The 57,671-nt window shown below is 41.5% G+C and carries 58 protein-coding genes and 1 other RNA gene; 30 read left to right on the top strand and 29 right to left on the bottom strand.

All coding sequences use genetic code 11. The features are described 5' to 3' along the window. Positions 1-165: 165 nt before the first annotated feature. Together H6G08_RS03560 and H6G08_RS03565 are read left to right on the top strand one after the other, a co-directional pair. Complete coding sequence (locus H6G08_RS03560; RefSeq protein ID WP_190538916.1) at positions 166-654, top strand: hypothetical protein; 489 nt, start codon at positions 166-168, stop codon at positions 652-654. A 30-nt stretch (positions 655-684) separates the two neighbouring features. Further along, positions 685-1,065, top strand: a complete 381-nt coding sequence (locus H6G08_RS03565) for a DUF423 domain-containing protein (RefSeq protein WP_190538917.1) — start codon at positions 685-687, stop codon at positions 1,063-1,065. Between the two features lie 299 nt (positions 1,066-1,364). On the opposite strand, the gene H6G08_RS03570 is transcribed toward H6G08_RS03565, so the two are convergent. Next, on the bottom strand, positions 1,365-1,769 hold the full coding sequence (locus H6G08_RS03570) for an ExbD/TolR family protein (protein ID WP_190538918.1): 405 nt from the start codon (positions 1,767-1,769) through the stop codon (positions 1,365-1,367). Continuing rightward, a complete protein-coding gene (locus H6G08_RS03575; RefSeq protein WP_190538919.1) occupies positions 1,753-2,409 on the bottom strand; it encodes a MotA/TolQ/ExbB proton channel family protein in 657 nt (218 codons plus the stop codon). The genes H6G08_RS03570 and H6G08_RS03575 overlap by 17 nt, the downstream gene beginning before the upstream one ends. Before the next feature lie 306 nt (positions 2,410-2,715). Here H6G08_RS03575 and H6G08_RS03580 point away from each other — a divergent pair, with 306 nt between their 5' ends. Then, entirely contained in the window at positions 2,716-4,470 is a 1,755-nt protein-coding gene (locus H6G08_RS03580; RefSeq protein WP_190538920.1) for an energy transducer TonB, read from the top strand. Positions 4,471-4,501: 31 nt separating this feature from the next. On the opposite strand, the gene H6G08_RS03585 is transcribed toward H6G08_RS03580, so the two are convergent. Further along, positions 4,502-4,693 carry a hypothetical protein gene (locus H6G08_RS03585; RefSeq protein ID WP_190538921.1) on the bottom strand — a complete coding sequence of 64 codons (192 nt, stop codon included), beginning with the start codon at positions 4,691-4,693 and terminating at the stop codon, positions 4,502-4,504. Next, entirely contained in the window at positions 4,690-5,628 is a 939-nt protein-coding gene (locus H6G08_RS03590) for a phosphoribulokinase (protein WP_190539053.1), read from the bottom strand. The genes H6G08_RS03585 and H6G08_RS03590 overlap by 4 nt, the downstream gene beginning before the upstream one ends. 136 nt (positions 5,629-5,764) lie before the next feature. Here H6G08_RS03590 and H6G08_RS03595 point away from each other — a divergent pair, with 136 nt between their 5' ends. After that, positions 5,765-5,968, top strand: a complete 204-nt coding sequence (locus H6G08_RS03595; protein ID WP_190538922.1) for a hypothetical protein — start codon at positions 5,765-5,767, stop codon at positions 5,966-5,968. Positions 5,969-6,228: 260 nt separating this feature from the next. Here the strand turns inward: H6G08_RS03595 and H6G08_RS03600 are convergent, their stop codons facing one another. Both H6G08_RS03600 and tnpA read right to left on the bottom strand, forming a co-directional pair. Then, positions 6,229-8,229 carry an alpha-amylase family glycosyl hydrolase gene (locus H6G08_RS03600; protein ID WP_190538923.1) on the bottom strand — a complete coding sequence of 667 codons (2,001 nt, stop codon included), beginning with the start codon at positions 8,227-8,229 and terminating at the stop codon, positions 6,229-6,231. 440 nt (positions 8,230-8,669) lie between these two features. Continuing rightward, a complete protein-coding gene (gene tnpA, locus H6G08_RS03605) occupies positions 8,670-9,083 on the bottom strand; it encodes an IS200/IS605 family transposase (RefSeq protein WP_190538924.1) in 414 nt (137 codons plus the stop codon). A gap of 70 nt (positions 9,084-9,153) precedes the next feature. Between tnpA and H6G08_RS03610 the strand changes: the two genes are divergently transcribed. Beyond that, the gene (locus H6G08_RS03610; protein ID WP_190538925.1) at positions 9,154-10,533 is read left to right on the top strand and encodes an RNA-guided endonuclease InsQ/TnpB family protein; all 1,380 of its coding nucleotides are present in this window, start codon (positions 9,154-9,156) and stop codon (positions 10,531-10,533) included. On the opposite strand, the gene H6G08_RS03615 is transcribed toward H6G08_RS03610, so the two are convergent. Next, the gene (locus H6G08_RS03615) at positions 10,486-10,989 is read right to left on the bottom strand and encodes a CoA-binding protein (RefSeq protein WP_190538926.1); all 504 of its coding nucleotides are present in this window, start codon (positions 10,987-10,989) and stop codon (positions 10,486-10,488) included. The two genes, H6G08_RS03610 and H6G08_RS03615, sit on opposite strands and share 48 nt — an antisense overlap. Positions 10,990-11,040: 51 nt before the next feature. On the opposite strand from H6G08_RS03615, the gene H6G08_RS03620 reads away from it, so the two are divergent. Next, a complete protein-coding gene (locus tag H6G08_RS03620) occupies positions 11,041-11,703 on the top strand; it encodes a class I SAM-dependent methyltransferase (RefSeq protein WP_190538927.1) in 663 nt (220 codons plus the stop codon). Positions 11,704-12,413: 710 nt separating this feature from the next. Further along, positions 12,414-12,929: a cobalamin biosynthesis protein gene (locus H6G08_RS03625; protein WP_313941082.1), complete on the top strand. Its 516-nt coding sequence runs from the start codon at positions 12,414-12,416 to the stop codon at positions 12,927-12,929. A gap of 87 nt (positions 12,930-13,016) precedes the next feature. Here the strand turns inward: H6G08_RS03625 and H6G08_RS03630 are convergent, their stop codons facing one another. The 13 genes from H6G08_RS03630 to nifV form a co-directional block, all read right to left on the bottom strand. Next, positions 13,017-13,370 (bottom strand): phage holin family protein, encoded by a 354-nt coding sequence (locus H6G08_RS03630; protein WP_190539055.1) that lies wholly within the window; start codon positions 13,368-13,370, stop codon positions 13,017-13,019. A 132-nt stretch (positions 13,371-13,502) separates the two neighbouring features. Further along, positions 13,503-14,411 carry a peptidoglycan-binding domain-containing protein gene (locus H6G08_RS03635; RefSeq protein WP_390625553.1) on the bottom strand — a complete coding sequence of 303 codons (909 nt, stop codon included), beginning with the start codon at positions 14,409-14,411 and terminating at the stop codon, positions 13,503-13,505. Between the two features lie 75 nt (positions 14,412-14,486). After that, a complete protein-coding gene (locus H6G08_RS03640; RefSeq protein WP_190538928.1) occupies positions 14,487-15,770 on the bottom strand; it encodes a M16 family metallopeptidase in 1,284 nt (427 codons plus the stop codon). A gap of 565 nt (positions 15,771-16,335) precedes the next feature. Continuing rightward, positions 16,336-17,577 carry a M16 family metallopeptidase gene (locus H6G08_RS03645; RefSeq protein WP_190539057.1) on the bottom strand — a complete coding sequence of 414 codons (1,242 nt, stop codon included), beginning with the start codon at positions 17,575-17,577 and terminating at the stop codon, positions 16,336-16,338. 299 nt (positions 17,578-17,876) lie between these two features. Beyond that, positions 17,877-18,058: non-coding RNA, 6S RNA (gene ssrS / locus H6G08_RS03650), on the bottom strand. Between the two features lie 59 nt (positions 18,059-18,117). Next, positions 18,118-19,278, bottom strand: a complete 1,161-nt coding sequence (locus H6G08_RS03655) for a 5-(carboxyamino)imidazole ribonucleotide synthase (protein WP_190538929.1) — start codon at positions 19,276-19,278, stop codon at positions 18,118-18,120. Continuing rightward, positions 19,275-19,763, bottom strand: a complete 489-nt coding sequence (locus tag H6G08_RS03660; protein WP_190538930.1) for a pentapeptide repeat-containing protein — start codon at positions 19,761-19,763, stop codon at positions 19,275-19,277. The genes H6G08_RS03655 and H6G08_RS03660 overlap by 4 nt, the downstream gene beginning before the upstream one ends. Before the next feature lie 582 nt (positions 19,764-20,345). Continuing rightward, positions 20,346-20,885, bottom strand: coding sequence for a DUF3172 domain-containing protein (locus H6G08_RS03665; protein WP_190538931.1), 540 nt, complete (start codon positions 20,883-20,885; stop codon positions 20,346-20,348). A gap of 353 nt (positions 20,886-21,238) precedes the next feature. Beyond that, entirely contained in the window at positions 21,239-22,543 is a 1,305-nt protein-coding gene (locus H6G08_RS03670) for a glycosyltransferase family 2 protein (protein WP_242046054.1), read from the bottom strand. Next, on the bottom strand, positions 22,471-22,662 hold the full coding sequence (locus H6G08_RS37315) for a hypothetical protein (protein WP_242046055.1): 192 nt from the start codon (positions 22,660-22,662) through the stop codon (positions 22,471-22,473). The genes H6G08_RS03670 and H6G08_RS37315 overlap by 73 nt, the downstream gene beginning before the upstream one ends. Positions 22,663-22,733: 71 nt before the next feature. Beyond that, the gene (gene nifT, locus H6G08_RS03675; protein WP_190538933.1) at positions 22,734-22,937 is read right to left on the bottom strand and encodes a putative nitrogen fixation protein NifT; all 204 of its coding nucleotides are present in this window, start codon (positions 22,935-22,937) and stop codon (positions 22,734-22,736) included. Then, entirely contained in the window at positions 22,934-23,200 is a 267-nt protein-coding gene (locus tag H6G08_RS03680; protein ID WP_096647218.1) for a nitrogen fixation protein NifZ, read from the bottom strand. Before H6G08_RS03680 ends, nifT begins: the two co-directional genes overlap by 4 nt. A 120-nt stretch (positions 23,201-23,320) precedes the next feature. Further along, a complete protein-coding gene (gene nifV / locus H6G08_RS03685; RefSeq protein WP_190538934.1) occupies positions 23,321-24,436 on the bottom strand; it encodes a homocitrate synthase in 1,116 nt (371 codons plus the stop codon). 1,714 nt (positions 24,437-26,150) lie between these two features. On the opposite strand from nifV, the gene nifB reads away from it, so the two are divergent. The 18 genes from nifB to H6G08_RS03775 all read left to right on the top strand — a co-directional run bounded on the left by nifB (position 26,151) and on the right by H6G08_RS03775 (position 44,577). After that, on the top strand, positions 26,151-27,611 hold the full coding sequence (gene nifB / locus H6G08_RS03690; RefSeq protein WP_190538935.1) for a nitrogenase cofactor biosynthesis protein NifB: 1,461 nt from the start codon (positions 26,151-26,153) through the stop codon (positions 27,609-27,611). A gap of 42 nt (positions 27,612-27,653) precedes the next feature. Beyond that, positions 27,654-28,013: a 4Fe-4S binding protein gene (locus tag H6G08_RS03695; protein ID WP_190538936.1), complete on the top strand. Its 360-nt coding sequence runs from the start codon at positions 27,654-27,656 to the stop codon at positions 28,011-28,013. Next, positions 28,010-29,206, top strand: coding sequence for a cysteine desulfurase NifS (gene nifS, locus H6G08_RS03700; RefSeq protein WP_190538937.1), 1,197 nt, complete (start codon positions 28,010-28,012; stop codon positions 29,204-29,206). The genes H6G08_RS03695 and nifS overlap by 4 nt, the downstream gene beginning before the upstream one ends. Positions 29,207-29,307: 101 nt before the next feature. Continuing rightward, on the top strand, positions 29,308-30,243 hold the full coding sequence (gene nifU / locus H6G08_RS03705; protein WP_190538938.1) for a Fe-S cluster assembly protein NifU: 936 nt from the start codon (positions 29,308-29,310) through the stop codon (positions 30,241-30,243). A 307-nt stretch (positions 30,244-30,550) separates the two neighbouring features. Continuing rightward, positions 30,551-31,510 (top strand): nitrogenase iron protein, encoded by a 960-nt coding sequence (gene nifH, locus H6G08_RS03710; protein ID WP_339381707.1) that lies wholly within the window; start codon positions 30,551-30,553, stop codon positions 31,508-31,510. Positions 31,511-31,699: 189 nt separating this feature from the next. Next, a complete protein-coding gene (gene nifD, locus H6G08_RS03715; protein WP_190538940.1) occupies positions 31,700-33,187 on the top strand; it encodes a nitrogenase molybdenum-iron protein alpha chain in 1,488 nt (495 codons plus the stop codon). 511 nt (positions 33,188-33,698) lie between these two features. Beyond that, on the top strand, positions 33,699-35,237 hold the full coding sequence (gene nifK, locus H6G08_RS03720) for a nitrogenase molybdenum-iron protein subunit beta (protein ID WP_190538941.1): 1,539 nt from the start codon (positions 33,699-33,701) through the stop codon (positions 35,235-35,237). A gap of 96 nt (positions 35,238-35,333) precedes the next feature. Continuing rightward, positions 35,334-35,624: a Mo-dependent nitrogenase C-terminal domain-containing protein gene (locus H6G08_RS03725; protein WP_190538942.1), complete on the top strand. Its 291-nt coding sequence runs from the start codon at positions 35,334-35,336 to the stop codon at positions 35,622-35,624. A 132-nt stretch (positions 35,625-35,756) separates the two neighbouring features. Beyond that, positions 35,757-38,537: a bifunctional nitrogenase iron-molybdenum cofactor biosynthesis protein NifEN gene (locus tag H6G08_RS03730; RefSeq protein WP_190538943.1), complete on the top strand. Its 2,781-nt coding sequence runs from the start codon at positions 35,757-35,759 to the stop codon at positions 38,535-38,537. A gap of 59 nt (positions 38,538-38,596) precedes the next feature. Next, on the top strand, positions 38,597-39,001 hold the full coding sequence (gene nifX, locus H6G08_RS03735) for a nitrogen fixation protein NifX (RefSeq protein ID WP_190538944.1): 405 nt from the start codon (positions 38,597-38,599) through the stop codon (positions 38,999-39,001). Next, the gene (locus H6G08_RS03740; protein ID WP_190538945.1) at positions 38,998-39,474 is read left to right on the top strand and encodes a NifX-associated nitrogen fixation protein; all 477 of its coding nucleotides are present in this window, start codon (positions 38,998-39,000) and stop codon (positions 39,472-39,474) included. The genes nifX and H6G08_RS03740 overlap by 4 nt, the downstream gene beginning before the upstream one ends. Positions 39,475-39,691: 217 nt before the next feature. Further along, a complete protein-coding gene (locus H6G08_RS03745) occupies positions 39,692-39,928 on the top strand; it encodes a CCE_0567 family metalloprotein (RefSeq protein WP_190538946.1) in 237 nt (78 codons plus the stop codon). Then, positions 39,925-40,242: a nitrogenase-stabilizing/protective protein NifW gene (gene nifW, locus H6G08_RS03750; protein WP_190538947.1), complete on the top strand. Its 318-nt coding sequence runs from the start codon at positions 39,925-39,927 to the stop codon at positions 40,240-40,242. Before H6G08_RS03745 ends, nifW begins: the two co-directional genes overlap by 4 nt. 175 nt (positions 40,243-40,417) lie before the next feature. Further along, complete coding sequence (locus H6G08_RS03755) at positions 40,418-41,215, top strand: HesA/MoeB/ThiF family protein (RefSeq protein ID WP_190538948.1); 798 nt, start codon at positions 40,418-40,420, stop codon at positions 41,213-41,215. A 30-nt stretch (positions 41,216-41,245) separates the two neighbouring features. Beyond that, positions 41,246-41,617: an iron-sulfur cluster assembly accessory protein gene (locus H6G08_RS03760; RefSeq protein ID WP_190538949.1), complete on the top strand. Its 372-nt coding sequence runs from the start codon at positions 41,246-41,248 to the stop codon at positions 41,615-41,617. Between the two features lie 36 nt (positions 41,618-41,653). Beyond that, on the top strand, positions 41,654-41,953 hold the full coding sequence (locus H6G08_RS03765; protein WP_190538950.1) for a 2Fe-2S iron-sulfur cluster-binding protein: 300 nt from the start codon (positions 41,654-41,656) through the stop codon (positions 41,951-41,953). 100 nt (positions 41,954-42,053) lie between these two features. Next, on the top strand, positions 42,054-42,350 hold the full coding sequence (gene fdxB / locus H6G08_RS03770) for a ferredoxin III, nif-specific (RefSeq protein ID WP_190538951.1): 297 nt from the start codon (positions 42,054-42,056) through the stop codon (positions 42,348-42,350). Between the two features lie 601 nt (positions 42,351-42,951). Beyond that, the gene (locus H6G08_RS03775) at positions 42,952-44,577 is read left to right on the top strand and encodes a methyl-accepting chemotaxis protein (RefSeq protein WP_190538952.1); all 1,626 of its coding nucleotides are present in this window, start codon (positions 42,952-42,954) and stop codon (positions 44,575-44,577) included. A 25-nt stretch (positions 44,578-44,602) separates the two neighbouring features. Here H6G08_RS03775 and H6G08_RS03780 read toward each other — a convergent pair whose 3' ends face one another. From H6G08_RS03780 to H6G08_RS03795, 4 genes are all read right to left on the bottom strand, one after another. After that, the gene (locus H6G08_RS03780) at positions 44,603-45,346 is read right to left on the bottom strand and encodes an iron-containing redox enzyme family protein (protein WP_190538953.1); all 744 of its coding nucleotides are present in this window, start codon (positions 45,344-45,346) and stop codon (positions 44,603-44,605) included. Positions 45,347-45,352: 6 nt separating this feature from the next. Then, positions 45,353-46,138, bottom strand: coding sequence for a class I SAM-dependent methyltransferase (locus H6G08_RS03785; RefSeq protein ID WP_242046056.1), 786 nt, complete (start codon positions 46,136-46,138; stop codon positions 45,353-45,355). A 601-nt stretch (positions 46,139-46,739) separates the two neighbouring features. Further along, positions 46,740-47,564 carry a dihydrodipicolinate synthase family protein gene (locus H6G08_RS03790; RefSeq protein ID WP_190538954.1) on the bottom strand — a complete coding sequence of 275 codons (825 nt, stop codon included), beginning with the start codon at positions 47,562-47,564 and terminating at the stop codon, positions 46,740-46,742. Between the two features lie 204 nt (positions 47,565-47,768). Then, positions 47,769-47,906, bottom strand: coding sequence for a hypothetical protein (locus H6G08_RS03795; protein WP_190538955.1), 138 nt, complete (start codon positions 47,904-47,906; stop codon positions 47,769-47,771). 71 nt (positions 47,907-47,977) lie between these two features. Between H6G08_RS03795 and H6G08_RS03800 the strand changes: the two genes are divergently transcribed. The 4 genes from H6G08_RS03800 (at position 47,978) to H6G08_RS03815 (ending at position 51,131) form a co-directional block, all read left to right on the top strand. Then, the gene (locus H6G08_RS03800) at positions 47,978-49,348 is read left to right on the top strand and encodes a cytochrome P450 (RefSeq protein ID WP_190538956.1); all 1,371 of its coding nucleotides are present in this window, start codon (positions 47,978-47,980) and stop codon (positions 49,346-49,348) included. Between the two features lie 101 nt (positions 49,349-49,449). Beyond that, positions 49,450-50,112, top strand: a complete 663-nt coding sequence (locus H6G08_RS03805) for a TMEM175 family protein (RefSeq protein ID WP_190538957.1) — start codon at positions 49,450-49,452, stop codon at positions 50,110-50,112. A gap of 103 nt (positions 50,113-50,215) precedes the next feature. Next, the gene (locus H6G08_RS03810; protein ID WP_190538958.1) at positions 50,216-50,905 is read left to right on the top strand and encodes a GNAT family N-acetyltransferase; all 690 of its coding nucleotides are present in this window, start codon (positions 50,216-50,218) and stop codon (positions 50,903-50,905) included. 40 nt (positions 50,906-50,945) lie between these two features. Then, complete coding sequence (locus tag H6G08_RS03815; RefSeq protein WP_190538959.1) at positions 50,946-51,131, top strand: alpha/beta hydrolase; 186 nt, start codon at positions 50,946-50,948, stop codon at positions 51,129-51,131. Between the two features lie 6 nt (positions 51,132-51,137). Here H6G08_RS03815 and H6G08_RS03820 read toward each other — a convergent pair whose 3' ends face one another. Then, on the bottom strand, positions 51,138-51,812 hold the full coding sequence (locus H6G08_RS03820) for a TetR/AcrR family transcriptional regulator (RefSeq protein ID WP_242046057.1): 675 nt from the start codon (positions 51,810-51,812) through the stop codon (positions 51,138-51,140). Positions 51,813-51,943: 131 nt separating this feature from the next. Here H6G08_RS03820 and H6G08_RS03825 point away from each other — a divergent pair, with 131 nt between their 5' ends. Next, positions 51,944-52,144 (top strand): hypothetical protein, encoded by a 201-nt coding sequence (locus H6G08_RS03825; protein ID WP_190538960.1) that lies wholly within the window; start codon positions 51,944-51,946, stop codon positions 52,142-52,144. An 85-nt stretch (positions 52,145-52,229) separates the two neighbouring features. Here the strand turns inward: H6G08_RS03825 and H6G08_RS03830 are convergent, their stop codons facing one another. The 4 genes from H6G08_RS03830 to H6G08_RS03845 all read right to left on the bottom strand — a co-directional run bounded on the left by H6G08_RS03830 (position 52,230) and on the right by H6G08_RS03845 (position 56,099). After that, positions 52,230-52,841: a cytochrome c oxidase subunit 3 gene (locus H6G08_RS03830; protein WP_190538961.1), complete on the bottom strand. Its 612-nt coding sequence runs from the start codon at positions 52,839-52,841 to the stop codon at positions 52,230-52,232. A 271-nt stretch (positions 52,842-53,112) separates the two neighbouring features. Further along, positions 53,113-54,765 carry a cytochrome c oxidase subunit I gene (ctaD, locus tag H6G08_RS03835; RefSeq protein ID WP_190538962.1) on the bottom strand — a complete coding sequence of 551 codons (1,653 nt, stop codon included), beginning with the start codon at positions 54,763-54,765 and terminating at the stop codon, positions 53,113-53,115. A 126-nt stretch (positions 54,766-54,891) separates the two neighbouring features. After that, positions 54,892-55,701, bottom strand: a complete 810-nt coding sequence (coxB, locus tag H6G08_RS03840) for a cytochrome c oxidase subunit II (RefSeq protein ID WP_190538963.1) — start codon at positions 55,699-55,701, stop codon at positions 54,892-54,894. Next, on the bottom strand, positions 55,698-56,099 hold the full coding sequence (locus H6G08_RS03845) for a hypothetical protein (protein ID WP_190538964.1): 402 nt from the start codon (positions 56,097-56,099) through the stop codon (positions 55,698-55,700). Before H6G08_RS03845 ends, coxB begins: the two co-directional genes overlap by 4 nt. Between the last annotated feature and the right edge of the window lie 1,572 nt (positions 56,100-57,671).

The following is a 57,671-nucleotide window of genomic DNA, read 5'->3' on the forward strand; positions in this document are numbered from 1 at the left end:
TGACTGTTGACTGTTGACTGTTGACTGTTGACTGTTGACTGTTGACTGTTGACTGTTGACTGTTGACTGTTGACTGTTGACTGTTGACTGTTGACTGTTGACTGTTGGAAGCTTGGCAAAACTAAAGTTAAAATTGCAAGCAAAGTTAAAATCTGAGAGAGACTTATGAAGACTGCTGAAAAATTAGCTGCTGGTTGGCTACTCACACTCGGATTCATGTTTTTAACTCTATCAGTCTCAGCAGGAATTGAGAAACATAACTTATTAAAGCCAATCCCCGGCGCTAAAGAAGAAAGAGGTGCAAGAGAATTCTTTAATAAAGATGCTCTTTATCTCCTTGATAATACGGCTAGGCAAGGTTTAATTTTTGGCGTTCCTACTTTAATTTTAGGGGGATGGCTGAGTTTAGGATTATATTATCAAAGCAAACAAGAGAAAAAAGCTTTAAATCAACAAATGAGCAATCGCCTACAAGGGATTTTTTATCAAATGTTACAAGAAAACAAAGGACGTATGACCCTTGTTGGCTTTGCAGTTAAATCAGAATTACCCGCAATCGCCGCCAGAGAATATTTAGACGAGAAAGCTAAAGAATTCAATGCTAATTTTCAAGTCAGCGAAGATGGGACTGTATCATATCATTTTGAGCTTTAAATCGAATCAACCAATCTACGCCTAAGTATAATGACGCAGATTTTTTTAAGTATAGCTGCTCTGTTTGGCGGTTTATCTGTTGCGGCAGGAGCCTTTGGCGCTCACGCTTTACGAGACAAAATCAGCGAGCGATCGCTAGAAATTTTTGACACTGGCGCTAGGTATCAAATGTACCACGCTATCGCATTATTATTAGTAGGATTACTACTAAGTCGTACCGAGTCGCCACCTTCTACCCTCATAGTCAGTGGTTGGCTATTTATTGTCGGTATTGCCATATTTTCAGGCAGTTTATACGCCTTAAGTTTAACTGGTATCAAATCTTTAGGAGCAATTGCACCCTTGGGAGGCGCAGCTTTTATCGCTGGTTGGGGTGCTTTAGCCTTCGCCGCTTGGAATTTAAAACTTTAACTGTTGACGGTTGACGGTTGACGGTTGACCAATGACCAATGACAAATGACAAATAAAAATACCCCCTGATAGGGGGTTTTTGCTGAGGTTCATGTTTTTGACAAAACACAAAAGGATAACTTAGGTTCGGTATAACGAAAGAGGATAAGTAAGGTTCGGTATAGAGTTTCTGTATATGCGCCCATATTAACAGCTAAATCAGTAAATGCAAGGGGCGATCGCGGATTCTTCAAAATTACTTCATCAAAACTCAGCAAAGCTTACGAAAACGCTAAAAATCCCCTAGCAAAAGGTAACAGTTAAGGCTTTTGAGTAGCGATCGCTAATCTTGCACCCTTAACCTGACGCACTTGATCCATAACCGTGACAATCTCACCATGTTCCACTTTGCGATCGGCGTTAATTACCACAATTGTGTTTGAGTTAGAACCAACCATACCCCGTAGCTGTTCAGCTAGTACATCAACTGTTGTCGCCTGTTTGTTCAAGCTAATGTTACCGTTAGCTTCTACTGTCACAGTAATTTTGGTTGGTACTTGTGACTGTTGAGAAGTGGAAGCTTGGGGTAAGTTGACTGGTAATCCCTCTTGGCGCGTCAGAAATAGGGTGGACATGATGAAAAACGTCAAAATTGCAAAAATTACGTCAATCATCGGCACAATATTTATCTGTGCAGGAATATCCGCTTCATCTGGTAGACGCATAAACCTTTTCTCCTCCTCGTTCATAACGACGGCGATACAACAGTTCTAATTGCCCACCATATTCCTGAATCAAGCCATTTTGACGTTGATACAATCCTCTAAAAGCATTGGAAAATAACAGCGTGAAAATCGCCACAACTAGCCCAGAAGCTGTAGACACTAGTGCTTCGCTGATCCCCGATGTCACATCTGCAGTTTTTGTCCCGCCCACATCACCCAAATTAAGAGACGCGAAGGAAACAATCAAACCTAGCACCGTTCCTAACAAGCCAAATAATGGCGAAAGTCCGATGATTGTTTCAAAAATCGTATTAAACCGCTTGAGAATTGGTAATTCAGCTTGCGCTTCACTTTCTAACGCCAAGCGAAACTCTTCTGGTGTGGGTTCTTCCAATTCCAAAGCAGCTAGGAAAATTCGGGGAATCGGTAAATTTACATTTTGACGAGATTTTTCAATTGCACCCACCACATTATCCATGCGATAGAGATTGAGAATCTCTCGCACCACCTTAGCTTGGCGGGTATTGATTCGATACCAAAACCGCACGCGCTCAACAATTAAAGCTACTGCCACAACAGAAAACGCCAGCAGCGGCCACATTACCACGCCACCTGCGTTAAATAACTCTTTAATCCCCATACATCCTTTGTTTTAGTTTCAATGAATATGCTGATACCGTAAGTTCTCAGGCAAATTGAGATAAGCTCTCAACTGAGAATTATAGAATACTGCGAATACTTCTCAACTTGATGTGAAAGTATCATGACAGAAAACGCATCGATTATTCAAGTAGCATTCATCCAATCGTTCTAGCTTGATGATTGACAGGATGTCATAGTTGACAAACTGACCCAAAAGTAATATTCAGGATATTTACAGATATTAATTGACTTTTGCCCCAGGACAATTTAACCTTTGTTAGTGAGAATATCTGGCAACATACTTATGAGCTTCTCCGGCACTACTTTCGAGCAGCGCGAGAAAGAAACAAAGGCGCTTAAAGGTTTTTTGGTTCTAAGTCTAATTGGTTCCCTTGGCTTCCATGTAGCGGTACTCGCTTCTGGTGTTGGTAATTATTTTTCTAGAGTTTCCCCCCAGGAAGAGGAACCAATTGAGTTTACAGTTCTCGACAATCCGGAAGAGAAAAAGGTAGAGGTAGAACCAAAGCCGGAGGAGTCTCCTAAAAAGCTGGAAGTTGAAGAAAAAACCGAGGTTATAACCAGTTCCCCAACTAATCCGCCAACTGAAACTATTGTCAAACCCGAAAACCCAATACAGCCGATTCCCCTCCCAGCCAAGGTGGAATTACCACCCCCTAAGCAACCCATTGTCTCTGAACCACCTGTTCAAAAGTTGGTGGAAAACTTGAAGAAACCTATCGAGCAAGTTAAACCTCAAGTTCAACCAGAAAAACTCGCAGATAAGCCTGTTGCGGTACCTCAAACAAATTCCAGTAATTCTAGTAATTCTAGTAATTCCAGCAGTAATTTACGCGATACCCTACGGGGAATTAGAAATTCTCAAAGCAGTCAATCGGTTGCTACAAGTAATATCAGCAATTCTGCAACGCCAGGAAATGGTACGCCAGGAGGCGGTGGCGGCGGTGGCGGTGGCGGTGGAACATCCGTATTAACTGGTAATGGTTCTGGTAGTATTGGCGGTTCTGGTACGGGTACTGGTACTGGTAACGGTTCTGGTGTTGGTAGCGGTAGCGGTTCCGGTGTTGGTAGCGGTAGCGGTTCCGGTGTCGGTAGTGGTAGCGGCTCTGGGATTGGTAGCGGTACTGGTTCCGGTGTCGGTAGTGGTAGCGGCTCTGGGATTGGTAGCGGTAGCGGTTCCGGTGTCGGTAATGGCGGATTACCTGTAGCTACTGCACCCACAACCCCAAAATTACCTAGTAATGGCGATGGAGAAGGTAATTCTCGGCGTGGCGGCGATGGTCGTGCTGCTTGTCAAGAATGTAATGTTAGATACTCAGATAGAGCCAGACGGCGGAAGGCAGAAGGCAGAGTAAATGTAGCTGTTGATACAGATAGTAATGGTAATGTTACTAATGTGAGGTTACTTGGTTCCAGTGGCGATAGAGAATTAGATGAGGAACACCTACGCCAAGCTAGGAACTGGAAACTCAAGCCTTCTGAACAGGGTAGACAAGGCGTTCAGATAGCTACAGAGTATGCGATTCAAGGTTCGCGTCGCCACAGTCAAGTCAGAAAGCAGCAACAAGAACGCCAAGAACGTGAAAGACAAAGAGAAATAGCAACTTCTACCAATAACACCAATAACAACAACTCTGGTACAGACACACCAAGACGCAGACGGCGTTTAGAAGCGGCGACTTCTGGAGGTAATGATGTACCTGTGACATCAACCAGACAAAGGGAGCAAAGCGCTACTACCAGTAGAGAATCTAGAATTAGCCGGAGATTGCGGCGCACCAATACCGCAGAATCTACTCCAACCAGGGTACAAAGTTCGGAAAATTCTTTAAATAATCGTCTGCGACGGCGATCGCGAGAAGTGACAGCAGATGTGAGAACATCAGGAGAAACAACGCAAAATTTATTGCGAAGACGGCGACGGACTTTGAAACCATCTGCACCAGCATCGGATAGTGGTAGCCGTTTGCGTAATGCTTTGCGTCGCAGCCGTGAATCTACTCCTGCTGCTGCACCAACTCCGAGTACCACTACACCTTAGACGTTGCTATCGGCTGACGAAAACATTGGATTTAATTACTAATTCGTAATTCGTAATACCCTACGGGAAGCCGCTCCGCGTCTACGTAATTCGTAATTCGTAATTCGTAATTACATCCCCGTCGCTTGGGGCTTGTGGCGGGAAACGGTATGTTATTTCCCATGCCCCATGCCCAATTCCCAATGCCCAAAAACTCCATCCCCTTGTGGGTGGAGTTTTTCATAAATGTATTTGCGTTGCCTTGAGCATGTGATAAGTAATAATCAACTGCGTCAGCGCTAAGGGATAGCTTTGCAATGTTTCCCCGGTTGTACCGGCAACTTTACCCAGTTCGGGGTTACTTTCGCGATCGCATATGCTCTTAAGATGTGGCATATCAGAGCAAATGATATGCTCTAGTTTATTCACTTGTTCTAAAGTTGCGTGACCGTCAACTTCTAACACATCCACAGGTTTACCCATATCCCGATCTAATCCCAGGCGAATCGCTGAATCAGAACTACCGTTAGTTGATTGAATAATCGAGGTAAAATCAGGATGGGGAATTGTAGGACGCAGTACCAGCCTGACATTTAAATGTCCGTTAGTTTCATCTTGTTCCCCTTCCGGTGGATAAAAACTAATGACAATATCAGACCATTGACGTTGAGGACGAATATATTGCTCTGAGTCTGGTTCGCGCTTTTCTAATTCTGCTAAGACTTGTTCGGGGGTGTAGCCGCGTTTTTGCGTGTCGCGTTTCACTTTCCACTGGGCGCGTAAATCTTCGGGGGGTGCAAGGTAAACTTTGACATCATAAGCATCACGGGCAGCCCTGGTGGAATAACCAAGTAATCCCTCAATAATCACGAATTTACTCGGTTTTATATAATGCGGTGGCTCAAATGTCCCAGTTTTGTGGCTGTATACTGGTTTGAGAATGGATTGTCCTGTACGCAGCAGTGATAAATGCTGCTGCATAATATCTAAATAGTTGCAATCTGGATGAAGGGCGGTAATTCCAATCTCTGCACGTTGTACGCGATCGTAGCGATGATAATCATCGGTACAAATAATCGTGACATTTTCGGGCCCAAGTACTTGAGCAATCCCTCTAGTTAATGTTGTTTTTCCTGCCGCACTGTCACCAACAATACCAAGAATAATTGGACGGCTCATCATACCCCCCCATAAAGAGTTAAGTAAATCTGTTCATGATTAACAATATTCTCAATTTTAAAAGGGAAATTGACAATTAACTGAAATAAGAGCTTTTATGCAACATCTCTACACAATATTATTTCTTAGTTAATTTATGGCAAAATATACAACTCTTGGTAAATGTGTCAGTGGCATATTTGATTTTGGAAATCAGTTTCGGCTGCACAATACTCACCATATCCAGGTTTTGATAGACATTGTCCATCGGACAGATACGGAAGTTTTAGCAACAATTAAAATTGATTTTTACTCGTTTGTTGAATTAGATAATACGCTATTTTTCTATCAAATTAGTTAATTGCAGAGACTAAAAATTTGGTTTTGTTGTGATTTTCTCACATAGCTTTTTTAGCAAAATAAGCGGCACATCAATATATTCTAGGGGGCATGGCAGTGCCATGCCCCTACCGCATTCTTTTTTTAGGGACTTCCAAATAAAAAAATATTCCAATCATTAACTTACCAAACCCGCAACTCGTAGGGGCGGGGTTACCCCGCCCCTACAATTTGGCATAATTTATTTTTTGGAGTTCCCTTAAATTGGTATCACAAAGGTGATTACACTAATGTATACACCTTAGCTTCCCAAGGGAAGATACCTTCTCTACCTACCCATTCTTGAGGGACGATGCGCTCTTGAGTAATTTCTTTCCACTGTTTACCTGCGGGAGTTGCAGGCCAATTGGGAACTCGGTATTCAGCGCCCCAAGGGGTACCATAATCAGAGAAATTGGCGACGACAACAACTAAATTATCAGCTTGATTGCCACGTTGCCAAACTAAGACACGTTTACCATCGTTGAAATCAGTGTGAATGAATTGCGTATCATTCACTGCTAAAGCATCAGAGTTTTTGCGGAAATGAACTAACCGCGCCACATATTGAAAAATACGTTGTCGCCAATCATCTTTAACACGACTGTAGTTTACAGGGTCGATTTGTTTATGGCTACCATGTTCATCAGCGATGACTAAATCATGTTGATCTGCGAATTCATCACCAGCCAGAATCATGGGAATTCCCACCGCAGTGAGTAAGCAGACAAAGGCTAGTTTAATGCGCGGTTCAGTGCGATCGATACCATTATTTACTAAATAGTTAAAGAACCGTTCGTTACCATAACCGCCAACATCATGGGATGTCAGGTAGTTTACTGCTTGAGAACCATCGCTAAAACCTAAGTTGCGACAGTCAATTAATTTGCGCACGCTCCATTCAAAACTTGGTTCATCCCCAGCGTTTTTACCTAAAATGACTTGGCGGATGATTTGTTTAAACTTCTCATTCCACAGTCCATCTAAACGATTTTGATGTACTAAAGCTAAAGGTACGCTTAATTCTTCGCCAATTACAACAAAGCGATCGCTCTTTCCTCCCCTTTTATCCCATAAAGTACGAGCAAAATCTTTAAATTCTTGCAAAAAGTCGTAATTAGCAACATTATTCACGCTATCTAAGCGCAACCCATCAACTCGATAGTATTCTATCCAATGAGCGATATGGGCTTTCAAATATTCTCGTGTGGGAACCAACCAAGATTTTTTACCAGTGATGGGGTGATAACCTTCTACCCAATAGTTGTATTTAAATAAATCTCCACCAAAGCCATCTCGATTACCTTGTTCGGGATCGCCGCTACCCCATTTGATGTAAAAATCGAGAAAATTCACGTTATGGTAAGGATTATTCCGCGAAAATGCCATCACAATGTCGATAAAAAAGCGTAAACCTTGCTGATGGCAAACTTTAATTAAATTAGCTAGATCGGTAGAAGCTGTCGGTGCAGATTGTTCGTCTGGTCTTCCTAGATCGTAATCTGCGGCAAAATAATTTGCAGTACCGTAGCCCCAATTCTCTACATCATCACTATCTTCTGGGGGAAGAAGTTCTAAAGCATTCACTCCCAGTTCTACAAGATGGGCGCGATTGTTTAAAGTCCTCAATGCGCGGAAGTTAGGCGCTGTTACTCCGGGAATTAATAGCGCGAGAATGTCGCGAAATGTACCATTACCAGCTTCAATTGCACCATTAGGGTTAATTTTCGTCCAACGGGTAGGTAATTCATAGATTACCAAGCGATTATTAGTTGGTAGTTTATCTAAAGCTGCATCGCCTTCCCAATTCACAGTTTCGCCATCGGGATCGCAAGGAATCAACTGTCCATTTTGATAAAGCACCACGCTAGCGGGATCAAAGCTAGCAACTCCCCCTGGTTCTGATGGTGTGGGTGGATTTTTGCGCCGATCTATAGTTGTAGCTGTGGGATCGGTGCAATAGAGAATTTGGTTAGCATTGGCGATATCGTAGGGATCTGTGTTGCGGACTTTAAACCAATAAAAGTAAACTTGTCCTTCAGTTAATCCGCAATCTTGGGCTGCAATTTCCCATAATTCGGGAAATTCGGGCGATTGTTGCAGTTGAAATTCGCCGAATTTATTGGTTTGGTTGGGATCTTGGGGATTTTCAGTGCCAATGTAGAGAGTCGGCGCTGTGGCAAAATAATTGGGACGCCATAAGACAAAGTGAGTCAGTTTACGGCTCAATAAATCAATAACCATGATAAAAACCTCTAATTGATCAAAGTCTGCTCAAGGATGAAATGTTAAATATGAGTACAGAAGTGGCAAAATATTCATCCTTCCACTTTTTTTGGTCAGTTATGTATTGGTTACAACAGGGTTGATTGCTATTCCAGATAGGTGTGAGATTTTTTGGGATGAGGATGAAATTAAGGGACTTCCAAGTAAATAAATATTCAATTGCAGGGGGACAAGGGGGACAAGGAGGACAAGGAGGACAAGGAACAAAGAAGTACTAGTACAGCACAGAGGAAATAAGGATACCATCTAAAATAGGTAAAAAGCTTACGAAATAAGCATTTTTACTTTTTACTTTTGCCTTATTGTACTAGCTATGAAAACAGTGTGGGAGCGTGAGAACCCCTACCTTTACATGAGTGGATGAAACGCGACTCAAGGGGATTTATCCCCGTGTTTCCTCATTTACCGCGCTGATTTTCAATGTACCTTTTAACTACCTCAGTGCTGACTTGACCAGTTGACGCTACAAAGTAGGTCGGTGTCCACAAAGCAGGTAGTTTTTTTAATTCTGGAAATTCTTTTCTTAAATGGTGGGATGCTCTACCTTTAACCCATCTAGCAATATCTGCTGGCGCTTCGTGTGTTGGCGCGTTAATGAATAAATGAACGTGGTCGGGTTGAATTTCAAGCGCTATAAGTCGCCAGCCATGCTCGGTTACTAGTTCAAAAATAATCTCTTGTAACCTTTTGGCTATGTTGCTAACTAATACTGATTTTCTGCGTTTTGGCACAAAAACAAAATGGTAATTGATTGAAGATACAGAATTTTCAGTACGTCTATACTCGTGGTCTTCACTAGATAATTTAGCCATATTTTTTACGGAATATTGTTGTTAACTGCTGTAGCAGCAATTGTAATGAAATACAGGAGGTGATGACAAGTTGTACAGAACAATACCGCTAAAAGCTAAATTCACTGATGAAGAAAAAGCTTTTTGGATAGACCAATGCGAACACGCTAACAGCTTGATTAATTGCGCTATATATGCGACAAAACAATCTCATTATGCAAGTTTGCAAGAATCCGAAAATGCTTTTACTACTTATTGGCGTGATGATGAATTACGATATGGGTGGAAATGCTACCAATGCAAAACCACTTACCCAGAATTAGATAAAATTCTCAAAGATAACCCACATTACAAAGCGATGGCTGCACAATCAGCACAACAAACGCTTAAAACTGTGGGAGAGTCCATAACTAGTTACAACGGATTGGTTAAAAAATATTATCAGGGTGATGTTGATAGACCTTCTTTACCAAGATATAGAAAACGTGGTGGTCTTGCTGCGGTTACATTTCCCCGTCAAGCTTTAACTTACAAAAACGGTTGTTTTTACCCATCAATTAGCAAAGAAACTAAACCACAATTACTGACTGAAATCACCTTGCACTTACCAGATTTCATTGATTCTGATTGGGTAAAAGAGGTTACAGTTAGACCGTATTTAGGTGAACTGTGGGTAGATTGGGTAATTGATGATGGGAAAGAACCAGTCGATATTAACCCTAGCCTTGATTACACCCAAGCATGGTCATTTGACCACGGCGGTACAAACTGGCTAACAGGTGTCTCAACCCGTGGTAAAAGTTTGATTATTGATGGTAGAAAACTAAAATCAATGAATCAAGGTTACTGTCGTTTGGTTGCTAAATACAAACAAGGAAAATCAGATTTTTACTGGGATAGCAACTTAGACCAAGTACAACGTAAACGCAATAATCAGATGCGTGATGCTGTTAACAAAGCAGCCAGATTCATTGTTAATCAGTGCCTTAATGACAGAGTTGGTAATCTGATTATTGGCTGGAATGATGAACAGAAAAATGGTTCCAATATGGGCAAGCGTGGAAATCAAAACTTTGTGGTCATTCCCACAGGGCGATTGATTGAACGCTTAAAACAACTCTGTCCAGAGTATGGGATAAAACTAACAATTACCGAAGAAGCATACACATCAAAAGCGTCTTACCTAGATGGCGACAGCCTCCACAGACATGGTGAAAAACCCAACGGATGGAAACCGTCAGGACAACGGGTAAAACGTGGATTGTACAAAAGTCGTGATGGACATCTAATCAATGCAGATTGCAATGGTAGTGCCAACATCATCAGAAAAGTAGCCACACAGCTAGGATTAAACTTAGTCGAGGTGGGTAGGGCATCTTTGGCAGTGCCACAGCGATATGACTTGTTTACGCGATTAAATAAATCATATCGTAAAAGAAGTGAAGCCTTGTGTCTTCAGACCAAGGCGTAACATCCTTTTAGAATCCCCCGCGCTTCTAGCCGGGGGAGATGTCAATCCCAACTGCAGATACTCAATTTTAATACAAGCATCCATAATGACGTTTAAGCCAACATCTAATGCTTGCTGTTCTGCTGCTTGGTTTGCTATACCTAATTGCGCCCAAACGGTTTTGGCATTAATTGCGATCGCATCTTCAATAATCTCCCTTAAATACTCAGCCCGGCGAAAAATGTTGACAATATCTACAGTAGCGGGAATTTCTCTGAGTGATGCATAGCAAGGTTCTCCATCAATTTCTTTCACTAGGGGGTTGACAGGATACACTATGTAGCCTGCTTGCTGCAAAAACTGGGCGATTTGATAGCTAACGCGATTGGGTTTATCGGAATGTCCGACAACTGCGATCGCATTGGCTTGGGTGAACACCTCGCGTAAAGCATTGCGATCGTTTTTCAGGTTTGGCATAGTATTTATAGGCAGAGTAAATATTAATATTGCCTTCTACACAACTAACCATTGACAAACCAAACACTAGGACTGGAACCAAATCTTTATAATTATTTACTGTCTGTTTCTTTGCGAGAACCAGAAATATTAACGCAATTGCGTCAAGAAACAGCTCAACATCCAATGGCGATGATGCAAATTGCACCGGAACAAGGACAGTTTATGGCTTTGTTGGTGCAATTAATTGGTGCTCAAAAAACTTTAGAGTTAGGTGTATTTACAGGCTATAGCACGCTGATAGTGGCGTTGGCATTACCTAGCGACGGTAAAGTGGTAGCTTGTGATGTCAGTGAAGAGTTTACCGCGATCGCTCGTCGTTATTGGCAGCAAGCAGGGGTAGCCGATAAAATTGACCTACATATTGCCCCAGCTTTAGAAACTTTAGATAATTTACTCGCCACCGGAGAAGCGGAAACCTTTGATTTTGCGTTTATTGATGCAGATAAGAGCAACTACGATGCTTATTATGAGCGATCGCTGCAATTAATTCGTCCGGGTGGGCTAATTGCGATCGATAATGTTCTTTGGTCGGGTAGAGTTGCCGATGCGCAAGTAAAAGATAATAGAACTCGCAAAATCCGCGCCTTTAATGAAAAGTTACATCAAGACCAACGGATTACCCTGAGTTTAGTCCCAATTGGTGATGGTTTGACATTAGCACGGAAGAATTGAAAAAATAAGGTTTATATACTGCTAATCTAAAGATTTACTGTGCAATTAAATTTATGATTTTGGTATCTAAATAATTGCCAAAATATCTGTATTTACAGCAGATTGCAAGTTGGTGAGGTACAGATAATCGTTGATTGTAGGGGCACTGGCACTGCCATGCCCCGAAGCGCGTACTATATTAATTATTATCACAGCCTTTGCAAATTATATTTAATTACACCGACCTACTTACCATCAGGGAGCAAGATACTCCCACTACCCATGAAAAACTATAGTTTTCAAAATAGATGTGGTTTATGTTTTTTTAAATAGATTTAAAAATCGGAAATAAAACAAACATAAAACTTGACATCTTAAATAAAAAATTAAGCAATAATTAAGATAGTCAAAATCTGCAGCAACGAAGAAAAAAGAAAATTGAAACACCAAGATAGAGAAGGTAAAATGCTTGCGCCTCAAGCATTGTCATGAATTCAAACTGAATCAAGATAATTTACCTTTTACCTGTTCTCTGCCTCGGCGTTTCCTACTGTGCTAGATGTACACAATATATAGTTTTTATTTTTTGGCAAAAGTATTCTAAAGATCAGTTTTTATGTATAATAATAAACTTCAAAGTATACAAGTCATACAAATAGGTTAATTCACGCTGATTCCTGCAATTATAGAAAAAATAAAAATTGTAAATTTAAATTAGAGAAAAGCTGAGAGTGAATGTAAAAAGCTTGTGGGTAGGAATTGGTTGTCAGCGAGGGACATCAACACAGTTACTTGAAAAGGCAATTGCGCAAGTATTTTTAGAAAATCAACTCAATCAAAATGCGATCGCTGGTCTTGCTACTATCGACAATAAAGCTAAAGAACCAGCTTTACTTGAATTTTGTCAATTACATAATTTAGCCTTCAAAACCTTTCCCGCCGAAGTTTTGCGCCTTGTTTGTGTCCCCAATCCCGCAAAACTTATTGAGCAAACCGTGGGAACTCCCAGCGTAGCTGAAGCTGCGGCGATGCTTGCTGCTGCTGATATTAACTGGCTAACCCAGATAATAGATGAAATTCTCCCATTCAACCCAAATTCATCTCACCTTACTCCGACTTTGACGCCTGTAGGAGTAAGGTGCTTAGTTCCTAAACAAATTTTTCGCTTACCAGACGAACCAGGAGCCGTTACAATAGCTGTTGCTCAACAATTAACGAAGATAGCAAGTGTTATCCCAATTCACTAAAATCATGAAACAGATCCAAATCCAGAAACCCTAGCAAAATATGGATTTCTTAATTTTGAATTTTGAATTTTGAATTTTGAATTGGTATTATTCCACTACCCGCAGAAAATAGTTAATCACGCTAGAGACAATCGCTAACACAATCGATCCCAACAAAGCTGGGAAAAAGCCCTTGATTTCAAAACCCGAACCCGGAGTTAGCGCACTTGCTAACCAAAGAGCCAAGGCATTGATCACAAATGTAAATAACCCAAAGGTGAGTAAAGTAAGTGGAAAGGCAAAAAACCTTAAAATCGGGCGAATAAAGGCATTAACTAGCCCAATTACAATAGCAGCAACTAGCGCAGCCACAAAAGTTTCTATTACGAATCCAGAAACAATTCTTGAGGTGATCAATAAAGCCACCGCAGTACCCAGCCAAGTTAATAAAAAGTGTTTCATGAATGATTTGTCAATGGTCAATAGTCATTTGTCATTTGTTAGAGACGCGATTAATCGCGTCTGTACAATAGTCATTTGTCATTTCCCTGCCCCCTGCTCCCTGCTCCCTGCTCCCCCTGCCTATCTATGAGTCTAGCGCTGACGCTGCGATCGCTCTAGCAGTACATACCAAGTACCACCACCTGCGACACCATCGGCTTCTAAGCCATAGCGACTTTGGGCGGCTTTGACTGCGGCTTCGGTGGTGGGGCCAAAGTCTCCATCAACATCACCGCTTAAGAAACCTAGCCTTTTTAAAATTTCTTGCAATCTTCCAACTTCTGAGCCACGATTGCCTAAACGTAAAATTGGTAATCCTTCTGGGGTGTATTGAATACCAGGAGTACGTTCAAAACGCGGAATTTGTGGAGTACGCGGTTGTGTAGTCCGAGTATTTGCAGGGCGGGTAGTTGCCGGACGGGTGGTACTTCTAGGTTGTGGCTTTGGTGTTGTATTCTGTCTCGGTTGGGCTGGTTTTGGCTCTGGTTGCGGGGTAGTTGCTCGCCTGATGTTACCTGCTTGGGCGGGCGCAACTGCTGTTGGTTTTGCAGGGGTTGGCTTTGGTGCAGGGCTGGGTGCTGTTGCTACTGCTTGTCCTGGAAACAATTTTTGCCAAGTCGCAGTATCAACAATCCCATCTGGATTTAAGCCGGCTGCTTGCTTAAAGCGAGAAACGGCACTAGCGGTATTAGCAGTATAATTGCCATCTACCGGGCCAGTATAAAAACCCAAGAGTTTTAGCGCTGCTTGCAGTTCAGATACACGCTCGCCTTGACTGCCAATACCTAAAGTCGGGCGGTTAATATTGACATTAGGATTTGCTTGGGCAATTTTCTGTGGGGCTGCATTTGTTACCACTGTAGAGGCAGCAATCAACATCGGCACAGAAGCAAGCACAAGTAGCCAGTTCAACTTGTGGGTACTGGAAGCAGGAGAAAATTTAATTGCATTTAAGTAGCTCAAGATACTGAATGATAAGCCGCCTTTCATGGTATGTGCCACCGTAATCTTCTGATGCTAATAGTACGGCCGCTTGAGCGAAGAGGAAAGCTAGTGCATTTATTTTGTCACGACAAATTAAGTAATTGCACTATTAATTGCGGCTTCCGGGCCGACTAAAGATAAGTAGGGTTGCTGTAAATATCGGCGTGCAACTGCGATCGCATCTCCTACTTCTACATTAGTAATTAACTCTTGGAATGTTTGGTCAAATTCAATTCCTAATCCCAAGGTTTCATACCATCCATAGATTTGCGCAATTTGTCCGTTGGTTTGTTTACCAAGGGCATACTGTCCTAATATTTTATTTTTCGCTGCTTGCAGTGCGTTGGCAGATATTTCTGTTGTTGAAAGTAAGTCAACTTCTTTACACAACCCTTGCAAGGCAATAGTTGTATTTTCTGGTGCTGTACCCATATACACGACAAACGCGCCAGCATATAGCCTGGTGGGATACAGTGCAGAAACTTCATAAGCCAAACCTTGCTTTTCCCGCAATTCCACAAATAAGCGGCTAGAAAGCCCATTACCTAAATAAGTAGCCAATAATTTCAACGCCGCATAATCAGCAGAGTTCACAGCTGGCCCCAAATACCCAAGCATGACAATAGATTGTTGTGTTTGTAGGGGCTGCAGCTTTTGCTGGGGTTGGACGGGAATTTCTGGTACATTTAAGCTGTGCGGTTTGCTATTTGGCGATCGCCAATCACCAAATACCTGGGTAATTAATTTCACCGCTTCTTCTGGTTTAATTCTTCCCGCAATACTAATGACTACATTATCGGGACGAAAATGAGTTTGGTGATAATCGACTAAATCCGCTTGAGTCAAGCTGCTCATCGTGGTTTCATCACCTAATACAGACATGGCATAGGGATGATTTTGATACATTGCTTGCCGCAATTGATCGTAAGCAATAGTAAACGGCTGCTCTTTTTGCGAGCGAATATCTTGGAGTGCTAAACGCCGTTCTAATTCTACTTGGGTTTCGGGGAATGTAGGCGATCGCAAAATCAACCCTGCTAATTCCAATATCTCCGGAAAATCTGCTGTTACCGTCTTCAGCGACAGCAGAAAATAATCATTAGCAGTATCAGTACTTAAACTCGCCCCGACAGATTCCACCCTTTCCGCAATTTCTAAGCTAGAAAGTCCAGCACAGCCTTTTGTCATCACAGCCGACAATAAATGTGCTAATCCGGCTTGTTCCCGGCTTTCAGCACAACTACCAGCACGAACAAAAATCCGTGCTGCCACAATATCAGCAGCCGGATTTTCTGCCATCAAAACCACAATACCATTGCTTAATACAGTCCGGTGGATCGGGGAATTAGAGATAGATTTGTTCACAGTTTGAGTCATTAACAATTCAAAATTCAAAATTCAAAATTCAAAATTTATCGAAAAACTGGGTCTAAAACCCCGTCCTTGTAGGACGGCTTTTGGTAAAATCAGGGATGTGGAAGGGTAATTAACCACATGAAAAACCCTATTGCTACCTAACAAGTAGACGAGGCAGTGCGGTCTTGGGGTCTCCCCAAATGGAGCAACTGCCGTGCTGCACCTTGACAACTGAATCTAGAGGGTTCTACTTCTTTGTTCTAGTATCACCTGGAAGTAGGTAAAAGATTCACAGGTACTAGACGAACAGCATTTAACTTCAAACAAAAAATTGCAAGCTTTGCAAGTACGGTAGGGCATACCGGAACTTAACGCTTGGGGAGAGAACCACCTATGGCTTAGATACCGCAAGGGGTCTAAGTTAAGTGGACTCGTAGAACCAAGAATCTCCGCACTTTTAGGGCGGAGAGTGTCAAATATCATCATCCCTCACATAAAAGCACCAAATTGATGTTTACTATTAATTGCCCAGTAAATTTTAATTACGAATTACGAATTACGAATTACGAATTACGAATTAATATAACTAGCGGGGTTTCAGAACAGTAATAGCGTAATTTTCTGGTTGTAGATACTTTTTAGCTAATTGTTGCAGTTCTTCGCCATCAAAAGATAGAACTTGTTGCGGATAGGTAACTGCTAATTCTGCCTTGGCAATTGTATTGTAGTAACCATACAGCCCAGTCAGTTGATTTGGCGTTTCTGTAGAAAAAGCATACTCATTACATAGTAGCCTGCGGGTACGCGCCAGTTCTTGCTGGGTGATTGGGGTATTTTGTAATTCTTCCAAATGATTGCGAATCAAGAACTCTACCTTTTCTAGGTGTTCTGGTTCCACCCAAGCAGTAATGGTAAATAAACTCGATTTTTGTTGTAAAGAAAAATTACTGCAAATCCCTTGGACTAATTGTTGTTCTTCCCGCAAATCCCGCACCAAACGCGAAGTTCTGCCTTCTGCAAGTAACACAGATAACATATCTAACCCATAGGCGGTACGGAGTTGTTCTACTCCTGGAGCGAGCCAAGCCATGAGTAAGCGCCCTTGTTCCAATCTGGGTAAATGCAGTTCTCGACGGTGAATTCCCTGGATAACTGGCTCTTGGCTAGGTTGAGATATGGGACAATCTAAGCGATCGGCAAAATTTCCAAAAGAACTATTAACTAAATCTAAGGCGGAATCTCGATCAATTCCGCCCACGATTACCACAGTCATATTTTCTGGTTGATAATGAGCGCGGTGAAAACAGCGCATAGCTTCTGGGGAATGTAGCATCAGTTCTTGCTCTGTACCCAGCACCGAACGCCCATAAGGGTGATTTTTATAAATACTTTGAATTAGAGATTGAAATCCTAACCAATCGGGATCGTCATGGTAAGAGCGGATTTCCTCTAAGACTACATCCCGTTCGCGGCTAAATTCATCTTCAGGAATCGCTGCATTCAGCAACATTTCCCCTAAATGGGGCAAAGTATCTTTCAGGTAAGCAGCAGCCGTTGTCAGGGAATAATGAGCATAATCGTAACTTGTCGCCGCATTACTCACGCCACCTTGATTTTCGATGTTATAATCAAAGACCCCAGGTGGTAAGTTTGTTGTCCCTTTAAAGATCATGTGTTCGAGAAAGTGAGCCATGCCAAACCAAGGTTCAGGCTCGCGGGTTGCTCCAGCACGCACCCACACATCCGCCACAACTACAGGGGTAGTTGGAATCTCTTGATGAATCAACGTTAAACCATTGTCTAGATTGACAACCGAGGCTGGAAACACGGTATAAGTGAGTTGTTGTTGTGACAATTTCTGTAGCTTTAACCACAATTTAACGCAATTTTGCAATCTTAACTCTGAAAGGGGCCTAATTCAGAATCAATTTATACAGAATTGGGTTTTTGGGCATTGGGCATGGGGCATTGGGCATGGGGCATTGGGCATTGGGCATGGGGACAAGGAGGACAATTGTACAGACAAGGGTTATCGCGTCTCTAACAAATGACAAATGACCAATGACAAATGACAAATAAATTAAAGCTCCCAAGGTTGAAATTTGACTTTGGGAGCTAAAAATTTTTAAGTTCACCGCGACGCCGTTTTACCTAAGTTTATGACCTGGTAAAACCAGGTGGGTATCTTTTGCCTCGTTTAAAGTTTCCGGGTACTTGCCCGGTCTACTGCCACGAGAACTGTCGATGCCCTTTTCTTTAAAGACATAGATCAAAAAACTTGATGGCAGTCACCAACGTCGTAGTGCAACTCACTCATTATAACCTTCAAAAGTTGTTGTGTGTTTCCTATAAAAATTTTCTCGTAAATTTACTCGGGATACCAGATAGACTCTATGGTACGAGCGATCGCTATTACCTCATCTCGGTCTTGACTATCAACTAAAACGGTTACGTGTCCTAGCTTTCGCCCCGGACGCGATTCTGTTTTCCCGTACCAGTGAATGTGAGCTTGGGGAATGGCGGCGATTTGTTGGCGTTGGCTTTGGTAGTCGCTGTGGGAGGTTTCGTAACCTAGCAGGTTTACCATCACAGCGCCTTGACTTTGCAGTGCGGTATCGCCTAAAGGTAAACCACAAACAGCCCTCAGGAGTTGTTCAAATTGGGAGGTTTCACAAGCATCTAGAGAAAAATGCCCCGAATTGTGGGTACGGGGAGCAATTTCGTTGACGAGGACTTTACCATCTGGGGTGAGAAATAGCTCAATGCCAAATACACCGACGACTTCGAGATTATTTAATAACGTGCGAGCGATCGCTTCTATTTCATCTGCTAAATTAGCTGTAATCTCTGCTGGTGCGATTACCCGGCGACATACCTGTTGTTCTTGTTGGGTTTCCACAACTGGATATGTCACCACCTCGCCATCTACAGAACGGGCGGCGATAATTGCCAATTCTCGCTCAAAGGGGATAAATTCTTCTATTAAATAAAGTTGGTTCTTGCTAGCTAGCTTTTGCTGTAAACTCTCCCAATCCTTAATAATAAAGGTACCCTGACCGTCATAACCGTGACGCCGAGATTTCAGCACTATTGGGTTTTTCTGGGGAAAACCTAAATGCGCAATTTTCCCTTGTAATTCTGTCGGTTGCTGAATTAAAGACTCATCCACAGCAAAAAACTGGGGAACAGGTAAGCCCAATTCTTGTAAATAGCAACGCTGGTGATATTTATCTAATAGGGGAGCTAAAGCCGCTAATCTGGGGCGAAAACACACACCTTGCTTTTCTAAGACAGATAAAGCTTCGAGATTGACAAATTCATTTTCAAAAGTAATGACATCACATTTTTGAGCTAACACCTCTGTAGCCTTCGCGTCATCCACCACAGCAAAAACTGTTTCTTGGGCAATATTGACGGCGGGATCTTGTTGACTGGGAGTTTGTACGATTAATTCTATCCCTAACTTCCTTGCACCATCCGCCATCATCCAGGCAAGTTGCCCGCCACCAATTATACCAACACGCTTCATTTACATCCTAGAGAATAACGAGTTTCGACACCAGTGTGAGAATTAACACCACTGGCTTTTTTGCAGAGTTCTTTAACCTGTGCCCCATCTAAAACTGCATCAGTGAAATCTGCATTGCTGATGTTCGCATCAGTAAATATGGTACGTAATAAAAGACTTTCTTTTAAAACGGCATCGCTCAGATCAGCTCCAGATAAGTTTACCTGATCCATTAATGCATTTGTTAAATCTGCCCCGTGCAAATTTGATTTTGTCATCGTCGAAGCGCTCAAAACTGCTCCGCGCAAATCTGCACCTGTAAAATTAGTCAATTCTAAATTGGCATTAGAAAACTCTGCTGCTTGCAAACTTTGTCCCGAAAAATCCCGTCTGGTTAATTGTGCATTGCTAAAAGACAGGGGATGAGTCCAGTCTGCGAGTGCAGGGGAAGCTGTGAATAGTACAACAATCCCCAAAATTAATGCCAACCCTTGCCGCCAAAACATATTTACTTAGCTCAATGTAGTGTCTAGGTCACTGCCTTTTAGCTTATCCCATTTTCTTGAAGAAGACAGAAGACAGGGGGCAGGAGGCAGAAGGTATTTTTCTTGGGGACTTTCAAACAAGTTCTTAAGGCTGACTGTTGGATGATTACAGCTATTTTCAGGTAAATAGACCACGCTGTAGGGGCACGGCACCAGTAAAATTATTGTATGTACCAAAATATTGTCGGTGCCGTGCCCCTACGACAGATGTAGTTTAAATAGGTGAAAACTGCTGTAAAGCTGACTGTTGGATGATCAAGGCTTATTGTACGATGGTGAAGACTTAGGGAACTACAAAAAATGAATCAATTCAAAATTCAAAATTCGCGTATTAAAGATAGCCACCAACGCTTGCGCGACTTGTGGGAGTATGTCACGGTTTCTACCGTTCGGCTGACGCTCTAGGCGTTGCCTACCTTGGAAAACAATGATTCTTTCACCCACCATTCCACTCGGTTTTGAACCTAGCTTTTTCCGATAAATACGCAGCCTGCAAAAGCAGGCTCTGTTCGTCAATTTGTATGGTAAATGAACAAATTTAAACTAAAATCTATCCGTTTCTTGTGTTGGCGCAACTGCTCCTGGCTGAGACATAAAGAAGTTTTGCGCAGCTTCATTTTGATAAATACATCTAATATCAGGTTTATCAGTATCTAAGTTACCTGTGAAACCAAAAGTATTCAAACGATTCTTACATTCTCTTACCTGATCGGATGTTACTAGCTTACGTTGTTCTAAAAGTGCCCAGTTATTTTGACGGAGAACGCATCCAGGACGCATACTAGGTTGAGCAACGTAGACATTAAATGGGTTAAGAGTTACAAACAGTCTTGCATCCATCACCATTGCGCTGGCTCCGTATTGTACGCAAATTTCAGGGTTTGGTGCTTTGGTATCAATAAATTCACGGGAAGCCACGTTAGATGGAGATAAAGTGGTTGTCGAGCTAAAAGCGATGCCAATTCCAATTCCCAACACAAACACACCCCCCAAAATTGCTATGGTGGTGAAGTTAAATATTGAAGATTGAAATGAAGATGATCGAGAACTATTAGCCGATCTACTAGTGGTTGTACGTCTCATTGTCGCTGGTTTACCTTCACGCCTCAGATAGCAGAGAGATGTTTATAGCGATCTCCCTCTTTAAGTATGCCGATTATTGGCAAGAATTGCCTGCAACTGCTCAAGTAAATTATTTCGTAAGTAAGATTTTAGCCTGTCATTGCAGCCCTAGAGCCAGTAACGACAGTTGCAGATTTTTGTTGATGTTTTTCCCATACAACCGAATAACGCCAAAACAAATGCTTTTTAAGTTGCGATCGCGTGAAAAAATGCTGGTAGATTTGTTTTGCTGGCGATCGCGTAATACCAATTTTATGTGAGGCTGCGCAGGCTAGATTATATGCATCTTCATAACCTCCATCGCGTGGAGCTATTCACTTGAAATTATAGTAATTATTTTTACCTCTATGCTGGGTTTTAATCCAGCGCGATCTCTGTTTTTGCACGCACATTCTTAAGGTAACTACCATCATCACTGGTATCCAATGCACCATGTAGAGGGAACCTTGAATAGTTGCCCATAATAAGGACAAGCCGCGTAAATTTTGGTATTGGTAAAGTCCAGCGATGAACGCTGATGTTAAAATTAAGCTCAGTATTGTCTGGAGCGGCCACAGCACGGGGCGATCGCTATAAAATATTGACCATAGTAAATCTGGGATTAAGGCTATTGGTAAGAGAAATTGTAATAGAAAAAATAATAATAAATCGATTTCTTTTTTCCAACCTAAAGTTAAAATTTGGGGAAAATAATCTAAGAAACGCTGATAGCCACCTTCCGCCCAACGACAATGTTGATGCCATAGTTGTTTCCAGGTAATGACTCCTTCTTCTTGAATCACTAAAGATGTGACAAACTCAATTTCACTACCTACTAAATAAAGTTTAAAACAGAAATCTAAATCATCAGTAACAGTGTCTTCATTCCAACCCTGACACTTTTCTATTAATTCTCGCCGCAATAACATACCATTTCCCCGTAACTCAGACATTCCGCCGACTGCAATGCGATGACTTTGCAGGAAACTATCACAAATCATTTCCATTTGTTGACAGCGAGTTAAAAAATTAGTATGTAAGTTAAATATTGATTTTCTCACTTGCACTGCACCAATACTTTTATTTTTAAATAAAGGTATTGTTCGCCGGAGAATATTTACAGGTAACTGGGCATCAGCATCACAAATTAATAGAATCTCGCCTTTTGTACAGGGAAAAACTGCGTTCAGTGCTGCTGATTTCCCATTGGTTAATTGGCGGCTAAAAACTTGTAAATTGGGAAATTGAGTTTGTAAATTGCTCAAAATAGCTGGCGTGTCATCAATACTACCATCATCAACAATCCAAATATCTAAGCGATCGCTAGGATAGTCTACATTAAATAAGCTGTGAACTAAATCTTCTAAAACTACACTTTCATTTTTTGCTGGAACTACAATTGATACTGGCGGTAGATAAGTATCGTTTTCCATGACTGGATTTGCTGGTTTTGTCATCAGCATTCGGAACATTTGCACAGTTAGCACCAGCGTTAATCCGACTAGTAGCCATTGCAACTCTGGTACTAAATGCAACAAACTTACTAAAGCAAAAATAAGTATAACTACTAAACTCGCTTGCAAACGGCGATCGCGATGAATGCCGATATCCTTACCATAGTGATAGATATTTCTTGACAATTTACACCAATTCTCCCAGTTAATGCCCAGATATAGTCTGAAAAACATGACATATTCTTAAAATACACGAGTAGGGGTGCAAAGCTTTGCACCCCTAAAGATGATTTTTTATTGGGCATGGGGCATTGGGCATTGGGCATTGGGCATTGATAGTTACTTATCTCTAGCCTCTAGCCCCTAGCCTCTGTTTTCAAGCTAATCTTTTAGCCTCGATAGTCTGGGGTAAACGTAAGGGTTCTGCTAAATCTGGAATTGCTAATTCCCAACCATTTGCTAAGGTGAAAATCTTTCCTTCATCTCCTATTGTTTGACTAACAACTTCTTCTTCTAAATCTTTTTTGGCAACATACACTACTAACTGTCCAGTAGCATTTTGACGCAGCATTACTTTCATTTAATTTCCTCTACAGCTTCTAATTCTTTTTTGCGACAACCAACAATCAAACCCTTTTCAATAAAATGCACTGCATATATATAGGAGTTTTGTAAAAATGTACCAATACTGATGATGTAGCCAATATCTCCTTTTTTTGCTAATGTTGCCCCAATTTCTTGCCCTGGGTATGTGCCATCATTACGGATTAACTTACGAGTTTTGACTTTAGTACCAATTTCAAAGGCTGGTGGTAAATCTAGTTCTAATTCATCTAATTGCATATCAAGCTAGCTTATTTAGGTTAACAATTGAAGTATTTCTTCAGCAAACAAACACATTAAACACTTTCTTCCCAGTCAACAGTCAACAGTCAACCGTCAACCGTCAACCGTCAACTGGTATTACTTTTGAGATGAAACTAAACTCAAAAGTTCTTCCATATCAAGGCTGCGTTTTTTCTCTACTGAATGTTGTCTGACTGCGTCTAAGACAGATTGGGTTTGTTCTGGATTTAAATCAATACCTTGTTGCTGTAACAACTTAGCTACCAAGTGTCTACCTGAATGTTTACCCACAACTAAGCGCCTTTCCCAACCGACTTCTTCCGGTGCAAAGGGTTCGTAAGTCACGGGGTTTTGCAATACGCCATGAGCGTGAATCCCCGATTCATGAGCGAAGGTATTTTCCCCAACAATCGCTTTCCAAGGCGGTACGTGACAACCGGATGCGGTAGCTACCATGCGAGATAGTTCTAACAAGCGGGTTGTATCAATTCCTAAATCAATACCTTGAATGCGTTTGAGCGCCATAACAACTTCTTCTAAGGCGGCGTTACCGGCTCTTTCCCCTAAGCCATTCACGGTGGTATTCACCGATAAAGCTCCCGCTTGTAATCCGGCTAAGGCGTTGGCTGTAGCTAATCCAAAATCATTATGGGTGTGCATTTCTAGGGGAATCGATAAATACGTCACCAATTGCTGAACTTTGGTATAGGTAGTAAAGGGATCGAGAATGCCGACAGTGTCGCAAAAGCGAAATCTGGAAGCACCCCATTCTTGAGCATTTAAGGCGACTTCTAAGAGAAAGCTGTCAGTGGCTCTGGAAGAATCTTCACCGCCTACTGCTACCCAAAGACCGCGATCGCGTGCAAAGCTAATAGCATCTTTGAGTTTGTCTAACATACAGCGCCATTGTCCGTGAAACTTCGCAGCAATTTGAATTTCTGAGACAGGCACAGATATATGTACGCGCTGTAAACCACAGTTAATAGAAGCCTGAATATCGCCAATATTTGCCCGATTCCAGCCTAATAGTTCTGCTTTTAAACCTAAGTTAGCAATTGCAGCGATCGCTTTTGTTTCTACTTCTCCCATTGCTGGGATACCAATTTCTAATTCAGCAATACCAATAGCATCTAATAATTGCGCGATCGCAACTTTTTCTTGAATATTAAAAGCAACACCCGCAGCTTGTTCCCCATCCCTTAGTGTAGTGTCATTAATCACGATCGCATTCATAATACACAACCCCTTGAGTCGCAATTTAGATTTTCGCTGAGTTCCTGAGTTTAATCATAGGTGTGTTGCTGGGTATTGGTATAGTGAATTAACTACAATTTACTTTTTGGCTTTGACCAACAAATAGCCAAAATAAGTATTTACCATTGCCGGAATAACTATCAAACTTATACCTGCCATTAATATTGTCAGCATCGTAGTTTCCTCACAAGGGATAGGTGATGAAAAAGTCTCTGAGCGGGAAAATTAAAATTGCCAAACTGAAACATCTTTTAATTAGTTCTTAACTATCAACTGATACAAAAAATGCTTGATGAACAATTATGAATTACCATTGCATATTTGCAATAGTAGTTAACAAATCTAGATGCTGAGATCATTTTGGGTGAAAGAGCGATCGTCAAGGCAACAGGAGGGAAGGGAAAGGGGGCACAGAAGAACAGAGGACAAGTAACTATTGATTATTGACAACTGACAGATTCCCAATGCCCATATTACTTATATCAGGTGCTTCTAACAACACCAGTACCTGTATTAGCTTGTACTCAATTCTTATAAATTCCGATAGGATCAGAATTTACACATTGAAAAAACTTTTTTCCATCTGAGGGTACTAGTATTTTCTAATTATGCGTACCGTATCTTAGAGGCGATAAATTGGTGGTGATTGACTCCAAAGAAAGCTTTACACCAAGTGCTTTTTGCAGTTATCTCTGTCATGAGTTTTTGAATATTTTTATATGTACTCATCTGTACTCATTTGTAATTGCAGAGATTTTTTATGGAAAAGTTTTTGTCTGTATATCCAGCTACAATCTAATATTTTTTGGCTAAGTTTTGGCAAAAAAATCGCCTTCTCTGTGCTGATATGAAACTTCAATGCTCGTATATCAAGTTCTATGAGCTTCTATTTCCTGTCTTTGTCCTAATTTAGGGGTCAGACCCATCATTTAACCAAGCTAGCTCGTCTGTATATGGAAACACAATTTTCGATAAAGTTATTTTAAGGATAGTTTTTTCCAGAGAAAAAGTGTTATTTTAGATACGGAATTGAATTTCGCTTAGCCACTGGGGTAGTGTTTGCTTACTGCTCCAGTTATTTCTCTCAAAAGAACGTAAGTAAGTAGCTCTCAAAAGAGCGATCGCAGACAATCTGAGTACAGATTGAACAACAGCAAAAAACAACTTAAATTACACTCAAACTCAAGCTAGTATTGAGTTACAGGCGAGTACAAAAATACTTGAACCCCTTCGTTATAAATACTCGTACCCCAGGGAATAAATACTAGTACCTATACCTAAAAAGTTTTTTAAAATCTCCATAAACCTTACTAATTCTGCGTTACAGATTTTGAGTACAAGAGTAATAAATTTAATAAATTATAAAAAACACCAGCAATTTCCGCCTTTCAAGTGACTGGTATAAATAAGACATGTATCGCTCAACACTTAAAGCACTAACACAAATGTATTGCTAAACACTTAAAAGCGATCGCTATCCAAGTTTGTAGCAATCATCTCTATGAATCAAAGTCGCCGCTTTAAACCCCAATTTACCCCAATCCCCTAGCTGGACAAATTAGCCGAAAGTCTAAGTTTATCCAACTAGAGTAGGCAATTTTCAGAGTACAACGCGACTTTAATTTCTGACTGAGAGCGAACAAAAGCATCTTGTATAACGCCAGTCCTTTATCCCCAAGGTAAGCGAAATTCAATGACACCACCACCTACAGGACTCCTAACATCAGCTCCCACGGAAACTAAAGCTAAATCTAGTAGTTGTGGTTGCAGTAGCAAAACTGATACCACAACTAGTTTAGATGAAAAAATGAAAGCGCGGATTGAAAAACATCCTTGCTATAGCGAAGAAGCACACCACCACTACGCTAGGATGCACGTTGCAGTTGCACCAGCTTGCAATATCCAATGCAACTATTGCAACCGCAAATATGATTGTGCTAACGAAAGCCGTCCTGGAGTGGTTAGCGAATTGCTCACACCAGAAGAAGCAGCACACAAGGTTTTAGTGATTGCTGGGAAAATTCCCCAAATGACAGTTTTGGGAATTGCAGGCCCCGGAGATCCCCTAGCGAATCCAGAGAAAACCTTCCGCACCTTTGAGTTAATTGCCGAGAAAGCGCCAGATATCAAACTTTGCCTATCAACCAACGGATTGATGCTTCCCGATTATGTAGATCGGATTAAACAACTTAATATCGATCATGTCACCATCACTATTAATATGGTAGACCCAGAAATCGGCGCGAAAATTTATCCTTGGGTTCACTACAACCGCAAACGCTACAGAGGGATTGAAGGTGTCCGCATTCTGCATGAAAAGCAGATGGAAGGATTGCAAGCTCTCAAAGAAGCAGATATTCTCTGCAAAGTTAACTCGGTGATGATTCCGGGAATTAACGACGAACATTTGGTAGAGGTTAACGAAGTTATTCGTTCCAAGGGCGCGTTTCTGCATAATATTATGCCCTTGATTTCTGCCCCAGAACACGGTACTCACTTTGGTTTAACTGGTCAACGCGGCCCCAATCCTAAAGAACTGAAGGCAGTACAAGATAAATGTTCTGGTAATATGAAAATGATGCGCCATTGTCGTCAATGTCGCGCTGATGCGGTAGGTTTATTAGGTGAAGACCGCAGTCAAGAATTTACCAAAGATAAATTCATGGAAATGGCTCCAGAATATAATTTGGAGCAACGCCAAGAAGTACATGCACAGATAGAGAAATCGCAACAAGAAATCAAAGCTACCAAACAAAAAGCTGTAGAGACGTTGCAAACAACAACTCTCAAGAACAGACCCAAAATCTTAGTTGCAGTCGCTACCAAAGGCGGCGGTTTAGTTAACCAGCACTTCGGTCACGCGAAAGAGTTTATGGTTTACGAAGTAGATGGTAGCAGCGCTAAATTTGTTGGTCATCGCAAAATTGACCACTATTGTCAAAGCGGATATGGTGAGGAAGCGACTTTAGACAACATTATTCAAGCTATCTCCGATTGTAAAGCAGTTCTAGTTTCTAAAATCGGTCACTGTCCTCAAGAAGAATTGCAGAAAGCTGGTTTACAGACAGTTGAAGCTTACGACGTAATCGAAAAAGTGGCTTTGGAATTTTACGACCAGTATATCAAGGGGTTAGAGAAAACTGTTGACTGTTGACTGTTGACCGTTGACTGTTGACTGCTTAAAAAGAGAATCATCATGGTTTACAAGATTACTAACCAATGTATTTCCTGTGGTCGCTGTGAATCTTCATGTCCCACTGGTGCTATTAAAATTATCGCAGGCGATCGCTACTGGATTGACTCTAGCCTTTGTACAAACTGTGTTGGTGCATATAGTGTAGCCCAATGTGCCGCCGAATGTCCGATACAAGATGGTTGCGTAAAAGCACTGACTGATTACTGGGAATCCTGGTTTGCTACTCACGACCGTTTAGTGGCGAAGTTAAAAGGAACTTACCAAGCAGATTACTGGGAACGCTGGTTTAATCTGTACTCTCAAAAACTTTCCGAGCAATTTTCTAAGCGTAAACAAGATGTGGTGAGTCTGGAAGCATGAATGTAATTTATTTAGATAATAATGCTACAACCAAGGTAGATGAACAAGTTATACAGGCAATGCTGCCCTACCTCACCGAGTTTTACGGTAATCCTTCTTCGATGCACAGCTTTGGCGGACAAGTAGGAAAAGCAGTTAGAGAAGCGAGAGCGCAAGTTGCAGCTTTGTTGGGTGCAGAAGATTCGGAAATTATCTTCACCAGTTGCGGTACTGAAGGTAATAATGCAGCTATCAAAGCAGCTTTAGCCGCCCAACCTGAAAAGCGCCACATCATTACCACACAAGTAGAACACGCAGCGATTCTCAATGTCTGCAAACAACTGGAAAAACAAGGTTATACAGTTACCTACCTCTCTGTAGACCGCAAGGGTCAAATTGATTTGATGGAACTAGAAGCCGCCTTAACTGGGAATACTGCTTTAGTTTCTACCATGTACGCCAACAATGAAACCGGTGTAGTCTTCCCCATTGAGCAGATTGGGTTGCGGGCGAAGGATGCAGGTGCTATCTTCCATGTAGATGCAGTGCAAGCTGTAGGTAAAATTCCCCTCAACCTCAAAACCAGCAGCATTGATATGCTCACCCTCTCCGGTCACAAACTCCATGCTCCCAAAGGTATGGGTGCGTTGTACGTCAGACGCGGTGTGAGGTTCCGTCCCCTGTTAATCGGCGGACATCAAGAACGGGGACGCAGAGCAGGTACAGAGAATGTTCCCGGTATTATTGGTTTAGGCAAAGCTGCGGAATTGGCACAGGTACATTTAAAAGATGTACAACGGGAAAAAGCATTACGCGATCGCCTAGAAAAAGGCTTACTATCTGCAATTCATGATACTGAAGTTAACGGTGATATTACGCAAAGATTGCCCAACACCACCAGCATCGGTTTCAAATATATCGAAGGCGAAGCGATTTTATTATCCCTCAACCAATACGGTATCTGTGCGTCTTCTGGCTCCGCTTGTACTTCTGGTTCTTTGGAACCCTCCCATGTTTTGCGGGCTATGGGCTTACCCTACACCACTTTACACGGTTCGATTCGCTTCAGTCTTTCACGTTACACCACTGAAGCCGAGATAGACCGAGTTTTAGAAGTAATGCCGCCAATTGTTGAACGTTTACGCGCTATTTCTCCCTTTAATAACGACCAAGCTGATTGGCTGCAAGGAAGGGAAGAGGCTTTGGCTCACTAAGAGAGCAGAGGGAGCAGAGGAAGCAGAGGGGCAGAGGGGGAAGTTTTACTTTATACCTAATGTCGAATATTCAATAATTCATACACAATCTAAAAGCGGTCATGTGGGATTATACAGATAAGGTACTAGAACTTTTTTACAACCCCAAAAACCAAGGTGCAATTGAAAATAGCGATGAGTCAGGTGTAGCGGTGGTTTTTGGAGAAGTGGGCAGTATTGCTTGCGGAGATGCTTTAAGACTGCACCTAAAAATAGAAGTAGACAGCGATAAGATTCTTGATGCTCGGTTTCAAACTTTTGGCTGTACCAGTGCGATCGCATCTTCTTCGGCTTTGACTGAGTTAATCAAAGGTCTGACCTTAGATGCAGCGCTAAAAGTCACCAATAAAGAGATTGCTGAATACTTAGGCGGATTACCAGAAGCTAAGATGCACTGTTCAGTGATGGGACAAGAAGCTTTAGAAGCAGCGATTTTCAAATACCGAGGTATTCCTGTAGTTGCCCATGACGATGATGAAGGTGCTTTAGTTTGTAGTTGCTTTGGCATCAGCGAAGCCAAGGTTCGCCGGGTGATTCAAGAAAACAACCTCACCACTGCGGAACAGGTAACAAGCTATATCAAGGCTGGTGGCGGCTGCGGTTCTTGCCTTGCTAATATCGATGACCTAATCGCTGCGGTGAAACAGGAATCAGCTGTTGGTACTAGCTATAAATTAAGTAACCAAATTGTGGCAAATATTGCCACTAATCAAGAGCAATCCCCAAGACCACTAACCACAGTCCAAAAAATTGCCTTGATTCAAAAAGTTCTCGATGAAGAAGTTAGACCACTGCTAATTGCTGATGGCGGAGATATTGAACTTTACGATGTAGATGGCGATCGCGTTCAGGTAGTATTGCAAGGTGCTTGTGGTTCCTGTCCTAGCAGTACCGCCACCCTGAAAGTTGCCGTTGAAGCCAAATTACAAGAGCGTGTTAGCCCAAGCTTACGAGTAGAAGCTGTTGACCCATTATTCAGCCTTGCTAAGGGTCGATAAACAATTCAAAATTCAAAATTCAAAATTCAAAATGAACAGCCCAGAATCTATTAGCATCGTGGCTAAACATTGTATGCGAATTCAATTTGCAACAGCTTAGGAATTACGAATTAGCAAACATATGCAAACTGTCTCTATTCCCGAACCAAAGGTGTTAGAGCGAGCGCCACCAGCGACGTTCTGACAAGCGATCGCCTAAATATACCAATTCTCTAAAATCTAATAACACATTCAAAGCCAGAAACCCAGATACAGTCTGAATTTCTTAATTTTGAATTTTGAATTTTGAATTTTGAATTGGTATTAGATCGCACTCTCAAACCCAGACCACCAAAAAACCTCAACCACCAAACTTATTGCAGGACAAACAACAATGACTGACAACATTAGACAAATCGCATTCTACGGTAAAGGCGGTATCGGTAAGTCTACAACCTCTCAAAATACGATCGCTGGTTTAGCGCAAATGGGCGAACGGATCATGATTGTAGGTTGCGACCCGAAAGCAGATTCTACCCGCCTGATGTTGCACAGCAAAGCGCAAACCACCATTCTGCACCTAGCTGCTGAACGCGGTGCAGTTGAAGATTTGGAACTCGAAGAAGTATTGCTGAATGGTTACTTGAATGTCAGATGCGTAGAGTCAGGTGGCCCTGAACCTGGTGTAGGCTGCGCTGGACGCGGTATCATCACCGCCATCAACTTCTTAGAAGAAAACGGTGCTTACGAAGACTTAGATTTCGTTTCCTACGACGTATTAGGTGACGTTGTCTGCGGTGGTTTCGCTATGCCAATTCGCGAAGGTAAAGCGCAAGAAATCTACATCGTTTGTTCCGGTGAAATGATGGCAATGTATGCAGCTAACAACATTGCTCGCGGTATTCTCAAATATGCTCACTCCGGTGGCGTGCGCTTGGGTGGGTTAATCTGCAACAGCCGTAACGTTGACGGCGAAGTTGAATTAATTGAAGCATTGGCTGCAAGACTCAACACCCAAATGATTCACTTTGTTCCCCGTAACAATGTAGTGCAACATGCAGAACTGCGCCGGATGACTGTAATTGAGTATGCGCCAGAACATCCTCAAGCTGAAGAGTACCGGATTCTCGCTAAGAAAATCAAAGAAAATACCAAGCTGACAATTCCTACCCCCATCTCTATGGACGAATTGGAAGACTTGCTCGTGGAATTCGGTATTCTCGGTGGCGAAGAAGAATATCAAAAAGCGATCGCTCAAGACGCTGGTAAAGCAGCCGCAGTAGTCTAATTGCAGCAATCTCAGTTGTCAAAAATCAAAATTTGTAGGTTGGGTTGAGGAACGTAGACGCGAAGCGGCTTCCCGAAGGGTAACCCAACAAATCCCGAAGAATGTTGGGTTTCACTGCGTTCTACCCAACCTACTCAGTCTCTTCCATTGCAACTCCCTCATCCCCACTAAAGAGGCAGATATAGAATTATGTCACCTACCGAATCCCCAACTTTAACAGAAGCAACATCAGTTGCTGATAAAAAAGAACTTATAAAAGAGGCTCTAGAAGCCTACCCCGAAAAATCGCGCAAAAAGCGCGAAAAACACTTAAACGTTTACGAAGAAGGTAAATCTGATTGCGGCGTTAAGTCCAATATCAAATCCATTCCTGGTACAATGACCACCCGTGGTTGCGCCTATGCAGGCTCAAAAGGTGTGGTTTGGGGCCCCATCAAAGACATGGTTCACATCAGCCACGGCCCCGTTGGTTGCGGTTACTACTCTTGGTCAGGTCGGCGTAACTACTACATCGGTACTACTGGTATCGATTCCTTCGGCACCATGCAGTTCACTTCCGACTTCCAAGAACGGGACATTGTATTTGGTGGAGACAAAAAGCTTGCTAAATTAATCGATGAGATTGAAGAACTGTTCCCCCTCAATCGCGGTATCTCCATACAATCCGAATGTCCTATTGGTCTAATTGGCGACGATATCGAAGCTGTAGCCAAGAAGAAATCTAAGGAAACTGGTAAAACTGTTGTTCCTGTACGTTGCGAAGGCTTCCGGGGCGTATCCCAATCCCTCGGACACCACATTGCCAACGACACCATCCGGGACTGGGTATTCCCCAAAGCTGACAAAGCCAAGAAAGAAGGCACCCTCGGATTTGAACCCGGCCCCTACGATGTAGCAATTATCGGGGACTATAACATTGGTGGTGATGCTTGGTCTAGCCGCATTCTGTTAGAAGAAATCGGCTTGCGGGTTGTCGCTCAATGGTCTGGCGACGGTACACTACACGAGATGATGCTCACCCCTAGCGTGAAACTGAACCTAGTTCACTGCTACCGCTCCATGAACTACATCTCGCGCCACATGGAAGAAGCTTATGGTATTCCCTGGTTAGAATATAACTTCTTCGGCCCCACCAAGATTGCGGCCTCTCTGCGAGAAATTGCTGCCAAGTTTGACGAGACTATTCAAGCGAAAGCAGAAGAAGTCATCGCTAAGTACGAAGCGCAAACCAAAGCTGTACTCGAAAAATATCGCTCTCGCTTAGAAGGAAAAACAGTTGCTCTCATGGTGGGCGGTTTACGTCCCCGTCACGTTGTTCCCGCCTTTGAAGACCTGGGTATGAAGTTGATTGGCACAGGTTATGAATTCGGTCACAACGACGACTACAAACGTACTTCTAACTATGTCGAGAACGGGACATTGATTTACGATGACGTATCTGCCTATGAATTTGAGCATTTCGTCAAAGCACTTAAGCCAGATTTAATCGCTTCCGGGATTAAAGAGAAGTACGTCTTCCAGAAAATGGCGCTTCCCTTCCGGCAAATGCACTCATGGGATTATTCTGGGCCGTACCACGGCTACGACGGATTCGCCATCTTCGCCCGTGACATGGATCTCGCTCTCAACAGCCCGACTTGGAGCTTAATCGGCGCACCTTGGAAAAAAAGTGAGTGAAAAAGCTATGAGTTTTGAATTTTCTAGCATTCAAAACTCATCGGATTCCTCGCCCCGTGGAAACCCCTGCATTCATGCATGAAGGTAAGGGGCAGGCGATTTTAAGACGCTCGCAAGCTCGCTAACGCTACGCTATCGCAGTCCCCCAATAGGGGATAGATAAGCATAGGAGTAGTACTTATCTATTTCCCTGTATGCCGGGAATTGCCTTGCTACTCCAGTAAAGTGAGCTTCGACAATGTTAGAGGTCGGTAACTATCCAAACGACACTGGTTTAACCCCTTTAAGCCTGTTTAATCGTTCGGTTCTAGAGCAAGGAACTAGCTACGCATTCCTTGGTAGGTCTTTAACTCTTACCTCTAACGTAGTTCAGTTAAGAACTTAGTCTGGTCAGGTCAAGGCTTTTTTAAGCCCACAGCTAAAGCCGGGGGGTTCCTGACAACTAGACATCAAAATTGTTGTTTTCTCAGACCTTGAACTGATTACTTTCAAAGCTTGAAGAACTAATATTATGGCACAAAACGACATCAACAAAATCAAAGATCACGCCGAACTTTTTCAGCAACCGGAATACCAAGAGCTATTTCAAGCCAAGAAAGAGTTTGAATGTGGGCATGAATCTGAAGAAGTTACCCAGATGGCTGATTGGACAAAAACCTGGGAATACCGCGAAAAGAACTTTGCCCGCCAAGCGTTGACTGTTAACCCAGCGAAAGCTTGCCAACCTCTAGGCGCAATTTTAGCTGCTGTTGGTTTTGAAGGTACGCTACCTTTTGTACATGGTTCTCAAGGTTGCGTTGCTTACTTCCGCAGCCACTTCACCCGCCACTTTAAAGAACCGTTTTCTGCCGTATCTTCCTCGATGACAGAAGATGCAGCCGTATTCGGTGGTTTGAAGAACTTAATTGAAGGTTTGGCAGTTTCTTACAACCTGTATAAGCCCAAAATGATCGCTGTCTGTACTACCTGTATGGCAGAGGTAATAGGGGATGACTTGCAAGCTTTTATTAGAACTTCTAAAGAAGAAGGTGCGGTTCCCGAAGAATTCCCCGTTCCCTATGCTCATACCCCCAGCTTTGTCGGTTCCCACATATTGGGATATGACAATATGATGAAGGGAATTTTGTCGAATTTGACAGCAGGTAAGAAGAAAGAAACCACTAACGGCAAAATTAACTTTATTCCTGGGTTTGAAACCTACATTGGTAACCTGCGGGAAATTAAGCGGATTGCTAATGTGATGGGAATTGAGTACACCTTGTTAGCAGATAACTCCGAATACCTGGATTCTCCGAATAACGGTACATATAATATGTATCCAGGTGGAACTAAGCTAGAAGATGCGGCTGATTCGATTAATGCTGAAGCGACGATCGCACTCCAAGCTTACGCTACTACCAAAACTCGCGAATACATCGAACACGAATGGCATCAAAAGACTTACGTTAACCGTCCTGTGGGCATTCGCGGTACTGATGAATTTTTGATGAAACTGTCGGCGTTAACTGGTAAGCCAATTCCCCAAGAATTAGAAGACGAACGGGGACGCGCAGTGGATGCGTTAACCGATTCGCAAGCATGGTTACATGGTAAACGGGTGGCAATGTATGGCGATCCCGATTTGGTAATTGGTTTGACACAATTCTTATTAGAAGTTGGTGCGGAACCAGTTCACATCCTTGTCAGCAATAGCAACGAACATTTTGAGGCAGAACTAAGAGCATTACTCGACTCTAGCCCATTTGGTCAAGGTGCAACAATTCACGGCGGACGCGACTTATGGCACATGCGATCGCTCCTCTTTACTGAACCTGTAGACTTGCTCATCGGCAATTCCTACGGTAAGTATCTCTGGCGCGACACCAAAACCCCATTTGTGCGGATTGGCTACCCCATCTTTGATCGCCACCACCTGCACCGCTACGCTACCTACGGCTACCAAGGTACAATCAACCTCCTCAACTGGATTGTTAACACACTTCTAGACGAGTTGGATCGCAACACCATTATTCCATCTAAGACCGATATTTCTTACGACTTGATTCGATGATAACTGGGCATGGGGCATGGGGCATTGGGCATTGATACTAATTATTCTGTTTGTCCCCCTTCCCTTGTCCTCCTTGTCTCCTTTATACCAGCCGCTATGAGTACAATCATCCACAGCCGCGATCGCTTTTTTGATGTTCTCTCTCCCTTACGCCGATGGGTGGATCGATTTCAAATATGCGATCGCCGTATCGCCCATCTCATTTGTCAAGTTATTCCCTGTTGTTGTCCTTTTGAACGCGACGTTAAATTCCTCGGACACACTTTCCACATTCCCCCACTCTGCAAATTAAATCCGCTCTACAACGAGTTTGTGGGTTTACGCTTTCGCAGTCTGTCTTATCTCTCAGATGAGTGTGGTGAAGATATCACGAAATATATTTGCTAATTCTCCGCGTACCTTTGCGTTTACCTTTGTGTTCCTCTGCGTTAAGAAATATTCTTGAAAACGAACCGCGAAGACGCGAAGTACACGAAGGAAGAAAAACAAGAAATTTGATTGCCAATCACCCATCAAGTCATGAAAATCACCCAAGGCAAAATTAACGAGCTGCTGAGTGAACCAGGATGCGAACACAATCACCACAAGCATGGGCAGAAGAAAAACAAGTCTTGTCACCAACAAGCCCAACCCGGTGCGGCTCAAGGAGGCTGTGCTTTCGATGGTGCATCCATCGCCCTAGTCCCGATTACCGATGCTGCTCATTTAGTCCACGGGCCGATCGCGTGCGCTGGTAATTCTTGGGGTGGTCGTGGTAGTCTTTCCTCTGATTCCCATCTCTACAAAATGGGTTTCACGACTGATTTAAGTGAGAATGATATCATCTTCGGTGGCGAAAAGAAGCTGTACAAGGCAATTTTGGAAGTACAGCAACGCTATCAGCCTGCGGCGGTGTTTGTTTACTCCACTTGCGTAACGGCGTTGATTGGCGATGATTTGGATACAGTCTGTGAAGCGGCAGCTAAGAAAACAGGTATACCTGTTATCCCCGTAAATTCACCTGGTTTTATTGGCAGTAAAAATCTGGGTAATCGCGTCGGTGGGGAAGCTTTACTAGAATATGTTATCGGTACTGCTGAACCAGAATATACCACCACTTATGATATTAATTTGATTGGTGAGTACAATATTGCTGGCGAATTGTGGGGTGTTCTGCCCTTATTTGCAAAATTAGGTATTCGCGTTCTCGCTAAAATTACGGGTGATGCTAAGTATAATGAAGTGCGTTATGCTCACCGTGCCAAGCTGAATGTGATGATTTGCTCCAGAGCTTTGATTAATGTGGCGCGAAAGATGGAGGAGCGTTATGGTATCCCTTATATTGAAGAATCTTTCTACGGTGTAGATGATATGAATCGCTGTTTGCGGAATATTGCCGCAAAATTAGGCGATCGCGCTTTACAAGAAAGAGTAGAAAAATTAATTACAGAAGAAACTACTGCGCTAGATATTGCTTTAGCTCGTTACCGCGATCGCCTCAAAGATAAGCGGGTTGTCCTTTATACCGGGGGTGTGAAAAGTTGGTCGATTATCTCGGCGGCGAAGGACTTAGGCATGGAAGTTGTGGCTACCAGTACCAAGAAAAGTACTGAAGAAGATAAAGCGAGGATCAAAGAATTACTAGGAAAAGATGGCATTGCTATGGAAAAAGGCAACGCCCAAGAATTACTCCGGGTGATTGCCCAGACAAAAGCAGATATGCTGATTGCTGGTGGTCGCAATCAATACACTGCCCTCAAAGCCCGCATCCCATTTTTAGATATTAATCAAGAACGCCATCATCCCTATGCTGGATATGTGGGTATGGTGGAAATGGCGCGAGAATTGGATGAGGCTTTGCATAGTCCGGTATGGGCGCAGGTGCGGAAGCCGGCATTGTGGGAGGAGAAAGCAGAGGGAGCAGAGGAAGCAGAGGAGCCAGTGCGTTGCGGAGGTTCCCTCCGTTGTAGCAACTGGCGTGAGCAGAGGGGGAAAACTGTAGTTAGAAATTCGCAGAAATCTGTTGCGGTGAATCCTCTCAAGCAAAGTCAACCTTTAGGTGCAGCTTTAGCATTTTTAGGATTGAAGGGTGTAATGCCTTTGTTTCACGGTTCTCAGGGTTGTACTGCTTTTGCAAAAGTTATGTTAGTGCGGCATTTTCGGGAAGCTATTCCCCTATCCACCACTGCCATGACAGAAGTTAGCACTATTTTAGGTGGCGAGGATAATATTGAGCAAGCAATCCTGACGCTGGTAGAGAAATCCAAGCCGGAAATTATCGGTTTGTTAACTACCGGACTCACGGAAACTAGAGGGGATGACATGGAAGGAATCCTCAGAAGTATTCGCAAGCGTCACCCAGAATTATATGATTTGCCGATTGTCTTTGCTTCTACACCTGATTTTAAAGGTGCGTTACAAGATGGTTTTGCCGCCGCCGTGGAAAGTATAGTTAAGGAATTGCCACAACCGGGAGAAACCAGATTAGACCAAGTCAATATTTTGGTAAGTTCTGCATTTACTCCTGGGGATGTACAGGAAATTAAAGAGATTGTCTCAGCTTTTGGGCTAAAACCCATTGTAGTACCTGACCTTTCCGCCTCCCTTGACGGTCACTTGGATGATTCCTACAGTGCGGTGACAGGTGGTGGGACAACTTTACCAGAACTGCGAGAAATGGGTAGTTCGGTGTTTACCCTTGCACTAGGCGAGAGTATGCGCGGTGCAGCCGAAAGTTTGCAAACTCAGTTTGATATACCTTTTGAGGTGTTTCCCCAACTGACTGGGTTAGGCGCAGTCGATAATTTCTTGCAAGGATTGGTAGATATTAGCGGGAATGCAGTTCCAGAAAAATATTGCCACCAACGCCGCCAGTTGCAAGATGCGATGCTTGATACTCACTTTTATTTTGGGTGTAAGCGGGTGTCGTTAGCGCTGGAACCTGATTTATTGTGGTCAACAGCTTGGTTTTTGCAATCGATGGGTGCGGAAATTCACGCTGCCGTCACAACTACAAAGTCGCCACTGTTAGAGAATTTGCCAGTAGAAAGCGTGACTATTGGGGATTTGGAAGATTTTGAGCGATTAGCAGTAGGTTCTGATTTGGTTATTGCTAATTCTCATGGTAAAGCGATCGCTCGCCGTCTGCATACTCCTCACTATCGTCTCGGTTTCCCGGTTTTTGACCGCTTGGGTAATGGACAGCGTTGTACTGTCGGTTACCGAGGAACTATTCAACTGTTATTTGATATTGGCAATTTATTTTTGGACATAGAAGAAGAAAAAGCTCACGCATTCGGCGAAGCCGTTCTCGCAGAGTAGACGCAAAGGCGCAAAGAAGAAAATAAGGTTTAAAGTTTGTAGTTTGTGGAGGATAAATTATGAAAATTGCTTTTACAACTAGCGACCAAATTCATATTAATGCTCATTTTGGTTGGGCGAAAAAAATAGATGTTTATGAGGTTTCCACGGAGGGTTATCAGTTTCTCAATACTTTAAAATTTGATGGCGACCTTAAGGAAGATGGGAATGAGGATAAATTAGTTCCCAAAATTGAAGCTTTAGCTGATTGCACGATTGTTTATGTCTCAGCAATTGGTGGTAGTGCGGCTGCTCGGTTAATTAAGAAACGCATTACACCAATCAAAGCGAGGTCTGAGGATGATAAAATTACTGACCTTTTAGAGCAGTTAGTCCAAACTTTAAAAGGCAGCCCTCCCCCTTGGTTGCGAAAAGCTTTACAACAAAAATCACCAAGTTTTGAAGAAGAGGAAGTAACCGTATGAGTTCAACGGAAATTGTTAATCAAAACACTAGCAGCGAAGCGTTAAATTCTCCATTTGTCCAAGAGTTAGTTAGACAAATTCGCGCCCAAGATTCCTATGGATTTTATCGCAATTGGTCGGATGAATTAATTCTCAAACCTTATATTGTCAGCAAGCAAGCGAAACGCCAAATTTCTGTAGAGGGTGATGTGGAAGCGGCTACCAAAGCCAGAATTATGTCATTCTATCGCGCGATCGCAGCCCAAATTGAACAAAAAACTGGTTCATTATCCCAGGTGGTAATTGATTTGAGTCATGAGGGTTTTGGCTGGGTGCTGGTGTTTTCCGGTCGTTTATTACTAGTCGCCAGAACCTTACGCGATGCTCAACGTTTTGGCTTTGATTCTCTAGAAAAATTAGCAGAAGAGGGCGAAAAACTAACTCAAAAGGGTATTGAGTTAGCAGAGAAATACACTGAAGTTGCCAAGTTATAAGCAGGTGAGGCAGATGGCAGAAGGCAGATGGCAGAAGGGAACATCATCAATTTAGGAATTTCAAGATTATACGCTCTATATTTCGAGCAAATTACTTCAATTAAACCTTTGTTTATATCCATGAATTCTGAGTGTTTCACTTTTATGCCAAAGGATAAAAATTTATTCCTTCTGCCTCCTTCCCTCTGCCCTCTGCCTTCATTCAAAGGAGAAAATTATGGTGCCAGCAGCAGAAACAGATTGCGAAAATCAAAAAGCTATTGAAGATTTAAAACTACAAATTAAACGGCTGAATAGTAAGGCAGGTCAAATGAAGATGGATCTGCATGATTTAGCGGAAGGCTTGCCAACAGATTACCAAAACTTGACAGCAGTAGCAGCCGAAACTTATGAAATTTACCGTCATTTAGATGAATTGAAATCTCAACTGAAGAATTTGGAGCAGAAATCATGACATGGGATGTTGCAAAGTTTAATCAAATTGTTGATGCTGAGGAATACTTTGAATTTTTTAAACTTGATTACGATCCTCAAGTTGTCCATGTTAATCGCTTACATATTTTGAAGCTGTTTTCTCAATACATTCGCGAAATTGATAATAATAATTCCGCAGTCAGTCAAGCAGAAAAACTCGATTTATACTGCACAGCACTCAAACAAGCTTACGAAGTTTTTCTCAGTTCCACACCTCTACAACAAAAGCTGTTCAAGGTGTTTAAACAGAAGCCAAACAATATTGTCATGCTAACAGAAATTGCCACCAGCTAAATCTCTTTCTCTGTGTTCTCCGCGCTCTCTGCGGTTATATAAATTATTTTTTAACCGCAGAGTTCATAGAGGCGCAGAGTGAAGAAGTTAGGACTTATGCACACTCTACACATTCTTGGCGTCTTGGCGGTTCGATAAATTCAGCCTAGCCCCTTCAAAACAGGAGAAATCAACAGTGGTAAATCTCTCGCCTACTGAATTAGAACGTTACCGTCGCCAAATCATGCTCCCTGGTTTTGGCAAAGAAGCACAGCAGCGACTCAAGTCAGCAACGGTGCTAGTTACAGGTGTGGGAGGATTGGGCGGTACAGCAGCGCTTTACTTGGCGGTAGCTGGTGTTGGGCGGCTGATTCTGGTTCGAGGCGGTGAGTTGCGGCTAGATGACATGAATCGTCAGATTCTCATGAGTGACGATTGGGTAGGTAAGCCGCGCGTATTTAAAGCGAAAGAACGGCTAGCGGATATCAACCCAGATGTGGAAGTCGAAGCCATATTTGATTATGTTACGCCAGATAATGTAGATTTTTTGGTTAAATCCGCCGATGTGGCGCTTGACTGCGCCCATAATTTTACCGAACGCGATTTATTAAATGCAGCTTGTGTGCGTTGGCGTAAACCAATGGTAGAAGCGGCGATGGATGGGATGGAAGCTTACTTAACCACAATTATCCCTGGCGTGACACCTTGCTTGTCTTGCTTATTTCCCGAAAAACCCGAATGGGATCGGCGTGGTTTTGGCGTACTGGGTGCGGTTTCGGGTACTCTGGCTTGTTTGACAGCGCTAGAAGCAATTAAGGTGATTACTGGATGTAGTCAACCATTGTTATCGCAACTATTAACGATGGATTTACACCAGATGAATTTTGCTAAACGTCGTTCATATCGCGATCGCAATTGTCCAGTCTGCGGTACTCATTCTCACCAATATTCTACTCCCCAACAACTAAGTCGCGTTTTAGTCAATAGTCAATAGTCAACGGTCAATGGTCAAAAGGTATATTTTATGACGTTAACTTTAACAGAAGCAGCAGAATTCCGGCTGCGGACTTTTCTTTTAGCCTCAAGCAAAGATGAAAATGCTACTCAGAAAGGCATCCGTGTTGCGGTTGAGGATGGCGGTTGCAGTGGCTATCAGTATTCCATCAAAGTTATTAACACCCCGCAAGCCGATGACATAGTTTTGCAACAAGGAAAGTTACGCATCTACGTCGATTCCCAAAGCGCACCATTACTAGAAGGCGTGGTTGTGGATTTTGTCGATGGCTTACTGGAAAGCGGATTTAAGTTTAGCAATCCCAATGCTACTGATACCTGTGGCTGTGGGAAATCATTCCAAGCAGGTAATTGCTCTCCTGCTGGCGTACCTTGTAGCTGATATCCGAAACCTGATTTTATTTTGGAGGACATGAAGATGACAACTTATCAAGTCAGACTAATCAATAAAAAGCGATCGCTCGATATCACCATCCCTGTTGAAGAAAATACCAGTATTCTCGATGCCGCAGAACAACAAGATATAGAATTACCCTTTTCCTGTCAATCTGGCTCTTGCTCTAGTTGTGTCGCCAAAGTCGTTGAAGGTGAAGTAGATCAAACTGAACAAGTATTTCTCGATGACGAGCAGATGGCTAAAGGCTTCATTGTTCTTTGTGTCTCCTATCCCCGTTCTGACTGCACAATTCGCACTCACCAAGAACCCTATTTGGTTTAACTGTTGACGGTTGACTGTTGACGGTTGACTGTTGACGGTTGACAGAAAAATCATTCCCTAGCCCGTAGCTCCTAACCTCATAATTCAAGAAAATTACACTATGGCGATACTCACTGGTTTAACTTTTGGGGGAGAAGTCTGGACACCCCAATTTGTTCAAGAAATTAACCAGGACAAATGCATTGGCTGTGGTAGATGTTTTAAAGCGTGTGGTCGGAATGTACTAGTACTACGTGCATTAAATGAAGATGGCGAGTTTGTCGAAGATGAGGAGAATGAAGAAATCGAGCGTAAAGTCATGTCTATTATCCATCCAGAATACTGTATTGGTTGTCAGGCTTGCGCTCGAACTTGCCCCAAAAATTGTTATAGCCATAGCCCACTCGAACAGAATTAGCACAATCGATTGATCTTAAGCCCCAGTAATCAAATCCTCTCTTTTGCTTGATTAGGCATTACCGTTGTTAATGGTGATGCCTATTTTTGCGATCGCTCTTGGGAAAGATTGCAGACATTTCTCCTAGAAGGTAAAACTTGGCTTGTTAGAGAGCAAAAATCTTTTAATGGTAAATATCTTACTTAAATTAATAATAACAACCACTAATATTAACTGTTGAAGCTGAATTCAGTCATTGACGATATCAATATCTACAATCTGTGATTTTACGCTAAAATTATAGATTTTCAAGAAATTATAGCATCATAAATACAGAAAAACCTATTTTCTTGAGAATTAATCCGATAATCTCAAGGATATAGCCATATATTCACCGAACTCATCATTAATAATTAAGATGATTGGTGATGTAGTAGCACTGCAAAACATTATGGAATATTAAGTTATTTATTGTTTGTTTACGACTTGTTTGTCTTATGTATTGCAAGGGAACGCTTGCAGTGACAAGGTATTTTATCTGCCTTGATATCTGTCTGTTGTTTACAGAAACTGTCTAAATTTAACAAAATACTTTTGCATTATTTGAGGGAAAAATAACTATATGAACCAAGGTTTAAGACTTAACCAATTTGTGATGGCTGGATGTGGCATAATAATTGGTTTAGCAAGTATTACAACTTATTTTACAAAAGTAACCAAGCAACAATTAGTAGCTAATACCAACCTAGTCACTAAAGCTTACAATCTGAAAGGCAATCTCAAAGAAATTGAAAAACTTATAGTAAATTCTGAAACTGGACAAAGAGGATTTATTATTACTAAAAATGATGACTATTTAGAGCCTTTTTATCAAGCTAAAGAAAGAATTGAGCATGTTTTCAATGAAATGAACCGAGAGTTTAAAGATGATGACTTAAAACTGATTAACTTAAACAAGCTTGAAGATTTAGCAGAAAGTAAAATTCAATTATCTGAGGAAACTATTCAGCTTAAACGGCTAGGTAAAGAAAAAGAAGTACTAAGTTTCTTTGCGGCAGATAAAGGTAAAAATCTGATGGATGAAATCAGGCAAGAAATTAATAAAATGTTACAAATAGAAGATGAAAAATTAAAAGACCAGCAAAAGCAAGTTAATCAAATTCAAGATTTTTATGACTTATTTATTTTGTCAAGTCTTTTAATTATTATCTTCACAGTGATTTCAGTTTGCCTGGCTATTATTCTCATTCCTGGTAGAGCTTTAAATAACTCTTTACAAAATGCCTTTGCTTTAGCTAAAAGAGTATCTGCTGGTGATTTAACAGTTGAAATCGAAGCAAATTCAACAGATGTGATTGGTAAGCTCATGGCTACTTTAAAAGATATGGCGCATAGCCTGAGTAATCTGATTTGCCAAGTCCAAAAATCTGGTATGCAGGCGACTTCTTCGGCAACACAAATAGCCGCATCAGGTAAACAATTAGAAGCTACACTTGCAGAGCAGGTAGCATCAACAAATCAGGTAGCGATCGCGGCTAAAGAAATTTCGGCAACTGCTAAAGAACTAGTAAAAACAATGGAAGAAGTGGCAGCTATGTCACAAACTACAACAATTGCCGCTAGTAAGAGCCAAAAAGATTTATTGCGGATGGAAACAAAGATGCGTCAACTAGCAGAAGCGACAAATTCTATTGGTTCTAGATTAGGAGTAATTAGTGAAAAGGCTAACAATATTAATAATATTGTCGTGACAATTAATAAAGTTGCCGATCAAACCAATTTACTATCTTTGAACGCTGCTATTGAAGCCGAAAAAGCTGGGGAATATGGCTTAGGTTTTAGTGTGGTTGCTAGAGAAATTCGCCGTTTAGCAGACCAAACTGCAGTAGCAACTTTAGATATTGAGCAGATGGTTAAACAAATGCAATCTTCTGTATCTACAGGCGTGATGGAAATGGATAAATTCACCACAGAAGTAGGACACAGTATGGAAGATGTAGCCAGTATTAGCAATCAGGTAGGACAAATTATTGAGCAAGTACAGGATTTAACTCCTAGATTTGAAGTTGTGAGTCAAGGGATGGAAATGCAATCTCAAGGCGCACAACAAATTAGTGAAGCAATGACACAGTTAAGCAGTACTTCTAGACAAACTGCTGATTCATTGAAAGAAATTAATCAGACTATTTCCCAAATGAATCAAGTAGCTCAAGGTTTGCGACAGGAGATTTCTCGCTTCAAGCTCTAATTTTGAAATCTAGGCGAGCAGATTTTTAGACTTTCTGTAAAGTAGTAGAAATAATATTCTCTTCTATTGTTTGTCTCCTGAATTCCTCACAAATTTGACGCTCAATTCCATTAAAAAATTGATAACGAGCTTCCATTGCTTCCACAATAGCTAGTTTAATTTGAAGATAAATATCTTCATTACTGAGCCGCAGATAAGGTTCGATGACTGCTCCTAATTTCGCAGCATGACTATCATCCACATCAATATGGACTTCAAAAAATTTCAGCGCTTCTTTGGGTAAGGGAGTAGAACCAATAATTCCTCTATATAGTTGGGTATATAACGAATTAACGATACCTTCAGAAGCATAACAAACTACAGCCAAACCCGCTAAATAACCATATTTAGCAGGAATTTGCAAATAAGTTTCAATTAAAGCACGAGTTTCTGGTGCGGTTGGTAATGCTGCTAGGGTGGTGTCATCAATCCCAATTGCACGAGTAAAGCGCCGAAATAATTCTGGATGGGACTGATTTATATCTCCTTGTCCCATTTCATCAAATAAGTTTTCTACTATCGCTAACTGAGCAGCTTCATCGGGACAGCAAGATAAAATACTTGCAAGAATTCGATTAAATTCTTTTGAGAATTTATACATTTGCACAGCTAATATTTGGATATCTGAAAGTGATAAATTTTCAGTACGGCAACGTTTAAGAAATTCATGGTTCCATAGTTGATGATTAACTGCGATTTCCTGTAAACAATGTTTTTTTAAATGTGACATACAATATTATTTTGAGACTTGAATTGCTAAATGTAGTGGTAAATCAACTAATGGACTAAAAAATGCTTCATCTAAAGCTACATGCTCTGAGGTAACACGCAATTCTTTAAAGATGGGCATAGTGTTGAAATTAGCTATCTTCAAACAATTAAAGTAATCTTCCAAAGTCTTATGAATCAGTTGAACGTTGAGCCAAGAACCATCTCGTTTCCAAATCTGTCCAGGAAATAAGCGATCGCGCTGACTAAAGTAGCCTTTATCTTCAACCTGAAAATAGAAAGGATATCCTGGTTCGCGCATATATGGAAAGCATGGATGAGGAACGCTAAAGATAAATCTCCCCTCAGGATGAAGTACGCGAGAAATTTCTTTCATGCATTCCTGGGTTTGAGCAATTGTTAAATAGTTAAACAGAAATACTGCAACTACTAAATCTATTTCGCCATCACCAAATTGTTGCAGATTTGTGGCGCATCCCACTGCATATTTAATCCCTAGAGGATTTGCTAATTCTTGTGCCTGCGCTGCTTCAATCATCCCTTGAGAAACATCTATTCCATATACTTGCGCCGCACCTCGTCGGTGTAATTCTCGCGTGCAATAACCTTCACCACAGCCTAAATCAAGCACTCGCAGTTGATGAATCGGCTCGCACATTTCTAGTATGAAAGGACGCGCTGTAAAATCTGAGAGAGAAAGGGGGTGTTTTCTTACCCACTCTGATGCAGTTTGATTATATAAATTTACAGTTGAATTTGTGTTATTTACCATTGAATTGTTTAAATCGTTCATATTTTGAAATGGAATTTGAGGAAGATATCTGATAATTATTTAATATCTGCTTGGTTCTCTCCTAACCCCTAGCAAGGGTAGAAAGTATCTCATAGTCACCCTTTTTAAAGAAGATTTAGGAGGAGCTATGAGTCTTAAATACAAGACAAAAACTTTTCATAAATCCTCTAAAATTTGATAATTAATCATCTAATAGCAAGAATGCTTATCTGTTTGCGCTAGTAATTACCAAGAATCGAATTGTAATCAATGAAATATTTTAAACCGAGAATCTTTACAAGCTTTTTTTCTTAAATTTCTTTGCCAAATCACATAAAGATTATTTAGAAACAAAATTATTTTATGATTGGCATTGCCTACCTAATATTTTTGTTGATTTACTACTTATATAGTAAAGTTCTTAGCTAAAAAAAATTATTTTTGTCTAAGTTTCTCCCAAATTTTTTAACACACTTAAATGAATATTAATAGATATAACCATGCTGAATACTTCCCGTTTTAACATTAATAGTTGAATATCTTGAGAGTATTATCACTGATTTTTGAATCTGCATATATTTACGTTAGTCACAATTTATTTTTTCGAGATATTCTTCACAATTCATCTACGAACTTTAGCTAAAGCGATTATTTTTCTACGCTGTAAAATTTCCTTTCTCACAGCTAATCCTCCTTGATATTCGTGTTTGAGTAAAGGTAAACAACGTTCATACTCTTGATCTGCTGCTACTAATTCACCTTGGCGAAAATGATCCATAATTTGCAGTAGATGTTCGGGGTAAGCATAACCTGTCATCAACCCATGACTACCTGCTTGTAGTTCTGGGAGACAATGTACACCGCCTAATGCACCAAAAATACCTAAGCGATCGCCTAAACTATTACGTAAATGCCGAATTTTCTCAAAGGTAGGTTCTTCTTCTAGTTTAATCGCCTGTACCTGCTCTACTTCTTCTACCAAACTTGCTAGAAAACTCACCGATAATTTTCCTGTTAAAGCCGGATAATCTAGAACTACTAAAGGCATTTGAGTGGCAATACCAATTTTCTGATAGTGTTGTTTTACTTGTTGTGTATCAGAAAAGCTAGGCGGTACAACTAACAAACCTTTAGCACCTAATGCAGACATTTGTAACCCAAATTTTGCGGCTGATTCTGCTGTTCCGCTTACTCCTACCACTACAGGAACGCGATTTTTCACCTGCTTAAAGACAATTTGTGCTACTCGCAAACGTTCTTTAGGTGTTAATTTAGCTTCTTCTCCTAATACAGTTAATATTGCTAGTCCATGTACTTTTTTTTGAATATAAAACTCTACTAAACGTTCTAAACTAGCTTCATCTAATTCACCTTCAGCCTGAAATGGTGTGACGAGAACTGCGTAAAGATGGGGTAGTAAAGGACTTTGGGTAAAAAAATTTTCCATGCGCTAGATAAAATTGTTAAATCACAGATTGTTTATCCTAGCTCATGCTCATGATTTTTCCACGCGATCGCTACATCACACTTAGTATCAACCGCAACTAAATAAATGCGTGTAAACCATGAAATACATTCATCAAGTAAAATTCAGTTGGTAAATACGTTAGTGGTTAACTTATATCCCAGTATCGGATACTCCTATACTTGGCTATTCTCGCGATCGCTGCTCAAGAATTAACTCGCGTCTGACTGCAAGCTTGTCGGGGTTAACGGGCTTTGAGTCATCAGTTACCTTCATAGCAAAAATAAATAAATGAGGAGTACTCACATTTTTGTTGACAAACATGAATGATGCTCATATTATCAAAATATGAGCTTCGCTCACATAAACCAGCAACTGAAAAGGAGTCTCTGACAATGAGCCAAGATTTACTGAACCTACCCCATCCCAATCCTGTAACTGCTTTAGAAGAATACGGAAGCGATCGCTTGGGATTTATGCAACGCTGTACCCAAGACTATGAAGGCATCGTACCTTTGAAATTTGGCGATGAATGGTTTTGTCTGTTGTCTAATCCTGACTACATCACTCAAGTGTTAAAAGACCGGATGTTGTTTATCAAAGCTGCAGAAACACAACAACTGAGCGGTATTTTAGGTAATGGCTTGTTGAACAGTGAAGGCGATTTTTGGTTGCGACAAAGACGACTTGCCCAACCCGTCTTCCATCAGCAGCAAATTAACAGTTATGCTGCCATGATGGTGGGCTACACCCAACGAATGTTAGAAACTTGGCAAGATGGAGAAGTGCATGATGTCCATGAAGCCATGATGCGCTTGACGCTGAACATCGTGATGAAAACCATCTTTGACCAGGATGTAGAGGATACTGCCGCCGGAAGCATTGCCCATACCCTAGATGTAGCCATGAACTGGGTTGAATATCAAGAAGCGAAGAATGTGATGGGGGCATTAACGGAAATTGGGGAACTGCGATCGCCCAGTGCAGATATGCCTTCTGAGGATATAGATCAACGCTTGCAAGAAGCGATCGCTCTATTGGATGAAACAGTATATGCCATCATTCAGCAGCGTCGCGCCAGTGGTAAAACAGGCAAAGATTTATTAGGAATGCTGATGCAGGTCGAAGACGCAGATGATGGTAGCCGCATGACCGATAAACAATTGCGAGATGAAGCTGCAACCTTAATTTTGGCAGGACACGAAACCACCGCCAATGCCCTGTCTTGGACATGGATGCTATTAGCCCAAAATCCCGATGTCCGGGAAAAACTCAATGCAGAACTGAAAACAGTTCTGAACGGACGCACACCAACCCTGGCGGATTTACCCCAGTTAACCTACACCAATTGGGTAATTAAAGAATCCATGCGGCTGTATCCCCCTGCCACCGATGTCTCACGGGAAGCAACCCAAGATTGCGAAATTGGCGGCTATTTGATTCCCAAAGGGACAACCTTAATTGCTAGTCAATGGGCTATGCACCGGAACCCGCGTTATTTTTCCGAACCAGAATTGTTTCAGCCAGAACGCTGGGCTAATGACCTAGAAAAACAGTTACCCCGTGGCGTGTATTTCCCCTTCGGTGATGGGCCTCGCGTTTGTATTGGTAAGAGTTTTGCTGTGATGGAGGCGGTGTTATTACTAGCAACTATCGCCCAAAAATTCCAACTGGATCTCGTTGCCGATCAAAACATCGAACTTCAGCCCTCAATTACCCTCCGCGCCAGACACGGCATTCAAGTTGTCTTGAAAGCAGTTGCATAGAATTTGCTTCAAGTTATGAGAAGTTGGTTCCCATCAGATCCCCGACTTCTTCAAGAAGTCAGGGATCTATTTAACTCTAATGTTGTGCAGGAGATGAAATTATGAAGGAATTAATAGAGCAAGATAAGATTATTCAAAGCAATCAAAATAATTCCGAAAACATTTTGTCTTTAGCACGTTTGAGTGATTCTATTTTTGCCTTTGCAATGGCTTTAATGATAATTGCCTTTGATTTACCAGAAGATGCTAAAGCAATGACTGATGGTGATATCAATGCCTTTTTGTTTAGTCAGTTAAAGCCTTTAGGAACCTATGCTATCACTTTTATTTTAGTAGCGAATTATTGGATTTCCCATTCCCGCCAGTTCAAATATCTGCGAAGAACTGATGAAACCCATATGTGGATTTCTGTAGGGTATTTAATAGGCTTGTTTTTAGTGCCTTTATCTAATGATTTAATCATCACATTTCCAGAAAATTTTATGGTCGAAGTTTGGTTTAGTTTAAATATTGCCGCAATTGGGTTTGTTTCTTGGATAAATTGGTCTTATGCGACAGGCGATCGCAAATTAGTAGACAGTGATTTGGATGATGGGACAATTCGCTCAATGAAAATCAAAGCTTTAATTGAACCGATAGGTGCATTGATTTCCATTGGCGTGGCATATCTTAATCAAGAGTTATGGGACTATTTTTGGGTTTTGCTCTTCTTTGCCTATTCTCCCTTAGAAAAATACTTCAATAAATCGGCTGAATTAGTGTGATAAATCTGTCAGCTTGAGGCAATCATCACCACATCAATAGACAATTCTCATCAAGATGGAATTACGCAAGTCAGGCATTAAGTGAATTTTGTAGGAGTTTTTTATGACAACTCACAGAAATACATCTCAAGATTTTTCAACCATTAACAACAATCTGCCAGACGATACCATAATTAAACTCAATCAAAATCAGATCCAAGATAGCGCACGCGTATTAGGTCAAGCATTTATTCAAGACCCATTTTTATCATACTTTCTCCCAAAAAAACATCAGCAAAGAATAGATGCAGTTGAGTGGATTTCGCGCACAGTATTATGTTATTATCAACGCTCCGAAGAAATTTATATAACCAATAATTGCATTAAAGGAGTTGCAGTTTGGACACCACCAGAATACTCCAGCGATAGTATATTACATTGGTTGCAAGCTGGACTAATTTCTCTACCACAAAAAATCGGGGTTCGCAAAATGGTAGAGTTTTTATCCGCCAATCAAAAAGTAGATGAATACCATCAAAAAATTATGAAAAAACCACATTGGTATTTGAGGATGCTTGGTGTTTCTCCAGATTTTCAAAATCAAGGTGTGGGACAAAAGCTGCTGCAACCTGTACTCAATCGAGCAGATAAAGCAGGTTTTCCTTGTTATTTAGAAACTTCTACACCATCAGGAGTACGTTTTTATCAAAGACAGGGATTTGTCGTTGTGGATAGTGACAAACTATTACAAGATAGTCGGCAATTATGGTTCATGAAGCGCGAACCACAATCAGACTATAGCAATCCTAAATGATTTGTGAAATCTGATCTCAAGGATTGTTGACTGTTAACAGTTGACAGTCAACAATCAACAGCCAAAACCGATATTTTTCACAACCTTTTCGCGTGATAAAATAGCAAGACTGTGGGAATTATTGCAAAAACGCATCAAAATCAGCCATGTGAAAGTTTCACACTTCCTCTATTCTTCTGTAGGTAAATTATCGTTAAATTACTTGGGTGAATATATTCAAAGATAAAACAAGTCAATTTTTTCTCCCCAAATTCTCATCTGGTAAGTTGCTAGATGAGAAGTGACTTTGCAGGTAACTTAAGCTGAAACGCTTCATTTCTGCTACCAGTCGCTGCCGAAACTGTTGCTCTTGATTGAGGGAAAGCCACATTAAGGTACTGATTGTTTTTACCAACACAAAGGCGATCGCTTCGTAGTCTACTGTCTCTAACCCTGCTTCCCTTTGCGCGAGCAAGGTGGCGAAATCTCTAATCAGTTCAGCATCAGCAGCATCTCCAACTGCTTGCACTTCAGGTATAACACTCTGAACTTCCATAAAAATTGCAAAGTAGCCGGGATTTTCAGAGAAATGCTGCTCGGTGATATCAATCAACTGCTCAACCAGGACAGATAAGGGCAATTTTACCAAATCGGGATTATTGAGTATTGCCAATTTTTGATGCAGACGTTCTTCATACCGCAAGGCCAAAGCCTGCATAATCGCTGTTTTATCGGGAAAAAATTGGTATAGTGAGCCGATGGGTATCTTTGCACCAGCCGCGATCGCATTGGTTGTAGTTGCAGCATAGCCCTGAGAAATAAACAGTTCTTCTGCTACATCAATAATGCGGTTAACTCGCTCCTGGCTGCGGGCTTGGCGTGGTTTGCGGCGCATTCCGCCTGCGCTTGATGGGCTTTCGTTGGTCATATTACCTCCCTGGCTTGAGGGAATAAATGAGGATTAATCACATTTATCTTGACATAACATGAGTAATTGTCATATTTTAAAAAGTGAGCTTTACTCGTATTTTATCTTAGTTCTTAATGGAGAATCTTTCCATGAGTCAGAATTTAATTTCCCTGTCTCGTCGCGAAAGGGCGATCGCTCTGCTTGATGACACAATACATGCCATGATCGACCATCACCGCTTGAGCCAGAAAATAACCAGCAAATTAAAAAAGAATCTGACAGATGGTAGGGGCATGGCATTGCCTCTAGAATATATTGATGTGCCGCAAAAGCTATTTAAATTGGTATGAAGTGGGATACATAAATTCAAAAAGGGTATTTCTGAATGTACAGAAATACCCTTTAAAGCTGATTATTTTTACATTTCGCGGCAATTTAGAGCAAAGTTAGGAGATACAGCAGCGAAAATAGAATAATCCAGATGATATCTACAAAATGCCAGTAGATTTCCGCCATTTCAATGCCAGTGTGTTTAGTTGCAGAGTAATGACCGAGACGGCGCGATCGCCACAGCACACCAAGTATTAACAATAACCCAATAAATACGTGTAAACCATGAAAACCAGTCATCAAGTAAAAGCAGTTGGCAAACACGTTGGTAGTTAATCCATATCCCAGTGTCAAATACTCATATACTTGACCGCCTAAGAAAATTGCTCCCATTAGCGCCGTAATTCCATACCATAAACGCATTCCGGCGACATTGTTCTTTTTAATCGCTGTATCGCCTAAATGAATGACAAAGCTGCTAGAAACCAGGATGATTGTGTTAATCGTGGGTACGAGTAATTCTACCTCTGTACCTTCTGGCGGCCAGACTTCCGCACCACCACGCAAAATCAGGTACGTGGCAAAAAAGCCAGCAAACATTAAAGACTCGGAAACCAGAAACGTCAGCAGCCCAAACACCCGCAAGTCTGGATGGTGTTCGTGAGAAGCGGTTGACGCTAAGGCTATTTCTGGGGCGTTTAAAGTTGAATCCTGCATAAATTCCAATTTCTAGATAAATAATTGGACGGTGTACTTTCAAGACTTTTTCTCTCTGTGTCACGCCAGTTGCTACAACGTGGGGAACCCGCGCAACGCACTGGCTTCTCTGCGTTCTCTGCGGTTAAATAATAAAACCACAGAGACACAGAGAACGCAGAGTCAATGAGATTTCTAATACCAATTTGAAAAAAGAAGGGGACAGATGGTAGGGGCATGGCATTGCCATGCCCTCTAGAATATATTGATGTACCGCAAAGACTGTTTAAATCTAAGCTGCGGTTTGGGCTGTTTCTGGAATTTCAATATTGCGCCCATAATCATAGGGGCCGTGAGTGACTACAGGTAATACTTCCCAATTTTCAATCGCTGGTGGGGAAGCGGTTGTCCATTCTAAAGTCAGCGCCTCCCAAGGATTATCTGTGGCTTTGGTACCATACATCCAACTCCAAATGGCGTTGAAGAAAAAGGGTAATACAGATATGCCAAGAATCATCGCGCCAATGGTACAAATATGATTGATTCCGGCAAATTGCGGGTCATACATGGCGACTCTACGGGGCATTCCTTGTAATCCCAACTGGTGCATGGGTAGGAAGGTGAGGTGAGTACCCACAAAAGTGAGGGCGAAGTGAACTCTTCCCCAAGTTTCATTCATCATTCTGCCGGTAATTTTGGGAAACCAATGATAGATTCCGGCATAGATGCCAAATACGGAACCGCCAAATAAGACGTAATGAAAATGACCGACGACATAATAGGTATCGTGAACGTGGATATCAAAAGGGGCTGTGCCTAAAGTTACACCGCCCAATCCACCAACTACAAACATGGATAGCAAGCCAATGGCAAATAGCATGGCGCTGGTGAAGCGGATTTTACCACCCCATAGAGTTGCTACCCAACCAAAAATTTTCACGCCGGTGGGAACGGCAACAATGAGAGTAGAGATGGTGAAGAACATCCGCATCCAAGGGGGTGTACCACTGGTAAACATGTGGTGTACCCATACGAATAAACCGATAATGCAAATTGCCAAGCTGGAATAAGCGATCGCTTTATAGCCAAATATTGGTTTACGGGCGTGAACGGGAATCACCTCGGACATAATGCCGAAGATGGGCAAAATCATTAAATATACGGCAGGATGGGAATAAAACCAGAATAAATGCTGATAAAGCACCACGTTTCCGCCTGCGTCTGGCTTAAAGAAAGAAGTGCCAAAGTTGATATCAAATAATAACAGCACTAATCCCGCCGCTAGCACTGGGGTAGACAGCAGGGCTAAAACGGAAGTTGCTAAAATTGCCCAGCAAAATAATGGCATTTGTGTCCATTGCATACTGGGGACTTTCATTTTCAAAATGGTGACGACAAAGTTTAACGCCCCCAAAATTGAGGAAGTTCCCACCAAAACGATCGCTAAAATCCACATTGTTTGGGCAGTATTAGCGGTGATTAAACTCAATGGCGGGTAAGCAGTCCAGCCGCTTTGAGAACCACCAAAAAAGAAACTGCCTAAAAGTAATGCGCCGGCTGGGGGATTCAACCAAAAGGCGATCGCATTTAATTTCGGAAACGCCATATCTCGCGCCCCCACCATCAACGGAATCAGGAAGTTACCAAATCCACCAATGGCGGCGGGTACAATCCACATAAAAATCATCAATGTGCCGTGATTCGTCATGAAGGCGTTATACAGATTGGGGTCGAGAAAATCTGCATCTGGCGTATTTAACTCGATGCGAATAGCCATAGCCATCAATCCCCCAATCAGGTAAAAGATAAAGGCTGTTACCAGATATTGAATGCCAATGACTTTGTGGTCGATATTAAATGTAAAGTAGTCGTACCATTTCCAACTCTGGGGTAGTTCGTGGGCGGTAACAACTGCTGTAGTTTGCGAATTTTGTAACTGTGTCATAGAAACAGGGGCTAGGGGCTAGGGGCTAGAGGCTAGGGAAGGAGGACAAGGGGGACAAGGGGGACAAGGGGGACAAGGGGGACAAGGAGGACAAATGACAAATGACTATTGACTATTGACTACTGACTACTGACTGACTTGATTTTCTGCTAACCAGCGATCGTATTCTTCGGGGGTGTGGACAACTACGGAACTACGCATACTACCGTGATAGCCACCACAAAGTTCGGCACAAACTATGGGGTAGGTTCCGGTTTTGGTGGCGGTGAAGCGTAATTGTGTGGCTTGTCCAGGAATTGCATCTTGCTTCAAGCGAAACTGGGGTACCCAAAATGAGTGAATCACATCATTTGCAGAGATGTTTAGTAATACATCTTGATCTACAGGAACGTGCAATTCGCCAGTATCAACATTTTTATCGGGATAGTTGAACAGCCAAGCATATTGCATTCCCGTGACGTTGACTACTAAAGCAGGTGGTTTTCCTTCGTTTACAGGTGTGGAACCAATACCAATCGGGTTAGATTTTGTTTCTGTCATCATCGATTCGTGACTCATTCCATGATGGGATATGGCATCCATCCCGCCCATTTCTGTGTAAACATCTACACTGTAGATTCCTAAGCCAATAACGATGATTCCGGGAATGATAGTCCACAAAATTTCTAAAGGAAAGCTACCTTCCATTGGTTCGCCATCGCTGTTATCGCCACGACGGCGGCGAAACTTAATTACAGCAATGAGTATCGCCCCTTGTACTACTAAAAATAAAGCAGTCCCAATGGCTACCATCACGTTAAAAAAATTATCTACTAAAGGCGCTTGTAAAGAAGCTTGTTCTGGAAGCAGATGATTATTTTGTCCTACCCACAAGCTAATGAGAGTAATTAAAATACCTGCGATTAAAGTTACGATGCCAACGGGTATTTGTTTCATAAAATAATTTCCTCTGGATAAGGATTCTGCTGCCACATTCTTTGCAATATTTTGATTTTTCTTTGTCTCATCGCCGCTCGATAAGCAACATAGCTATTATGTAAATTAACTCCTAAACAAAAACCTATAGGAGCTAAAATGATCGCCCATAATAATCCATAAATCCGGGGATTTATTCCATAATTCATTAATTGCTGACTGTTTTTTATGTCTGACAATAAATTTTCTCTTGCCAGAAAATTTAGATGTTCTTGCCAAACTACTATTATGGCTACTAAAGCTGGAGAAAGCACTACTAAGGTTAATAAAATTACTGTGATAATTTTTAATGTCTTCGGTTGCATAAGCATCACGCTAAACCGCATATTCTCGTGAATGCGGCGGTATAAGTACTGCATTTTCAAATCCGGTTAATTCCATCTGTAAACGCCAATAATCTTGACAAATTACAGCGAATCTCTTTGATATATGAAAATCTGCTTTAATCTGCTTCTGAGCAATTGGGATATGAAGATGAAAAAGTAAAGTCAGCCAATACCGAGACAATCTTACAACCAAGGAATAAAAATCTTTCTTCCTTTGTTACTTATATTTTGTTACCTATATTTTGTGTATATATCACGAAAAAAGATTATCTGGGTAAACTCCCCTCAGTTCGGCAGCATTTTTTAGGATTTCTTAATAGTTGAGAATGCCTAAATATTTTAGATTTTCTTAACTATTGATAGAAAAATTTTTCAACTATCGCCCATCGGTCTTCGCCCAATCCTCCTGATGCTTTTTGTGTATTTATTGGTTCATATATCAAAAGAGAACTGCTAGAGAATATTCAGAACACTCCTATTCGACCTGTATATCAGAAGTGTTATATCAGCTACTTGATTTCTTCATCGCGGATAATTAAGAATGTACTCAACTGTGTAAATCCTTACACCATAAGAGCTTCAAAGTATTTTTCTGTTGGGGTACTAGTATTTCTCTAATGTTAAGAATATTTACTGACAGTTATAGGTACTAGGGTTTTTCTCCGCCATACCCAGCTCTACTGAGGTAATTTAGGCAGTTATTTGTTAATTTATTTAAGGAAATCCATCTCATTGATTCATCAGCGAAGCTTAATTTTATTAACACACCTTCATGAATAAAATTATTTATACCAATTTAATATAAAGTTGCATATATCTAGATCCCCCTAAATCCCCCTTTTTAAGGGGGGAATTTGATTCTTTTCCCCCCCTTTTTTAAGGGGGGCTAGGGGGGATCGAATTCTATGCAGCCTCATAAAAAATTGGTATTAAAAAATTAATGAGATAAACAGCGTCTATTCTTACGGCTACGAGCTAGATTTATCTCGCGAATATAATGTCAAGATTTCATAATTTTATAGTTGATAAACTCTTGTCAAGCTGGAATTTTGCCGCTTTGGTTTAATTCTTAAAAAACTAATGTTTTTATAGCAGTTAATTAGATTTTGTGCTGTTACTCAAATCCCATAAGCATAAGGGGTAATTTTGTTACACTCATGTTAAAATTGCTAACTAAAGTTTAGAGTTAGCGAATCTAGATAATAATTTTTTGGGAAATATGAAGATTCATATAATGGTTCAAGACGAACAAAAATCCCATGAGTTTTTGGTTAAAAAAGTTACTAATGTAAAGCTGGAGGAATGCGGATATTCCCAGAATTATTGAATCCTGCGCAATCAGTTTTAATTAATAGAAATTTTTAGCGATCGCTTATTAACAAAGTCTAGTAAATAAGACTTACGCACCGAACACAAAAACCCTCACTAGGGTGGTCAAAAGTCAAAAGTCAATGGTCAAAATTCAGGTTTTTGGACTATGGACTATTGACCATTGACAAAAAGCATGAAAAATATCTGACACTGCGTAAGTCCTAGTAAATTCGGCATCTTTGCCAGCAAGAGTAATCAATAGAAGCTGTAATTAGGAGATATTTACAGCTTTAT

The sequence above is a fragment of the Calothrix anomala FACHB-343 genome (assembly GCF_014696435.1).
Taxonomy (GTDB): domain Bacteria; phylum Cyanobacteriota; class Cyanobacteriia; order Cyanobacteriales; family Nostocaceae; genus Aulosira; species Aulosira anomala_A.

Coding starts and splice junctions, on each gene's coding strand:
- H6G08_RS03560 (WP_190538916.1), top strand. CDS start 166: ATGAAGACTGCTGAAAAATTAGCTGCTGGTTGGCTACTCACACTCGGA.
- H6G08_RS03565 (WP_190538917.1), top strand. CDS start 685: ATGACGCAGATTTTTTTAAGTATAGCTGCTCTGTTTGGCGGTTTATCT.
- H6G08_RS03570 (WP_190538918.1), bottom strand. CDS start 1,769: ATGCGTCTACCAGATGAAGCGGATATTCCTGCACAGATAAATATTGTG.
- H6G08_RS03575 (WP_190538919.1), bottom strand. CDS start 2,409: ATGGGGATTAAAGAGTTATTTAACGCAGGTGGCGTGGTAATGTGGCCG.
- H6G08_RS03580 (WP_190538920.1), top strand. CDS start 2,716: ATGAGCTTCTCCGGCACTACTTTCGAGCAGCGCGAGAAAGAAACAAAG.
- H6G08_RS03585 (WP_190538921.1), bottom strand. CDS start 4,693: ATGAAAAACTCCACCCACAAGGGGATGGAGTTTTTGGGCATTGGGAAT.
- H6G08_RS03590 (WP_190539053.1), bottom strand. CDS start 5,628: ATGAGCCGTCCAATTATTCTTGGTATTGTTGGTGACAGTGCGGCAGGA.
- H6G08_RS03595 (WP_190538922.1), top strand. CDS start 5,765: ATGGCAAAATATACAACTCTTGGTAAATGTGTCAGTGGCATATTTGAT.
- H6G08_RS03600 (WP_190538923.1), bottom strand. CDS start 8,229: ATGGTTATTGATTTATTGAGCCGTAAACTGACTCACTTTGTCTTATGG.
- tnpA (WP_190538924.1), bottom strand. CDS start 9,083: ATGGCTAAATTATCTAGTGAAGACCACGAGTATAGACGTACTGAAAAT.
- H6G08_RS03615 (WP_190538926.1), bottom strand. CDS start 10,989: ATGCCAAACCTGAAAAACGATCGCAATGCTTTACGCGAGGTGTTCACC.
- H6G08_RS03630 (WP_190539055.1), bottom strand. CDS start 13,370: ATGAAACACTTTTTATTAACTTGGCTGGGTACTGCGGTGGCTTTATTG.
- H6G08_RS03640 (WP_190538928.1), bottom strand. CDS start 15,770: ATGACTCAAACTGTGAACAAATCTATCTCTAATTCCCCGATCCACCGG.
- H6G08_RS03655 (WP_190538929.1), bottom strand. CDS start 19,278: ATGAAGCGTGTTGGTATAATTGGTGGCGGGCAACTTGCCTGGATGATG.
- H6G08_RS03660 (WP_190538930.1), bottom strand. CDS start 19,763: ATGTTTTGGCGGCAAGGGTTGGCATTAATTTTGGGGATTGTTGTACTA.
- H6G08_RS03665 (WP_190538931.1), bottom strand. CDS start 20,885: ATGAGACGTACAACCACTAGTAGATCGGCTAATAGTTCTCGATCATCT.
- H6G08_RS37315 (WP_242046055.1), bottom strand. CDS start 22,662: ATGCCCAATAAAAAATCATCTTTAGGGGTGCAAAGCTTTGCACCCCTA.
- nifT (WP_190538933.1), bottom strand. CDS start 22,937: ATGAAAGTAATGCTGCGTCAAAATGCTACTGGACAGTTAGTAGTGTAT.
- H6G08_RS03680 (WP_096647218.1), bottom strand. CDS start 23,200: ATGCAATTAGATGAATTAGAACTAGATTTACCACCAGCCTTTGAAATT.
- nifV (WP_190538934.1), bottom strand. CDS start 24,436: ATGAATGCGATCGTGATTAATGACACTACACTAAGGGATGGGGAACAA.
- nifB (WP_190538935.1), top strand. CDS start 26,151: ATGACACCACCACCTACAGGACTCCTAACATCAGCTCCCACGGAAACT.
- H6G08_RS03695 (WP_190538936.1), top strand. CDS start 27,654: ATGGTTTACAAGATTACTAACCAATGTATTTCCTGTGGTCGCTGTGAA.
- nifS (WP_190538937.1), top strand. CDS start 28,010: ATGAATGTAATTTATTTAGATAATAATGCTACAACCAAGGTAGATGAA.
- nifU (WP_190538938.1), top strand. CDS start 29,308: ATGTGGGATTATACAGATAAGGTACTAGAACTTTTTTACAACCCCAAA.
- nifD (WP_190538940.1), top strand. CDS start 31,700: ATGTCACCTACCGAATCCCCAACTTTAACAGAAGCAACATCAGTTGCT.
- nifK (WP_190538941.1), top strand. CDS start 33,699: ATGGCACAAAACGACATCAACAAAATCAAAGATCACGCCGAACTTTTT.
- H6G08_RS03725 (WP_190538942.1), top strand. CDS start 35,334: ATGAGTACAATCATCCACAGCCGCGATCGCTTTTTTGATGTTCTCTCT.
- H6G08_RS03730 (WP_190538943.1), top strand. CDS start 35,757: ATGAAAATCACCCAAGGCAAAATTAACGAGCTGCTGAGTGAACCAGGA.
- nifX (WP_190538944.1), top strand. CDS start 38,597: ATGAAAATTGCTTTTACAACTAGCGACCAAATTCATATTAATGCTCAT.
- H6G08_RS03740 (WP_190538945.1), top strand. CDS start 38,998: ATGAGTTCAACGGAAATTGTTAATCAAAACACTAGCAGCGAAGCGTTA.
- H6G08_RS03745 (WP_190538946.1), top strand. CDS start 39,692: ATGGTGCCAGCAGCAGAAACAGATTGCGAAAATCAAAAAGCTATTGAA.
- nifW (WP_190538947.1), top strand. CDS start 39,925: ATGACATGGGATGTTGCAAAGTTTAATCAAATTGTTGATGCTGAGGAA.
- H6G08_RS03760 (WP_190538949.1), top strand. CDS start 41,246: ATGACGTTAACTTTAACAGAAGCAGCAGAATTCCGGCTGCGGACTTTT.
- H6G08_RS03765 (WP_190538950.1), top strand. CDS start 41,654: ATGACAACTTATCAAGTCAGACTAATCAATAAAAAGCGATCGCTCGAT.
- fdxB (WP_190538951.1), top strand. CDS start 42,054: ATGGCGATACTCACTGGTTTAACTTTTGGGGGAGAAGTCTGGACACCC.
- H6G08_RS03775 (WP_190538952.1), top strand. CDS start 42,952: ATGAACCAAGGTTTAAGACTTAACCAATTTGTGATGGCTGGATGTGGC.
- H6G08_RS03780 (WP_190538953.1), bottom strand. CDS start 45,346: ATGTCACATTTAAAAAAACATTGTTTACAGGAAATCGCAGTTAATCAT.
- H6G08_RS03785 (WP_242046056.1), bottom strand. CDS start 46,138: ATGAACGATTTAAACAATTCAATGGTAAATAACACAAATTCAACTGTA.
- H6G08_RS03790 (WP_190538954.1), bottom strand. CDS start 47,564: ATGGAAAATTTTTTTACCCAAAGTCCTTTACTACCCCATCTTTACGCA.
- H6G08_RS03795 (WP_190538955.1), bottom strand. CDS start 47,906: ATGTTTGTCAACAAAAATGTGAGTACTCCTCATTTATTTATTTTTGCT.
- H6G08_RS03800 (WP_190538956.1), top strand. CDS start 47,978: ATGAGCCAAGATTTACTGAACCTACCCCATCCCAATCCTGTAACTGCT.
- H6G08_RS03805 (WP_190538957.1), top strand. CDS start 49,450: ATGAAGGAATTAATAGAGCAAGATAAGATTATTCAAAGCAATCAAAAT.
- H6G08_RS03810 (WP_190538958.1), top strand. CDS start 50,216: ATGACAACTCACAGAAATACATCTCAAGATTTTTCAACCATTAACAAC.
- H6G08_RS03820 (WP_242046057.1), bottom strand. CDS start 51,812: ATGACCAACGAAAGCCCATCAAGCGCAGGCGGAATGCGCCGCAAACCA.
- H6G08_RS03825 (WP_190538960.1), top strand. CDS start 51,944: ATGAGTCAGAATTTAATTTCCCTGTCTCGTCGCGAAAGGGCGATCGCT.
- H6G08_RS03830 (WP_190538961.1), bottom strand. CDS start 52,841: ATGCAGGATTCAACTTTAAACGCCCCAGAAATAGCCTTAGCGTCAACC.
- ctaD (WP_190538962.1), bottom strand. CDS start 54,765: ATGACACAGTTACAAAATTCGCAAACTACAGCAGTTGTTACCGCCCAC.
- coxB (WP_190538963.1), bottom strand. CDS start 55,701: ATGAAACAAATACCCGTTGGCATCGTAACTTTAATCGCAGGTATTTTA.
- H6G08_RS03845 (WP_190538964.1), bottom strand. CDS start 56,099: ATGCAGTACTTATACCGCCGCATTCACGAGAATATGCGGTTTAGCGTG.